The organism is Streptomyces sp. NPDC001157, assembly GCF_053598255.1.
On sequence record NZ_JBSFJW010000056.1, the window covers coordinates 1 to 43,719 of the forward strand.

Genomic DNA, 43,719 nt, shown 5'->3' on the forward strand with positions numbered 1-43,719 from the left:
GTTGATAGGCCGGATCTGGAAGCACCGTGAGGTGTGGAGGTGACCGGTACTAATAGGCCGAGGGCTTGTCCTCAGTTGCTCGCGTCCACTGTGTTAGTTCTGAGACAACGACCGTTGTCGGCTTTGAGCAGAACATACAACAGAAGAGTGTGCTTGTTCGCTCGAAACCATTAGGGTTTCGGTGGTTATAGCGTGAGGGAAACGCCCGGTTACATTTCGAACCCGGAAGCTAAGCCTTACAGCGCCGATGGTACTGCAGGGGGGACCCTGTGGGAGAGTAGGACGCCGCCGAACAATCTTTGGAAGGACCCCTGGTCCCAGCGTTCAGCTGGGACCAGGGGTCCTTTCGTTTTTACAATGCTTGCAGTACCGAAGACAGGAGTCACCGATGTCCACCAACTCTCCCGACGATCGACCGGAGCGCGACCAGCGGCGACGGGACAGTGGGGACCGCGGCGACCGTGGCGGTTACCGCGGTGGTTTCCGTCGGGACGACCGGCGTGACGACAACCGCGGTGGTTCGGACCGCGGTGGCTACGGCCGCCGCGACGACAACCGTGGTGGACAGGGCCGGCGTGACGATCGCCCGCGTGACGACCGTGGGGACCGCGGTGGCTTCCGTCGGGACGACAACCGGGGTGGCGGGTACGGCCGTCGGGACGACCGGCGCGAAGGTGACCGTGGCTCCCGTCCCGCCTTCCAGCGTGACGACCGCGACCGTGGGCCGCGTCGGGACGACCGTGGCGACCGTCCCTCCTTCCGGCGTGACGACCGCGGGGACCGTGGCGACCGTCCCTCCTTCCGCCGTGACGACCGCGGCGGCGAGCGGCGCGACAACGACCGCGGTGGCTTCCGTCGGGACGACAACCGCGGCGGTGGGTACGGCCGTCGGGACGACCGCCGCAGCGATGAGCGCGGCGACCGCGGCGACCGCGGTGGCTTCCGTCGGGACGACCGGCGTGACGACAACCGAGGTGGTTCCGACCGTGGTGGTTCCGACCGTGGTGGCTACGGCCGCCGCGACGACCGCAGGGACGACCGTGACCGTGGCTTCCGGCGCGACGACCGCGGGGACCGTGGCGACCGTCCGTCCTTCCGGCGTGACGACCGCGGGGACCGTGGGGATCGCCCCTCCTTCCGCCGTGACGACCGCGGAGAGCGCGGAGACCGTGGGGATCGCCCCTCCTTTCGCCGTGACGACCGCGGAGAGCGCGGGGACCGTGGGGATCGCCCGTCGTTCCGCCGTGACGACCGTGGTGAGCGCACAGAGCGTCCGCCCTTCCGGCGTGATGACCGTGGCGAGCGTCGGGAAGGCGACCGTGGGGGCTTCCGTCGGGACGACAGCCGGGGCGAGCGTGGTGGGTTCCGCGGCCGCGATGACCGTGGTGGGCGCGGGGGCCCCCGTCGGGACGACCGTGGTGGACGTCCCGGAGGCTTCCGCGGGCGTGACGACCGGCGCGGCGGTGGCGGCCGGTTCCGTGACGAGCGGGACCGTGACCGCGACCGCGAGCCGATCAAGCGGCTGCCGATCCCCGAGGACGTCACCGGCGACGAGATCGACAAGGACGTACGGCAGGAGCTGCTGAGTCTGCCGAAGACGCTCGCGGACGACGTCGCCAAGAACCTGGTGATGGTCGCCCGGCTCATCGACGAGGACCCCGAGCGCGCCTACGCCTACTCCAAGATCGCGCTGAGGCTGGCGTCGCGTGTCGCCGCCGTCCGTGAGGCGGGCGGGTTCGCCGCGTACGCGAACCAGAAGTACGCCGAGGCGCTTGCCGAGTTCCGGGCCGCGCGGCGGATGACCGGCAGCGTTGATCTGTGGCCCGTCATGGCCGACTGCGAGCGTGGGCTCGGGCGGCCGGAGAAGGCGCTGGACATGGCTGGGGCGCCCGAGGTGCAGAAGCTGGACAAGGCCGGGCAGGTCGAGATGCGGCTTGTCGCGGCCGGCGCCCGGCGTGACATGGGGCAGATCGACGCGGCCATCGTGACACTGCAGAGCCCCGAGCTGGCCTCCAGCTCAGTGCAGCCGTGGACCGCCCGGCTGCGGTACGCGTACGCCGACGCGCTGCTCGCCGCCGGTCGTGAGGGTGAGGCGCGGGAGTGGTTCGCGAAGGCCGTCGAGGCTGACAAGGACGGCAGCACGGACGCCTCGGACCGGCTGGCCGAGCTGGACGGTGTGGAGTTCGTCGACGCCTTCGACGAGAGCGACGAAGGCGAAGGTGACGAGGGAGACGGCACCGAGGCCGAGACCGAGGCCAAGGCCGAGGCCGAGGATGACAAGGACTGACTTGTGAGGAAGGGCGGGACCGTGAGGTCCCGCCCTTTTTGCATGTCAGAGGCCGTCTAAGGCTCTCAGACGTCCAGTGCCCGCAGCACCAGTCCCGACGCCGGCTTCGGGCCGAACGACGTCGACTTGCGGGGCATCGTCACGCCCTGGCGGGCCAGGTCGCGGACGACCTCCTCGCGGACCGGGTGCATCAGCACGGCCGTACCGCCGTCGCGTTCCGCCTTCTCGACCGTGGCCGCCGTGTCGTGGATGTAGGCGATACGCGTGGGGTCGTTCTCGGGGATGTGCCAGACATGGGCGAGAAGCGTGGCGTGCAGGACCGTGGCGTCCAGGGTGCGCCAGGCGGCCGGGTGGTCGGCGGGGATCGTACGGGCCAGGAGGTCCGGGTCCGGGCGGTCGATCAGATGGAAGGCGCCGTCGCCGCTGAGCAGGAAGGCGTTGCCGGCGCAGGCGGCGTCGGCCAGTGCGTCCAGGGCCTCCGGCAGGGGGACGGGCAGGTGCCGTATGCGGAAGAGGCCGTTCAGGGCGGCGAGTGCGTCGGCGACCGGCAGGCCGTGCAGGAGGCGGTGGATGGCGCGGACGCGCAGCGGGTAGCGGGCCGTGTCGACCAGGAGGACGAGGCCGTAGTCCCAGGGGCTGGGCGAGGTGTGCTCGGTGCGGAGCCGGCGATATGTCGCCCAGCGGTGGTGGCCGTCGGCGATCAGGGCCTGGTGCTGGGCCAGGTCGGACTGGACGCGGGCGAGGTCGGCAGGGTCGGTGATCGACCACAGGCGGTGGCTGAAGCCGTCCTCCGTGGTGGTGGCCAGGAGGGGTGGGTGGGCGGCGACGCGTTCCACGACCTCGATCGCGGAAGAGGTCGATCCGTCGCCGCGGTAGGTGAGGAGGAGGGGCTCGAGGTTCGCGGAGGTGGCGCGCATCAGGGCCGCGCGGTCGGCGACCACGTGCGGCATGACGTCCTCGTGCGGTAGGACCACGCCCTCCGACGGGTCGGAGACGCGCAGGGCGCCGATGATGCCGCGCTGCAGCATTCCGTCGCCGTCGCGCTGCTCGTAGACGTAGAGGCCGGGCTCGGGGTCGGTGGTCAGGACGCCCTCGGAGAGCCAGCGGCGCAGGGTGTCGGCGGCCTGTTCGTTGCGGGCCGTGGGGGTGGTGGCCTGCGGCAGGATCAGGCGGACGATGTTGTGCGGGTCGGCGGACTGGAGGTGGTGCAGGCCGTCGGGGCGTACGACGACGTCGTACGGCGGGGACGTCACGGCGGCGAGGCTGCCGACCCGGTCGGGGTCGTAGCGAAGGCCTCGGAACGGGGTGAGTTCCAGGCCTCGGCGCGCCGTTGCTTCCGAGTGACCTGCTGTGTTCATCCCGGCATCGTACGTGTGTCAGTGGCGTGAGGGATGATCGGGGGAAAGCCGTCGAGCGAGGAGCGATGTGTAATGAGCCAGAGCGTCAGGACGAGGCCCGAGGGCAGTGGCCGGGCCCTGAGCGAGGCGTATGACACGGCGCTGCTCGATCTGGACGGTGTGGTGTACGCGGGGGGCAATGCCATTGCCCACGCGGTCGAGTCGCTGGCAACGGCTCGGGCGGGCGGGATGCATCTCGCGTACGTCACCAACAACGCGCTGCGGACGCCGGACACGGTGGCGGACCATCTGACCGAGCTGGGGATACCGACCGGGGCCGATGACGTCATCACCTCCGCGCAGGCGGTCGCGCGGTTGATCAGCGAGCAGGTGCCGGCCGGGGCGCGGGTGCTGGTCATCGGCGGGGAGGGGCTGCGGGTCGCGCTGCGGGAGCGGGGGCTCGTGCCCGTCGAGTCGGCGGAGGACGATCCGGCGGCGGTCGTGCAGGGGTACGGCGGGCCCGAGTTGCAGTGGGCGCGGTTCGCCGAGGCCTGCTACTCCATCGCGCGCGGGGTGCCCTGGTACGCGTCCAACACCGACCTGACGATTCCCAGTGCGCGCGGGATCGCGCCGGGGAACGGGGCCGCGGTGGAGGTGGTGCGGATAGCGACCGGTGCCGAACCGCAGGTCGCTGGGAAGCCGTTGCCTCCCATGCACCGCGAGACCATTCTCCGCACCGGCGCCGAGCGGCCGTTGGTGGTCGGGGACCGGCTGGACACGGACATCGAGGGCGCGTTCAACGGGGAGGTCGACTCGCTGCTCGTGCTGACCGGTGTCACCGACGGCGCGCAGTTGCTCGCCGCGCCGCCGCAGCACCGGCCGACGTACGTCGACGCGGATCTGCGCGGGCTCTTGACGGGACAGCCGGAGGTCGTCGAGGCGGACGGCGGCTTCCGGTGCGGCGGGTGGACGGCGACGGCGGGTGTGGACCGGCTTGAACTGGACGGTGACGGGGAGGCCTTGGACGGGCTGCGGGCATTGTGCGCGGCGGCCTGGACGGCGGCCGGTGAGGGCGTGTGCGAGCTGGATGCGGGGAAGGCGCTGGCGCGGCTGGAGTTGTGAGGCGATCTACAGGGCAGGTGGCGGACGGAGGACCTGTGAATGGCCCGGGCGACGCGACCAGCGCTCGGAGGTCAGTGTGAGGGTAGGCTAACCTAACTACGTGTTGGTCGACAGTCTTCCAGAACAGCGCGCGGAGACCGCCCCCGCGCCCCCAACCCGCCGGGCTGTACGTGCCTTTGGGCTCGTTGTATCCGTCGCCGTCCTGGTTCTCGTCGTGCTGGCGAGCATCGCCATCGGTGCGAAAGAGCTGTCCCTGGAGCAGGTCTGGCACGGGCTGTTCCAGGACACGGGGACGTACGGCGACGTCGTGGTCGACGAGCGGCTGTCGCGGACCGTGCTCGGGCTCCTCGCCGGTGCGGCCCTCGGTCTGTCCGGCGCGGTGCTGCAGGCGCTCACCCGCAATCCGCTGGCCGACCCCGGGCTGCTCGGTATCAACGCGGGTGCGTCGGCCGCGGTCGTCACCGCCATGACGTACTTCGGTGTCACGAGTCTCAACGGCTATGTCTGGTTCGCCTTTTTCGGAGCGGCCGCCGTCGGGGCGCTGGTCTGGTTCCTCGGCGGGAGCCGGGGTGCGACGCCGGTGCGGCTCGCGCTCGCCGGGACCGCCATCAGCGCCGCGTTGTACGGCTATCTGCAGGCCGTGATGATCACGGACGACGCGGCGCTCAACAAGATGCGCTTCTGGACGGTCGGTTCGCTCTCCTCGGCGACCGACTCGACCATCGTGCAGGTGCTGCCGTTCCTCGCGGTCGGCACGCTCCTCGCCCTCCTGCTCGCCCGGCCGCTCAACGCCGTGGCCATGGGCGACGACACCGCCAAGGCCCTCGGCGCCAACCTGAACCGCACCCGGGCGCTGTCCATGCTCGCCGCCGTCGTGCTGTGCGGTGCGGCGACCGCCGCCTGCGGGCCGATCGCCTTCGTCGGGCTGATGGTCCCGCACGTCGTGCGGTCCTTCACCGGCCCCGACCTGCGCTGGATCCTGCCGTACGCCACGATCCTGTCGCCCGTGCTGCTGCTCGGCGCCGACGTCGTCGGCCGGGTCGTCGCCCGTCCCTCGGAGCTCCAGGTCGGCATCATCACCGCGATCATCGGCGGTCCGGTCTTCATCTTTCTGGTACGACGACGGAGGACGGCGCAGCTGTGAAGAGCAACCGTGTGCTGAGGACGCCGGGCGGGCTCTCCGTGCGCCTGGACGTCCGGGCGGCCACCGTCGTCGGCCTGCTGCTGCTCGCCGCGCTCGCCGCGAGTGTCCTGCTGATCGGCACCGGCGACTTTCCGATCTCGGCCGGCGATGTGCTGAGGACACTGGCCGGGGGCGGCAACGCCGGGCAGGAGTTCATCGTCAATGAGCTGCGCCTGCCGCGTGTCCTGGTCGGGCTGCTGGTCGGGGCCTCGCTGGGGCTCGGCGGGGCGCTGTTCCAGGCCGTCACCCGTAATCCGCTGGGCAGCCCGGACGTGCTCGGCCTCGGGCAGGGGGCGACGGCCGGGGCGCTCGTGGTGATCGTGCTGTTCTCCGGGAGCGCGGGCCAGGTCACCGTGGGGGCGCTCGTGGGCGGCCTTGCGACCGGGATTGCCATGTATCTGCTTGCCTGGAAGCGGGGCGTGCACGGTTACCGACTGGTCCTGGTCGGCATCGGCGTCTCCGCGATCGTCACGGCGGTCAACAGTTATCTGCTCACGGTCTCCGACATCGTTGACGCCGCCCGCGCGGTCGTCTGGATGACCGGCTCCCTCAGCGGACGCGACTGGGAGCAGGTCTGGCCGCTGCTCGGGCTGTGCGCCGTACTCGTACCGCTGGTCCTGGCCAACGCGCGCGGGCTGCGGATGATCGAGATGGGCGACGACGTCTCGAACGCCCTCGGAGTACGGGTGGAGCGCGTACGGGCGCTGCTGATGGTGGCCGCCGTGCTGCTCACCGCGACCGCCACCGCCGCCGCGGGGCCCGTCAGCTTCGTGGCGCTCACCGCGCCCCAGCTCGCCCGCCGTCTGACCCGTTCGCCAGGCCCCAACCTGCTGTCGTCCCTGTGCATGGGTGCCGCCCTGCTGGTCAGCGCCGACTGGATCTCGCAGCGGGTCTTCGGCGCCGACCAGCTGCCCGTGGGCGTGGTCACCGGCGTCCTCGGCGGTGTCTATCTGCTGTGGCTGCTGGTCACCGAGCGCAGGGCGGGCCGGATATGAGCGCTCCCGCAAAGCCGGACCCGGGCGGCTCGAAGAACACGTACACCCGAAGGAGCACCGTGAACCGGCTGTCCGCCGAGAACGTCACCCTCGCCTACGACCAGCGGGTCATCGCCGAGCAGCTCTCGGTGGAGATCCCCGACAGCTCGTTCACTGTGATCGTCGGGCCGAACGCGTGCGGCAAGTCCACCCTGCTGCGGGCCCTGTCGCGGATGCTGAAGCCGAGCCAGGGGCGGGTGCTGCTGGACGGGCAGGTCATCCAGTCGATGCCGGCGAAGAAGGTCGCGCGGACGCTGGGCCTGCTGCCGCAGTCGTCGATCGCGCCCGACGGCATCACCGTCGCGGACCTCGTCGGCCGCGGCCGGTACCCGCACCAGGGCATTCTGCGCCAGTGGTCGGCCGAGGACGAGCGGGTCGTGCGGGAATCGATGGCGCAGACCGGGGTCGCCGAACTCGCCGATCGGTATGTCGACGAATTGTCCGGCGGTCAGCGGCAGCGCGTGTGGATCGCCATGGCGCTCGCCCAGCAGACCCCCCTGCTGCTGCTCGACGAACCGACGACATACCTGGACATCCAGCATCAGATCGACGTTCTCGACCTGTGCGCCGAGCTGCACGAGGAACAGGGCTGCACGCTGGTCGCCGTGCTGCACGACCTCAACCACGCAGCCCGGTACGCCACCCATCTCATCGCGCTGCGCGACGGGCGGATCGTCGCCGAGGGTGCGCCGAACGACATCGTCACGGCCGAACTGGTCGAGGAGGTCTTCGGGCTGCGCTGCCAGGTCATCGACGACCCGGAGACGGGGACGCCGCTGGTGGTGCCTGCGGCGCGCAAGGCACGCGCGCGCGTGGCGGCTACAGAAGCTTCCTGAGCTGGAACAGGTCGCGCAGGCCTGCCTCCAGCTTGACCCGGCCCGAGCCCCAGGCCTTGGCGAAGTTCAGCTCGCCGTTGACCAGGGCCACCAGGTCGTCGCCCTTCATGGTCAGTCTGATCTGGGCCTTGTCCCGCGGAGGGCCCTGGATCGTGTCCTGCACCACGATCCGGCCGCCCGTCATCCTGCCGACGAACGTGATGTCGAGGTCGGTGATCCGGCAGCTCACCGAGCGATCCAGGGCCGCGGCCGTGCGGACGTCCCCTTCGGCGGTCTGCATGTTGTCCGAGAGCTTTTCGAGTGCGGCGCGGCACTCTTCGATCGTGGCCATCGCGATCGACGGTACCCCAGCCGTTCGGGGTAGCGTCTGGGCATGAGCGACACTGTGCCCGACGCCACGGCGGGGGACGAAACGGTCGAGGTCGAACCCGAGCAGGAACCCGAGTACGACCCCGCCGCCCCCGCCCCGCTGGACGTGCCCCGCACCCCGACCGGCAACGCCGACGTGGACGCCCAGCTGGAGCGCCTCGGCGATGCCGACCACCTCGCCACCGACGGCCATCTCGAGGTGTACGAGGATGTACACCGGGGGCTGCGCGACGCGCTCACCGCGCTCGACGCCCGCCCGGGACCCCCGGCACCCTCGCCGTCGTACGACCAGAGGGCGCCTTCACCCTCGTATGGCAATAGGAGCTGAACCGAACGTGGCAGGAGTCGCACGCCGCCGTCTGGACGCGGAGCTGGTCCGCCGGAAGCTCGCGCGCTCGCGCGAGCACGCCAGCCAGCTGATCGCGGCCGGGCGGGTCACCGTCGGCAAGACCGTCGCGACCAAGCCCGCCACGCAGGTGGAGACCGCGGCGGCGATCGTCGTCACGGCCGACGACAGCGATCCCGAGTACGTGTCCCGGGGCGGGCACAAGCTCGCCGGTGCGTTTCAGGCGTTCGTGCCGCAGGGGCTCGTGGTGGAAGGGCGGCGGGCGCTCGACGCCGGCGCGTCCACCGGGGGTTTCACGGACGTCCTGCTGCGCGCGGGTGCGGCGCACGTCGTCGCCGTGGACGTCGGATACGGACAACTTGCCTGGACTCTTCAGAGCGATGAACGCGTCACCGTCAAGGACCGTACGAACGTACGCGAGTTGACGCTTGAAGAGATCGATGGGGAGCCTGTGGATCTTGTCGTGGGGGATCTGTCCTTCATCCCGCTCGGGCTGGTCCTGCCCGCCCTGGTGCGGTGCGTGAAGCCGGACGCCGACCTGGTGATGATGGTCAAGCCGCAGTTCGAGGTGGGGAAGGAACGGTTGGGCAGCGGGGGAGTCGTACGGAGTTCGCAGCTGCGGGCGGAGGCCGTGCGGGGTGTGGCCCACAAGGCGTGGGAACTCGGGCTCGGGGTGCAGGGTGTCACCGCCAGCCCGCTGCCCGGACCATCCGGGAATGTCGAGTACTTTCTGTGGCTGCGGGCCGGGGCACCCGAACTGGACCCGGCCGACGTTGACCGTGCTGTGGCGGAGGGGCCGCGTTGACCCAGAACCGAGCTCGTACTGTTTTCCTGCTCGCCCACACCGGGCGGCCCGCGGCCATTCGCAGCGCCGAGCTGGTGGTGAAGGGGCTGCTGCGCGAGGGCATCGGCGTGCGCGTCCTGGAGTACGAGGCCGCCGATCTGCCGCTGCCCGAGGAGGTGGAGCTGGTCAAGGAGGCCACTCCGCAGTGCCTGGACGGGTGCGAGCTGCTGATCGTGCTCGGGGGCGACGGGACGCTGCTGCGCGGCGCCGAGTTCGCCCGGGCGTCCGGGGTGCCGATGCTCGGCGTCAACCTCGGGCGGGTCGGGTTCCTCGCCGAAGCCGAACGGGATGATCTCGACAAGGTCGTCGACCGGGTGGTGACGAAGGCGTACGAGGTCGAGGAGCGGATGACCGTCGATGTCGTCGTTCATCAGAACGGCAACATCGTGCACACGGACTGGGCGCTGAACGAGGCGGCCGTGCAGAAGGCCGGCGCCGAGAAGTTGCTCGAGGTCGTGCTGGAGATCGACGGGCGGCCGGTTACCGGGTTCGGGTGCGACGGGATTGTGCTGTCCACTCCGACGGGGTCGACCGCTTATGCGTTCTCCGCGGGTGGGCCTGTGGTGTGGCCCGAAGTGGAAGCGCTGCTGATGGTGCCGATCAGTGCGCATGCGTTGTTTGCGAAGCCCTTGGTCACGTCGCCGGATTCGGTGCTGGCGGTCGAGGTGCTGCCTCATATTCCGCCGGGTGTGTTGTGGTGTGACGGGCGGCGGACGGTTGAGTTGCCGCCGGGGGCGAGGGTCGAGGTGCGGCGGGGGGCTGTGCCGGTGCGGTTGGCTCGGCTGCACCATGCGTCGTTCACGGATCGGCTTGTGGCGAAGTTTGCGTTGCCGGTTTCCGGGTGGCGCGGGGCGCCGCACTAGCCGGCTGTGGGGGGTGTCTGAAGTGCGTCGGCGAGTGCGGGTATTTCGTGGCTTGTCGCGCAGTTCCTCGCGCCCCTCCAGGACGGTCCACCCGCCCGGGTGACAGGGCGCCTCGCGTATCGCTGCCCCTACCTCGTATGGTCGTGCCGTGCTGGAAGAGATGCGGATACGGTCGCTCGGAGTCATCGACGATGCGGTCGTCGAGCTGTCGCCCGGGTTCACTGCCGTCACCGGTGAGACGGGTGCGGGCAAGACCATGGTGGTCACCAGCCTCGGGCTGCTGCTGGGCGGGCGGGCTGACCCCGCGCTCGTGCGGATCGGGGCCGAGAAGGCGGTCGTGGAGGGGCGGATCGCCGTGCCCGCGGGCGCCTCGGCCGTCGTACGCGCCGAGGAGGCCGGGGCCGAGCTCGACGACGGGGCGCTGCTGATCAGCCGTACCGTTTCCGCGGAAGGGCGGTCGCGGGCGCACGTGGGCGGGCGCAGCGTGCCCGTGGGGCTGCTCGCCGACCTCGCCGACGACCTCGTGGCCGTGCACGGCCAGACCGATCAGCAGGGGCTGCTGAAGCTGTCCCGGCAGCGGCAGGCGCTGGACCGGTACGCCGGGGACGCCGTAGCGGGGCCCCTCGCCAAGTACGGCGAGGCGTACCGGCGGCTGCGGGCCGTCTCCGTGGAGCTGGAAGAGATCACCACGCGCGCGCGTGAGCGGGCCCAGGAAGCCGACATGCTGCGGTACGGGCTCGACGAGATCGCTGGTGTGGAGCCGCGGGCCGGGGAGGACGTGGAGCTGGCGGAGGAGGCCGAGCGGCTCGGGCACGCCGAGGCCCTGTCGTCCGCCGCTACGGCCGCTCATGCCGCCCTCGCCGGTAACCCGGAGGATCCCGAGGGCATCGACGCCGCCACGCTCGTCGCGGGGGCTCAGCGGGCGCTGGACGCCGTGCGGTCGCACGATCCGGCGCTGGCCGCGCTCGCCGACAGGATCGGGGAGATCGGGATCCTGCTGGGCGATGTCGCCGGGGAACTGGCCGGCTACGCCGACGACCTGGACGCGGATCCCCTGCGGCTGGCGGCTGTCGAGGAACGGCGGGCGGCGCTCACCGGTCTGACCCGGAAGTACGGGGAGGACATCAACTCCGTACTCGTCTGGGCCGAGCAGAGTGCCGCGCGGCTGACAGAGCTGGACGGCGACGACGAGCGGATCGACGAGCTGACCGCCGAGCGGGACGCGTTGCGGACCGAACTGGGCGGCCTTGCCCAGGCATTGACGGATGCGCGGGCGGAGGCGGCAGAGCGGTTCGCGGCCGCCGTGACCGCGGAGCTTGCCTCGCTGGCGATGCCGCACGCGCGCGTGTCGTTCGACATCCGGCAGACCGAGGACCCGGAGGGCGTCGAGGTCGGCGGGCGGGTGGTCGCCTACGGGCCGTCCGGCGTCGACGAGGTCGAGCTGCTGCTGGCCCCGCACCCGGGGGCGCCGCCGCGGCCCATCGCCAAGGGTGCGTCCGGTGGTGAGCTGTCGCGTGTGATGCTCGCCGTCGAGGTCGTCTTCGCGGGGACGGATCCCGTGCCGACGTATCTCTTCGACGAGGTCGACGCCGGTGTCGGTGGCAAGGCGGCGGTCGAGATCGGGCGGCGGCTGGCGAAGCTCGCGAAGACCGCGCAGGTCGTGGTCGTGACCCACCTTCCGCAGGTGGCCGCCTTCGCCGACCGGCAGTTGCTGGTCGAGAAGACCAACGACGGGTCCGTGACACGGTCCGGAGTGAAGGTGCTGGAGGGCGAGGAACGGGTGCGGGAGCTGTCCCGGATGCTCGCCGGCCAGGAGGACTCCGAGACCGCACGGGCGCACGCGGAGGAACTGCTGGCGACGGCTCGGGCGGACGTCTAGGAGTCCCTGGGGGCTGGGGCCGCTTGGGGCGGCCGGATGGTCAATACGCCGGTCCCGCGGCCACGGTCGCGGGCAGGACCGCGGCCGTTACTGCCGACGGTGACAAGGTGAGCGAGGAGGGCGCGGTCATGGGCCGGGGCCAGGTGCCCCTTTCTCACTCGTGCGAGTGACCGATCCCACCGCCCCACAGGCCCCGTGCCGCACCCGCGTCTCCTTCTCGTTGTTGGAACACCGGTACGTGCTGGCATCCTTGGCGTAGTACGTGGAGGAAACCGCGCGGTACACCCCCTCCGCTCGATCCTTCTGTACTTTCTTCGTGACCGCCCGACGCCGAACCAGGAGCCCCGGCCACGTGAGCCCCGTGAGCAGCCCCTCACCGCACGGCCAGTCGCCGCTGCGCACCGTGCAGGTGCTGGGCGGCGGCAACGCCGGCAGCAGTGCGCATGTGCGTTCGCTGGCGGCGGGGCTTGTCGCGCGGGGCGTGCGGGTCACCGTGTGCGCCCCCGTCGAGGCCGATCGCGCCTACGACTTCACCGGGGCCGGCGCCGAGCACGTGCACGTGCCGCGCAGCAGCGACCCGGGAGCCGTGACCGCGCTGCGCGAGGCGTGCAAGGACGCCGACCTGGTGCATGCGCACGGGCTGCACGCCTCCTTCCGGGCCGCGCTGGCCCTCAGCGGCCGGCGCACCCCTCTCGTGGTCACCTGGCACAACCGCGCGCATGCCGAAGGAGCCCGCGCCCATCTGCTGCGCCTGCTGGAGCGGCGGGTCGTGAAGGCCGCCACCGTGGTGCTCGGCACCTCCTCGGACCTCGTGGACCGGGCCCGCCGGACCGGGGCGCGGGACGCGCGGCTGGCCGCCGTGGCGCTGCCCGGGCCGCGTCCGGGCGCGGAGCCGGAGGACCCCGACCGCCCGAGCCCCAAGATCCGGGCCGAACTGGGCGCCACCGGCCGCCCGTTGCTGATGGCCGTCGGCTCCCTCGAACGGCACCGCGGTTACGACACCCTGCTGGACGCCACGCGCGCGTGGCGGCGCCTCGACCCCGTGCCGCTCGTCGTGATCGCGGGAGAGGGCCCGCTGCGGACCGTGCTGCAGCGCCGCATCGAGGACGAAGGGCTGCCCGTCCGGCTCATCGGGCGGCGCGACGATGTGCGGGAGCTGCTCGCCGCCGCCGATCTCGCACTGCTGCCCAGCAGCTGGGAATCGCGTTCCGTGCTCGCCCAGGAGGCGCTCCACGCGCGCGTGCCGCTCGTCGCGACCCGTGTCGGCGGCATCCCCGAACTCGTCGGCGACGCCGCCGAACTCGTCCCGTACGGGGACGCGGAGGCCCTCGCGGACGCCGTCACCGGGCTCCTCGGCGACCCGGAGCGCCGTGAGCTGCTCAGGGAGAAGGGCACCCGCCAGGCCGCCACCTGGCCGACGGAGGACGAGACCGTCGCCCAAGTGCTCAGCGTCTACGACGAGTTGACCCAGCACCGGCCGCTCGCCTGAGGGACCCGTCCTAGGGGGCGTGCCGGCGTGCTCGCAGTGCCAGGCTCAACGCCAGTACGGTCTGCGGGTCGTCGAGGTCCGTGCCGAGCAACTCGCCGATCCGGGCGAGGCGGTTGTAGAGGGTCTGCCGGTTGAGGTGCAGTTCGCGGGCCGTCTCCGCCTTGCGGCCCGCGTGCGCCAGATACGTCTCCAGGGTGGGCAGCAGGGGCGGCTTGGAGCGGTTGTCGTGGTCGCGGAGCGGGCCGATCGCGCGGTCCACGAAGGCCGCCAGGTCCGGGTGGTCGCGCAGCCGCCACAGGAGCAGGTCGATGTCGAGGCGCCGGGCGTCGTACCAGGGGCGGTCCGAAAGGCCCTGCGCCGCCGTCGCCGTCTCGGCCGCGTGCCTGAGGCCCGCCGACGCCGCCGCCCAGCCGCCGGCCACCCCGACGACCACCACCGGCGGCTGTGCCCCCGGCCGCTGCATCCCGGCGCGCTCCACGCCCGCCCGCAGCGCTGCCGCGACCCGGTCCGCGACCGCCGGCCGCTCCGCCTCCGCACGCAGGCCCACCAGCAGCGGCACCCGGCCCTCGACAGGCCGTACGCCCAACAGGAGCGGAACGCCCACCGAGGCCAGCTCCTCCGCGACCGCGCGTGCCAGCACCGCCCAGCCCCCGCCGGGCGACAGTGTGTCGCCCAGCCGCATCACCACCGGCAGCAGCGGGCTGCTGCCGGGCTTGAAGCCCAGCACCCGCGCCTGCGCCGGCGCGTCCTCCGCGGCGATACGGCCCTCGGCGAGGTCGGTGAGGAAGTCGCCGCGGCCGCGCGCCGCCAGCTCCTCCTCCTGCCGGGCCTGCATCAGGACGACGGCCAGGATGCCGGCCGCCCGCTCGGCCGCGATGCGATGCACCGGGGCCAGCGGGGCCCGTACCGGGAGGAGGACCAGGCGCGCCCGTACCGAACCCGCCCCCGGCCCGCCGCCGGGTACGTCCACGAGGACCGACCCCGAAGGTGGCGGTGCGTCCTTGTGCTGGCCGCGCAGCCCCTCCCACACCTGGAGCGGGTCCGCGCCCTCGGGACCGGCCCCCGCGGCGTACAGCAGCTGCCCGTCCGTCGTCTCCAGGAAGACGGGGTTGCCGCTGAAGTCGGCCAGGATGCCCAGTACCTGCGGCACCCCGCCGCCGCCCAGCAGCGCCTCGGTACAGCGGCGGTGCACCTCCTCGGCCCGCTGCAGCAGCGCGTAGTGGCCGTTGACGATCTCGGTGTGGACCTCCTCCGTGACCGCCACGAAGGGCACCTCGCGGTGCAGCTGGACCAGCGGCAGCCCGGCCGCGCGTGCCGTGTCGACGAGTGCGGCGGGCAGGCGGGTGAAGCGCGGGCCGAGCTCCACGACGAGGGCCGCGATACCGCGCTCGGCCAGGGTGCGCACGAACGCCCGCTGCTCGGCCGGCCGGGTGCCGAGGCCGTAGCCGGTGGTCAGCAGCAGCTCGCCGCCCTTCAGCAGCGAGGCGATGTGCGGTACCTCGCCCGCGTGCACCCAGCGCACGGTGCGCTGCAACCGGTCGGCGCCCGCGAGGACCTCCGGCAGCCCGCTGCGCAGACCGGGCAGCTCCAGCGCCCGCTGCACGGTGATCCCGGCCCCGTGCGTGTCGAATCTGCTGCTCGTACCGCTGTCCGTACTGCTGTCCATGAGCCGGACGCTACCCGCGCGCGTGCCTCCGGGACATCTCCGGGCGAGGTCAGGGTTCCCCTGTGCGCCGCGCTGACCGCCGGGCCCGTCCTGCTCCCGCGTCCGGCACGCGAGCGCGTGGGTGTGCCCCGCGGCCGTACTGGAGGAGACGGCGGCAGCTTCCCCCGCCCACCGTCGCCGCGACGCCGACCGAGAGGCAGGCCCTACGCCGGTTACGCCGACCTCCTGGCCGGTGTTCCCGCTGGAGGTGCTCAGGCCGGTCTGATGTTGTGGTTGAAGCGGAAGACGTTGTCCGGGTCGTAGCGCCGCTTCAGCGCCGCCAGCCGGGCCGTGTTCTCCGCGCCCAAACCGGCCACCACCCGCTCGGGGCCCTCGTCGCCGATGAAGTTCAGGTAGACCGCGCCGCTGCTCCACGGCCGGACGTCGGCGCGCACGTCCCGCACCCACCGCAGGCACCGCTCGTCGTCCGCCGTGTCCTGCCAGATGCCGAAGGGGTGCACCGCCCACGGCGCGTCGCGATAGGGCACGGGGTACTCGTGCGGACCGTCCGCGATCGCGCCGCCCTGCGGGAGCAACACGTACTGGACGCCCGTCGGTACGGGTATCGCCTCGCCGCGGGCGCAGTAGACGTCCACGAGGTCGTCGGGCAGGCCCGTCAGGTACTCCGCCGACCAGTAGTTCCGCAGCCCGGGCGGATCGTCGAGCAGGCACTGCACATCCGCGTACGGCATCGCGCTGACGACCTCGGCCTCGTGCGGCAGCGCCAGCAGCGGCTCGGCCAGCTTGCGCAGGTCCTCCTCGCCACCGGCGTACGTCAGCAGCGCACCGCACATCAGACGGCCGACCAGCTGGGGCGGCACGAAGTCGGCCGGCGGGCCGGTGACGTAGACGACCATCCCGGACGCCTCGACCGGGGCTGCCGTGATGATCTCGCGGTAGGTGCGCACCACCTCGCGGCCGAAGGCCGGCAGGTACATCACGAACGCGATGGAGAACGCGGGCAGTTCGTGCAGCTTCAGGGTCAGCGCGGTGACGACGCCGAAGTTGCCGCCGCCGCCGTGCAGGCCCCAGAACAGCTCCGGGTTCTCGTCGGCGTTGGCGTGCACCCGTTCGCCGGCGGCGGTGACCAGTTCGACGCCCAGCAGATTGTCGACGGCCAGTCCGCACCAGCGGTCCAGCCAGCCGGTGCCGCCGCCGAGGACGAAGCCGCCGACGCCGGTGGTGGAGGCCCGGCCGCCGGTGGTCGCCAGGCCGTAGGGCTCGGTCGCGCGGTCCAGGTCGCTCATGGTGGCGCCGCCCGCGATCCGTACCGCCTCGGCCGCGGGGTCGACGGTGACGGCGCGCATGTGCCGCAGGTCCACGACCAGCCCGCCGTCGTTCACCGCCATGCCCGCCACGCTGTGCCCGCCGCCGCGGACGGCGATCTTCAGATCCAGCTCCCGGCCGAAACGCACGGCCCGCACGACGTCGTCCGCGTCCACACACTGCGCGATCACCGCCGGACGCCGGTCGATCAGCGCGTTGAAGACCGCCCGGGCCTCGTCGTAGCCGACATCCCCCGGGGCGAACACATCGCCGACCAGATCCTCGCGCAGCGCGGCGAGGGCCGCGCCCGCCTTCGATGGGGAAGCCATGGGGCGCCCCCTTCCGTGCAGGGGCTGTTGGCTCCAGCGTAGGCGGGCCCGGTTCGGCGGTCCTGTTCAGCCGCCGTACGCCCCCGAGGCCGTCAGGCGCAGCGCCGTGTCGATGAGCGGGACGTGGCTGAAGGCCTGCGGGAAGTTGCCGACCTGGCGCTGGAGGCGCGGGTCCCACTCCTCGGCGAGCAGACCGAGGTCGTTGCGGAGCGCGAGCAGCTTCTCGAACAGCTTGCGGGCCTCGTCCACCCGGCCGATCATCGCGAGGTCGTCCGCCATCCAGAACGAGCAGGCCAGGAACGCCCCTTCGTCACCGGGCAGGCCGTCGACGCCCTCGCTGGAACCCTCCGTCGGGTAGCGCAGGATGAAGCCGTCCGGCGTGGACAGCTCGCGCTGGATGGCTTCGATGGTGCCGATGACGCGCTTGTCGTCGGGCGGCAGGAACCCCATCTGCGGGATCAGCAGCAGCGAGGCGTCCAGCTCCTTCGAGCCGTAGGACTGCGTGAAGGTGTTGCGCTCCTTGTCGTACCCCTTCTCGCACACGTCCCGGTGGATGTCGTCGCGCAGCTCGCGCCAGCGCTCCAGCGGGCCGTCCGCGTCGCCGGACTCGATGAGCTTGATGGTGCGGTCGACGGCGACCCAGGCCATCACCTTGGAGTGCACGAAGTGGCGGCGCGGGCCGCGCACCTCCCAGATGCCCTCGTCGGGCTCGTCCCAGTGCTGCTCCAGGTAGCGGATCAGCTTGAGCTGCAGCAGGGAGGCGTAGTCGCTGCGGGCGAGACCGGTCATGTGGCCGAGGTGCAGGGCCTCGGTGACCTCGCCGTAGACGTCCAGCTGGAGCTGGTGGGCGGCGCCGTTGCCGACCCGGACCGGCGCGGAGTTCTCGTAGCCGGGCAGCCAGTCCAGCTCCGCCTCGCCGAGCTCGCGCTCGCCCGCGATGCCGTACATGATCTGCAGGTTCTCGGGGTCGCCGGCGACGGCCCTGAGCAGCCACTCGCGCCAGGCGCGGGCCTCCTCGCGGTAGCCGGTGCGCAGCAGCGAGGACAGGGTGATCGCCGCGTCGCGCAGCCAGGTGTAGCGGTAGTCCCAGTTGCGGACGCCGCCGATGTCCTCGGGCAGGGAGGTCGTGGGCGCCGCGACGATGCCACCCGTGGGGGCGTACGTCAGGGCCTTGAGCGTGATCAGCGAGCGGATCACGGCCTCGCGGTACGGGCCGTGGTACGTGCAGTGCTCCACCCACTCCCGCCAGAACTCCTCGGTCGCCTCCAGGGAGGCCTCCGGCTCCGGCAGCGGCGGCGGCTCCTTGTGCGAGGGCTGCCAGGAGATGGTGAAGGCGATGCGGTCACCGGGAGCGACCGTGAAGTCCGAGTACGTGGTCAGCGACTTGCCGTAGGTCTCGCACTCGGTGTCGTACCAGACCGAGTCCGGGCCTGCCACGGCGACCGTGCGGCCGTCGTGCTTGTGCACCCACGGCACGACCCGGCCGTACGAGAAACGCATCCTGAGGGCCGAGCGCATCGGAACGCGGCCGGAGACGCCTTCGACGATGCGGATCAGCTGGGGGGCGCCGTCACGCGGGGGCATGAAATCGGTCACTCGGACCGTGCCGCGCGGGGTGTCCCACTCGGATTCGAGGATCAGGGAGTCGCCGCGGTAGCTGCGCCGGGCCGCCGTCGGGGGCTGCGCGTCGGAGGCGTGGGCCGGGCCGAGCCGCCAGAAGCCGTGTTCCTCGGTGCCCAGCAGGCCGGCGAAGATGGCGTGCGAGTCGAAGCGGGGCAGGCACAGCCAGTCCACTGTGCCGTCCCGGCAGACCAGGGCTGCGGTCTGCATGTCTCCGATGAGTGCGTAGTCTTCGATGCGCCCGGCCACGTGCAACTCCAGTCGAACGGCCACGTCACCCCCGTGCAAAGGGGGCTGTCGCTAGTGCGGTCAAGGGGTCGTTGTAATGCGTCGTTGAGCGGTGAAGCAAAGCAGTCGTCCTGGCCGTGTGGCAAAACGACAATTGATGCTCAACGAACTGACGAGCTCTCGTTGTTCCGGTCATCACGTGCGGGGGTGGTGACGTGTACCCGGCCGGGCTCGGCAGCGAGTGTCCGAGCAGGATACGACGCACGTAGATGATCTGCGTGCCGCTCCGGGCAACCCGAATAAGCCGAACGGGTGAGCAACGGGTGATAAACGCGGAGGACCGTGCGGGTCTGTGGTGACTCGTGTGCGGTGCGTGGCCGGAAGCCATCTCCTCCGGGCGCTGATACCCTGGTAGCCCGTGGACCGGTGGGCACGAAACCCCCGAACCGCAGCGACGGCACCCCCGGAAATCTCCGGTCGGCAGCCGCACAGCACCAGACCGCGACCACGGGAGCCCCCTCTTGGCCATGCCGCCGAAATCTACGACGACCAAGCACATCTTCGTCACCGGGGGTGTCGCCTCCTCGCTCGGCAAGGGCCTCACCGCCTCCAGCCTGGGCATGCTCCTCAAGGCGCGAGGCCTGCGGGTCGTGATGCAGAAGCTCGACCCGTACCTGAACGTCGATCCGGGCACGATGAACCCCTTCCAGCACGGTGAGGTCTTCGTCACCAACGACGGTGCCGAGACCGACCTGGACATCGGACACTACGAGCGCTTCCTCGACCGCGACTTGGACGGCTCGGCCAACGTCACTACAGGCCAGGTCTACTCGACGGTGATCGCCAAGGAGCGGCGCGGCGAGTACCTGGGCGACACCGTGCAGGTCATCCCGCACATCACCAACGAGATCAAGCACCGCATCCGCCGCATGGCGACCGACGAGGTCGACGTCGTCATCACGGAGGTCGGCGGCACGGTCGGCGACATCGAGTCGCTGCCGTTCCTGGAGACGGTCCGCCAGGTCCGCCACGAGGTCGGCCGTGACAACGTCTTCGTCGTCCACATTTCCCTCCTGCCGTACATCGGCCCGTCGGGAGAGCTGAAGACGAAGCCGACCCAGCACTCGGTTGCGGCCCTGCGCAACATCGGTATCCAGCCGGACGCCATCGTGCTGCGCTGCGACCGCGAGGTACCCACCGCGATCAAGCGCAAGATCTCCCTGATGTGCGACGTCGACGAGGCCGCCGTGGTCGCCTGCCCCGACGCCCGCTCGATCTACGACATCCCCAAGACCGTGCACGGCGAGGGCCTGGACGCCTATGTCGTCCGCAAGCTGGACCTCCCCTTCCGCGATGTGGACTGGCGGACCTGGGACGACCTGCTCGACCGCGTCCACAACCCCGACCACGAGATCACCCTCGCGCTGGTCGGCAAGTACATCGACCTGCCCGACGCCTACCTCTCGGTCACCGAGGCGCTGCGTGCCGGCGGCTTCGCCAACAAGGCCCGAGTGAAGATCAAGTGGGTCACGTCCGACGACTGCAAGACCCCGGCCGGTGCCGCCGCGCAGCTCGGCGACGTCGACGGCATCTGCATCCCGGGCGGCTTCGGCGACCGCGGTGTGCTCGGCAAGGTCGGCGCGATCAAGTACGCCCGCGAGAACAAGATCCCGCTGCTCGGCCTCTGCCTGGGCCTGCAGTGCATCGTGATCGAGGCCGCGCGCAACCTGGCCGGCATCACCGACGCCAACTCCACCGAGTTCGACTCCGCCACCGGCCACCCGGTGATCTCCACCATGGCCGAGCAGCTCGACATCGTCGCCGGCGAGGGCGACATGGGCGGCACCATGCGGCTGGGCATGTACCCGGCGAAGCTGGCCGAGGGCTCGATCGTGCGCGAGGTCTACGACGGCAAGGAGTACGTCGAGGAGCGCCACCGCCACCGCTACGAGGTGAACAACGCCTACCGTGCGGAGCTGGAGAAGAAGGCCGGCATCCTGTTCTCCGGCACTTCTCCCGACGGCAAGCTCGTCGAGTACGTGGAGTACCCGCGCGAGACGCACCCTTACCTGGTGGCGACCCAGGCGCACCCCGAGCTGCGCTCCCGCCCGACTCGGCCGCACCCGCTGTTCGCGGGTCTGGTGAAGGCCTCGGTCGAGCGGAAGAATTCCAAGTAACACACCAGTTGTACGGTGGCCGGGGCGCTCGCATTCAAAAGGTGAGCGCCCCGTTTCACTCGGCGTGTGTGGCCAAAGCGTGCGGAAGGACAGGGCATGACGATCAAGGACACCCCCGAGGAGTGGGAGATCCGGGCGACGGAGACCCCCTTCGTGGGCAACAAGACCTCTGTGCGCACGGACGACGTGGTCATGCCCGACGGACATGTGGCCCGCCGCGACTACCAGGTCCACCCCGGTTCGGTCGCCGTCCTCGCCCTCGACGACGAAGGCCGGGTCCTGGTCATCCGCCAGTACCGCCACCCCGTGCGCCACAAGCTGTGGGAGATCCCGGCCGGCCTGCTCGACGTGCCTGGTGAGAACCCCCTGCACGCCGCCCAGCGCGAGCTGTACGAGGAGGCACACGTCAAGGCCGAGGACTGGCGAGTGCTGACCGACGTCTACACCACCCCCGGCGGCTGCGACGAGGCCGTGCGCATCTTCCTCGCCCGGAACCTGTCCGAGGCCGAGGGCGACCGCTTCGAGGTCGAGCACGAGGAGATCGACCTGGAGTACGCGCGCCTGCCGGTCGACGAACTCGTCCGGGGCGTCCTCGCGGGCGAGCTGCACAACAACTGCCTTGTCGTGGGCGTCCTTTCGCTGATCGCCGCGCAGCAGGGGGACGGGCTCGACGCACTGCGCCCGGCCGAGGCGCCGTGGCCCGCCCGTCCCTTCGAGTCCTGAACACCGCACCCCCCTGCGTATTGGTGTGACGATCGGCTGATCCGATCGGGGGATGTGCCCGCCGTGCTCCGCCAGGATCGTTGCAGAGCGTGAACTAGGCTCTGTTGATGCCCGGTACCGGAGTCCCGGCGGGCTTGCGCGTGCGGTGGGACGGGAGTGTGGCCCGTGACGGATCAGGCGGTCAACACAGACGGTGTACGGCTGTCGGGGCACGCTGCTGACGAGAGCCGGTTCCTGGGCCGCACAAGGGAGTTGAAGGAACTGCGCGCCGACATCGAGCGCGCGGGCCTGGACACCCTCTCCGGCCGCAAGGCCCCACGCGCGCGCGTACTGCTCATCGCCGGCAGGCCCGGTTCCGGACGCACCGCCCTCGCCGAGGAGCTCGTACGGCAGGTTGCGGACCGTTACGACGACGGGGTGCTCCGGGCGCGGCTGAGCGAGCCCGACGGGACGCCGGTCCCCCTCGGGCAGACCGCCCGCGAACTGCTCGCCGCGCTGAAGCTGCCCACCCCCGCCGGAGCCGCCGCGGACGACCTGGCCGAGGCGCTGCGCACCGCCCTCGCCGACCGCCGCGCCCTGGTGCTGCTCGACGACGCGGCGGACGCCGAGCAGGTCGACGCCCTGCTGCCGGACACACCGGACTGCCTGGTCGTGGCCGTGTCGAGCGGCCCTCTCACCGGGATCTCCGACGTCCGTCCCTGCACCCTCGGCGGCCTCGACACCAAGTCCGCGCTGGAGCTGCTCACCCGGCACACCGGCTCGGTCCGCATCACCGTCGACCCCCGCGCCGCCGAGGGCCTCGTCGAGGAGTGCCAGGGCCACCCCGCCGCGCTGACGCTGGCGGGCGGCTGGCTCGCCGCCCGCCCCAAGGCGGCCGTCGCCGACGTGGCCAAGCATCTGCACACGGAGGGTGAGGGCACGCCCCTCAGCCGGGTCTTCGGGCTCGTCTACACCTCGCTGCCCGCGCCCTCCGCCCGGATGCTGCGACTGCTCGCCCTCGCCCCGGCCGGACTGGTCGACCCGCACACCGCGGCCGCGCTCGCCGGCTGCTCCGTGGGCGACGCCCACGCGGCGCTGGACGAGTTCGTCGCCCTGAGCCTGCTGCGGGCCGCGGACTCGCCGTTGCCGCAGTACGAGGTGCCGGGCTGTCTGCACCCCCTGCTGAAGAAACTCACCCAGAGCCAGGACCGCCCCGGCGAGGTGCAGCTGGCGCGCGCTCGCATGCTGGAGCGGACGGTACGGCTGCTGCAGTCGTGTCGGGTGATCACCGAGACGGACAGCCCCGAGGCGCGCGAGAAGCTCCAGGGCATGCCGCGCGCCCTGCGCTTCCCGAGCCCCCGGGCCGCCGAGGACTGGCTGCGCCTGCGCAGGCCCGCACTGCTGGCCGCGGCCCGGCTGGCCGTCGCGGACGGGGAGCTGGACACCCTCGCCCGCCGGCTGATGTCCCAGCTGGTCAAGGCCATGGTCGCGCACTTCGGCACCCGGGCCGCCGCCCCCGACCTGTACGGCATCCACCGGCTCGTCCTGGATGTGGCCGAGCGGCGGGACCTGCCCCGCGAGAAGGCCGCCGCCCTGCTGAACCTCGGCGATCTGGACGCCCAGACCGGCCGCACGGCGGAGGCGCTGGCGCGCTACCGGGCCGCGCTGGACGCCGGACGGGAGGCAAATGACCCGTACGCGAGCGGCCGCGCAATGGAATCCGTAGGTGGTGCGCATCTGGAGCTCGGGGACTACGACCGGGCCGCCGACTGGTTCGGCCGCGCCCTCGCCGAGCGCCTGGCCCGGGACGAGCGTGCGGACGCCGCCCGGCTCTACGGCCGTATCGCCGCGGCCCACACCTATGCGGGCCGCTACGGCGAGGCCCAGCGCGGCTGGCGCACGGCGATCGCCCGGCACCGCAAGAACGGCGACATCGCCTCCCACGCACGGGCGTTGAGCGAACTCGCGCGCGTCCAGGAGTACGCGGGACGCCCCGAGGAATCGCTGCGCACCTGTCACGAGGCGGTGGAGTGGGCGCGCCGCGCCGAGGACGTACGGCTGCAGGCGGCGCTGCAGCTGCGGCTCGCCGACACGCTGGAACGCCTGGGCGATCCCGCCTCCGCCCAGCTGCACCGGGGCACGGCCGAGCGGCTGCTGGGGGAGGGGCGCGAGGGCGATGAGCAGGAGCCGAAACCCCTTGATCCCTTGAAACAGGACGATGACACCTGCGAAATCCGCAGTACATGCGACGAAGATTGATGCAATGAAAGGCTAGACAGAGAGAACGCCTTCATTAGACTGGCTCTGCCGCACCTTCTCCTGCGGTGCCTCCCGGTGTGCTCATGCATGCCTGGGTATGTGTTGTATTGCCCCACATCCACTGAGCCAAGGACCGTGATCGACGTGAAGGTCGGCATCCCCCGCGAGGTCAAGAACAACGAGTTCCGGGTGGCCATCACCCCCGCCGGTGTGCACGAGCTCGTGCGCCACGGCCATCAGGTCGTCATCGAGCACGACGCCGGCGTCGGATCGTCGATCCCGGACAGCGAGTACGTCGCCGCCGGTGCGCAGATCCTGCCGACCGCCGACGAGGTGTGGGCCACCGCCGATCTGCTGCTGAAGGTCAAGGAGCCCATCGCCGAGGAGTACCACCGCCTCCGCAAGGACCAGACGCTCTTCACCTACCTGCACCTGGCCGCCTCCAAGGAGTGCACCGACGCGCTCATCGAGTCCGGCACCACGGCGATCGCCTACGAGACCGTCGAGCTCCCCAATCGCGCGCTCCCGCTGCTCGCTCCCATGTCCGAGGTCGCGGGCCGCCTCGCCCCGCAGGTCGGCGCCTACCACCTGATGCGCTCGGCGGGCGGCCGTGGCGTGCTCCCCGGCGGCGTCCCCGGCACCCAGCCCGCGAAGGCCGTCGTCATCGGCGGTGGCGTCTCCGGCTGGAACGCGACGCAGATCGCGGTCGGCCTGGGCTTCCATGTCACGCTGCTCGACCGCGACATCAACAAGCTGCGCGAGGCGGACAAGGTCTTCGGCACCAAGGTCCGGGCGATCATGTCCAACTCCTTCGAGCTGGAGAAGGCCGTCCTGGACGCCGACCTCGTCGTCGGTGCGGTCCTCATCCCCGGCGCCAAGGCCCCCAAGCTGGTCACCAACGAGCTCGTGTCGCGCATGAAGCCCGGCAGTGTCCTTGTCGACATCGCGATCGACCAGGGCGGCTGCTTCGAGGACTCCCGCCCCACCACGCACGCCGAGCCGACCTTCCAGGTGCACAACTCGGTCTTCTACTGCGTCGCCAACATGCCGGGCGCGGTGCCCAACACCTCCACCTACGCGCTCACCAACGCGACGCTGCCCTACATCGTCGAACTCGCCAATCACGGCTGGGTGGAGGCGCTGCGCCGCGACCCCGCGCTCGCCAAGGGGCTCAACGCCCATGACGGCAAGGTCGTTTACCGCGAGGTCGCAGAGGCGCACGGGCTGGAGCACGTGGAGCTCGAGAGTCTGCTCGGCTGACCCGCTCGGCTGAGCGGCGAGTCGTCGAGCCGGTAAGTCACCATTCGGCGGACTGCTAAGTCACCATTGGGTAAAAGGCGATACGTCAACACGGTTCGTCAACAGCGCACACCCGGCCGGACCTTGCCCGACAAGGTCCGGCCGGATGTGTGTATGGTCACTTTGCGGCTCTGGGTCAACTCGCCTCGAACGTAACCCTTCGACCGATTCGCACACCGGTGAAACCTGCAGTGCGACGGCCGTACGCCCTTGACAGAGGGATGTTTCATTGTCGACACATCGAGCCGGGTCCGGCGGATTGTGTTGCTGCGGACGCCCGACACGCCATAGAGTCGCCAACCGTCGGCATGGTGCCACGCTGACCTGTCTAGAAGTTTCCTGGTCACCAAGGAGGTAAGACGACTTGTGAATGAGTCGACATTTTCTCCCGGGGGTGGTCAACCAGGAGCGCCTGTACGGGACCAGGGTCCCGCGGGGTTCGAGGCTGTCGGCTCCGTAGCTGTGCGCACCTTCGCAGCCCACCAGAGCCCGGGTCCGCAGGTGATCCGGACTGCACACCAGAGCATGGATGGCCATCACGTGAACGCCATGGCCGGCGACGGAAGTGGCGCGCCCCACAACCACTTCGCCGACTACGACGAACTGCCCGAAGGGCACTTCTACGACCCCGACGCGGAGTACGAGCCCGACCCCGAGTACGCGGCCACCCTCGCGCCCGACGCTGCCCGGCAGCGCCGTGAGCGCATCGGGCCGACCGGGCGTCCGCTGCCGTACTTCCCCATCCCGGGCCCGCTGACCGACCACGGGCCCGCGAAGATCATCGCGATGTGCAACCAGAAGGGCGGCGTCGGCAAGACGACGTCGACCATCAACCTGGGTGCCGCGCTCGCGGAGTACGGACGCCGCGTGCTGCTCGTTGACTTCGACCCGCAGGGCGCGCTGTCGGTGGGCCTCGGCGTCAATCCGATGGAGCTCGACCTCACTGTCTACAACCTGCTCATGGAGCGGGGGATGGCGGCCGACGAGGTGCTCCTGAAGACGGCGGTCCCGAACATGGACCTGCTGCCCAGCAACATCGACCTGTCCGCCGCCGAGGTGCAGCTGGTCTCGGAGGTCGCGCGCGAGTCCACGCTCCAGCGGGCCCTGAAGCCGCTGATGGCCGACTACGACTACATCGTGATCGACTGTCAGCCCTCGCTGGGTCTGCTGACCGTGAACGCGCTGACGGCCGCCCACAAGGTGATCGTGCCCCTGGAATGCGAGTTCTTCGCGCTGCGCGGTGTCGCGCTGCTGACGGAGACCATCGAGAAGGTCCAGGAGCGGCTCAACCCGGAGCTGGAGCTCGACGGGATCCTGGCCACGATGTACGACTCGCGCACGGTCCACAGCCGCGAGGTCCTGGCCCGTGTGGTCGAGGCGTTCGACGATCACGTCTACCACACGGTCATCGGACGCACGGTCCGCTTCCCGGAGACCACGGTCGCCGGTGAGCCGATCACCACGTACGCCTCCAACTCCGTCGGCGCCGCCGCCTACCGTCAGCTCGCCAGGGAGGTGCTCGCCCGGTGTCACGCCGAGTGAGTCTGCCGGGGGCCGACGAACTCTTCCGTACGACAGGGGGAATGGCGCTCCAGCCGTCCACTCCGCGGCGGGGGGCCAACGGCGAAGCCCGGGTGCCCGCGCCCGCGGGGGAGAGCGATCCGGCCGCGGCCGCCTCGCCCGAGGACGCGCCGCAGTCGGTGCCCGCGCAGGGCGGCGACGGCGAGGGCCCGGAGCATGTGGCCGCGGAGCCGGAGCCGGCCGACGCCGGTGAGTCCCGCAGCCGTGCCGCGGGTCAGGAGCGCTCCGGGCGACGTCAGGGGGCGCAGGAAGGTTCTGCCGCCGCCGGCGCCCAGTCCCGTAAGCGCGGCCGGTCGTCGGCCTCGCGCCGGCCCAGTGGCCGCGAGCGGCACGACGAGAAGATCACCGTGTACGTGTCCGCCGAGGAGCTCATGGACCTGGAGCACGCACGCCTGGTGCTCCGCGGTGAGCACGGGCTGGCCGTCGACCGCGGGCGGATCGTCCGCGAGGCGGTCGCCGTGGTCCTGGCCGACCTGGAGTCCCGCGGGGACGCGAGCATCCTCGTACGCCGGCTGCGCGGACGGTAGCGGTAGCCTGCGGGGGCCATGACCTCGAACGACGTACCCGCCCCCGACGCCCCCGCCGGCCGCCGACGCGCGCTGGGGAGGGGCCCGGGCGCGGGCGCTCCGCGGGTCGAACGGCCAACACCACCTGCTGCGGAGCCGCCGGCGGCGGCCGCCGCCCCGGAACCGGCCCGTGAGCCGGAGGCCGCGGCCCCGGACTCGTCCAGCGCGTACGCGCCGGGGGTCGTGGCACCGGAGATGCTCACAGGTCGGGACCGGAAGCCGGTTCGTGAGCCTGAACCCGTACGGGAGGCGCTGGCACCGGAGGCCGTGAGCCGAGGGCCGGTCTCCCACCCTGTGCCGGAGACCCCCGACCGCGACGCTTCGGTGCCGGACTCGGACCGTGGGCCTGAGCCGGCCACCGTGACACCGGAACCGGCTCACGAGCCGGAGGCCGTGGGCGGCGAGTCAGCTTCTGAGCGGGGGGCTGTGGCCCCGCGGCCCGTTCCTGAGCCGGAGGGTCTGGCGTCGGGCGGGGTTTCCGAGCGGGAGGCTGTGGGCGGGGCGTCGGTTCGTGAGCCGGAGACCGTGGCCGCCGAGTGGGCTTCGGGGCGGGAGGCTGTGGGCCGGGCTTCGGGTCCAGCGGCGGAGGACGTGGCGCCGACCTTGGTTCCTGAGCCGGAGGCCGTGGGTGGAGCGTCGGTTCCCGAGGCGCAAGCCCGAGCGCCGCGGGTGGGTCCCGAGTCGGGCGCCGTAGTCCCGGAGGTGGCTTCCGGGGCGGGCGCCATAGGGCCGGACGTGGTTTCCGGGACGGGCGGCGTAGGGGCGGAGTCGGCTCTCAAGGACCCGGCCGCGGTTTCGGAGTCCTCCAGCGGGTCGGATGTCGGGGATGGGGACGCCGATGGCGGGGTGTTCAAGGTTCGGCTTGCCAACTTCGAGGGGCCGTTCGATCTGCTGCTTCAGCTGATCTCCAAGCACAAGCTGGACGTCACCGAGGTCGCGCTGTCCAAGGTGACCGACGAGTTCATGGCGCACATCCGGGCGATGGGGCCGGACTGGGACTTGGATCAGACGACCGAGTTCCTTGTGGTCGCGGCCACCTTGCTCGACCTCAAGGCCGCCCGGCTGCTGCCCTCCGCCGAGGTCGAGGACGAGGCCGACCTCGCGCTTCTGGAAGCGCGGGACCTGCTGTTCGCGCGACTGCTGCAGTATCGCGCCTACAAACAGATCGCCGACATCTTCAACCAGCGGCTGGAGGAGGAGGCCCGGCGTTATCCCCGTACCGTCGGACTTGAGCCCCATCACGCCGAGCTGCTGCCCGAGGTCGTCATCAGCATCGGGGCGGAGGGGTTCGCGAAGCTCGCCGTCAAAGCGATGCAGCCGAAGCCGAAGCCGCAGGTGTACGTCGACCACATCCACGCACCGCTGGTCAGCGTGCAGGAGCAGGCCGGGATCGTGGTCGCGCGGCTCAAGGAGCTCGGTGAGGCCAGCTTCCGGGCGCTGGTCGAGGACACCGACGACACCCTCACCGTCGTGGCACGGTTTCTCGCCCTGCTGGAGCTGTACCGCGAGAAGGCCGTCGCGCTCGACCAGGAGACGGCACTCGGGGAGCTGATGGTGCGCTGGACGGGCGGGGAGGGCGAGGCCCAGCCGATGGTGACCGACGAATTCGACCGACCGCCCGAGCCACCCAAGGAGGACAAGGCGTGAGCGAGGACACCACCGGCCTCCCGGCAGGGCTCCGCACCGTCGCCGACCTCGACCTCAAGCCCGCCCTGGAGGCCGTCCTCATGGTCGTGGACGAGCCCGCGACCGAGGAACATCTCGCGAAGATCCTCCAGCGGCCGAAGCGGCAGATCGGGGACGCACTGCGGGAGCTGGCCGACGAGTACGCCGTCCAGGGCCGCGGATTCGAGCTGCGGCTGATCGCCGGCGGCTGGCGTTTCTACAGTCGGCCCGAGTACGCGGCGGCCGTCGAGGGCTTCGTCCTGGACGGCCAGCAGGCCCGGCTCACCCAGGCCGCACTGGAGACCCTCGCGGTCGTCGCCTACCGTCAGCCGGTGAGCAGGAGCCGCGTCTCGGCCGTGCGCGGAGTCAACTGCGACGGGGTCATGCGCACCCTGCTGCAACGGGGTCTGGTCCAGGAGGCGGGCACGGAACCCGAAACAGGTGCGATCCTGTACACGACGACGAACTACTTCCTGGAGCGGATGGGCCTGCGCGGTCTGGACGAGCTCCCGGAGCTCGCGCCCTTCCTCCCGGAGGCGGAGGCGATCGAGGCCGAGACACTGGAAGGGGTTCCGTCGTTCGATCCGGACGCTCCGGATTCCGAGGACGCAGACGACAAGACGGAACTTTGATGCGAAGCAGCAGCGGCAGGAACAGCAGCGGAAACAACGGCGGGAGCCGTGGTGGCAACAGCGGCGGCCGCGGCGGGAGCAGCGGTGGCCGCGGTAACTACCGCGGCGCCGGCAACTCCCGTGACGACAAGCAGGGCGGCCGGCCGAAGAAGCCGCGCCCGGAGGAGCGGCGCTACGACGTGGGCCCCGGCGCCACTCAGGACGGCCCGAAGTCGGGTCGCGGCGCCTCGGCGCGCGGCGGCGCCAAGGGCGGCCCCAGGCAGGGCCAGGGCACGGGTCGGGGCCGTACGGCTCCGGCGAGCTCCCGTGAGTACGACGCCCGGGCCGAGGAGCGCAACCGCGAGCGGTACGCGGGCAAGAAGGACGTCAAGCTGCCCAAGACCTTCCCGGGCGCCGAGCAGGAGGGCGAGCGCCTGCAGAAGGTGCTCGCGCGCGCGGGCTACGGCTCCCGGCGTGCCTGCGAGGAGCTGATCGAGCAGGCCCGTGTCGAGGTCAACGGCGAGATCGTCCTGGAGCAGGGCAAGCGGGTCGACCCGGAGAAGGACGAGGTCAAGGTCGACGGGCTGACGGTGGCCACGCAGTCGTACCAGTTCTTCTCGCTCAACAAGCCCGCCGGTGTCGTGTCGACCATGGAGGACCCGGAGGGACGGCAGTGCCTCGGTGACTACGTCACCAACCGCGAGACCCGGCTCTTCCACGTGGGGCGGCTCGACACCGAGACCGAGGGCGTGATCCTGCTCACCAACCACGGCGAGCTGGCGCACCGCCTGACCCACCCCAAGTACGGCGTGAAGAAGACCTACCTCGCCGCGATCGTCGGCCCCATTCCGCGCGACCTGGGCAAGAAGCTCAAGGACGGCATCCAGCTGGAGGACGGCTACGCGCGCGCGGACCACTTCCGAGTGGTCGAGCAGACCGGCAAGAACTACCTGGTCGAGGTGACCCTCCACGAGGGCCGCAAGCACATCGTCCGCCGCATGCTGGCGGAGGCCGGCTTCCCGGTGGAGAAGCTGGTGCGCACCTCCTTCGGGCCGATCACCCTGGGCGACCAGAAGTCGGGCTGGCTGCGGCGGCTGTCGAACACCGAGGTCGGAATGCTGATGCAGGAAGTCGACCTGTAACAGGCCTCCAGCAGCCATGTGCGACGGCCGGTTCCGGATTCTCTCCGGGACCGGCCGATTCGTTTTCGGCCCGCCGCCGGTCTGTACTCGTGACCGGCGAGAGGAATGCCATGCCTGCTATGACGACGGACCGCGACGAGTTCGTCCGGCTGACGGACCCGTACCGGCGGGAGCTGCTCGCGCACTGCTACCGGATGCTGGGCTCGGTCGACGAGGCCGAGGACCTGGTGCAGGAGACGTATCTGCGGGCCTGGCGGTCCTACGACGGCTACGAGGGCCGGGCCAGCCTCCGGACCTGGCTGCACCGCATCGCCACCAACACGTGTCTGACGGCCCTGGAGAGCCGCGCGAGGCGTCCCCTGCCCGCGGGGCTCGGCGGGCCGTCCCAGGCGCCTGAGGAGCCGCTGAGGGCCCCTGCGACGGATGTTCCGTGGCTGCAGCCGCTGCCCGACTCGCTGGTCGACCCGGCGACCGTCGTGGCCGCCCGGGGCAGCCTGCGGCTCGCGCTGGTCGCCGCGCTGCAGCATCTGCCCGCCCGGCAGCGGGCCGTGCTCATCCTGCGGGACGTGCTCGCCTGGCGGGCGCCCGAGGTCGCCTCGCTGCTCGGGACCTCGACGGCCGCCGTCAAGAGCAGCCTCCAACGCGCGCGTGCCCGGCTGGACGAGGTCGCCCCGGAGGAGGACCTCGTCCAGGAACCCGGCGGTGCGGCGGACCGCGAGGTGCTCGACCGGTACATGGCCGCCTTCGAGCGCACCGACATGGACGCGCTGCTCGACCTCCTCCAGGACGGCGTCGAGCTGGAGATGCCGCCCAACCTGGAGTGGTTCTCCGGCAAGAAGGACGTGCTGCTGTTCCTGCGGGCCAGGGGCCATGGAGAGGGCCGCTACCGGATGCTGCCCACGCGCGCGAACGGCCAGCCGGCCGTCGTCATGTACGTGCGCGGGGTGGACGGCGTGCTGCGGGCGCACTCGGTGCAGGTGCTCACCGTGGAGCGCGGCACACTGGGCCGCATCACGGCCTTCATCGACCTGGCACAGGTCGACCGCTTCGGGTTCCCCAGGGTGCTGTCGTGAACTCCGGTGAGCTGCTGGAGCGTTCGCTCGCCTACGCGCTCGGAAGCGTCGCCGGGGTCGGGCCCCGGAGTCTGGAGCAGGGCACTCCGTGCGCGGAGTGGGACCTGGGGGAGCTGCTCGGGCATCTCGACGACTCGCTGGACGCCCTGCACGAGGGGCTGACGGGCGGGCGGATCGGGCTGACGCCGATGCGCCCGGGGGGAGACCTCGCCTGCGCCTTCCGCACGCGCGCGTGCGCCGTGCTCGGCGCCTGGGCGGCCGGGCCCGGGGAGCGGGTGCTGGTGGGCGAACTGCCACTGGACGTGCGGGTGATGGCCGCCGTGGGGGCGGTGGAGATCACCGTGCACGGATGGGACGTGGCGCAGGCCTGCGGGCGTCCCCGGCCCATACCGGGCCCGCTGGCGGCCGAGCTGCTGCCGGTGGCGCGATGCGTGGTCGCGGCCGGGGACCGGGGCGTGCGGTTCGGCGCGCCCGTGGCCGTACCGCTGCACGCGGGGCCCGAAGCGCGCCTGCTGGCCTTTCTGGGGCGGCGCGATTCCTTTCCGGGGTGAGGGTGGTCTGCCTTCCGTGAGCGACCTCAAGAGCCCATGGAAGGAACCCCCGTCATGACCGACACACTGAGTGTCTCCGTACGCAAACCACCCGCCGAACAGGCCCCGCACCGACGTGTGTGGACCGTCCTCCTCGCCGGGCTCGGCGCGCTGCTGTGCTCCCTGGACGTCGTGGTCGTCGCCACCGCTCTGCCCGCCCTGCGGGCCGACTTCGGGGCGAGCCTGTCCGACCTGGAATGGACGATCAACGCCTACAACCTCGTCTTCGCCTGTCTGACCCTGACCGGCGCAGCGCTCGGCGACCGGTTCGGGCGGCGGCGGATGTACCTCGCCGGACTCGCCGTCTTCACCCTGGGCTCTGCCGCCTCCGCGCTGGCGGGCGGCCCGGGCCAGCTCATCGGCGCGCGCGTGGTGCAGGGCGCCGGCGCGGCCGTACTCCTGCCGCTCACCCTGACCCTGATCAGCGAGGCGTTCCCGGCCGAGAAGCGGGGCGTCGCCATCGGCGTGTGGGGCGGGGTGACCGGGCTCGGCGTGGCGGCCGGACCGGTGCTCGGCGGCGCTGTCACCGAGGGCCTGTCCTGGCAGTGGATCTTCTGGCTGAACGTGCCGATCGGGCTCGCGATGCTGCCGTTCGCCGCCACCAAGCTACGTGAGAGCTACGGCACCCGGCCCCAACTCGACCTCGTGGGACTGGTGTTGGCGGCCGTCGGGCTGACGGGGCTGGCCTGGGCGCCGGTGCGGGCGCCGCAGGCGGGCTGGGGGAGCGCCGAGGTGCTGACCGCTCTCGCCGCAGGGATCGCGTTCGTGGCGGCCTTCCTCCTCTGGGAGCGCAGGGGAGCCCGGTACCCGATGCTGCCGCTCGCGCACTTCCGCAACCGCGGCTTCTCCGTCGCCAACGCGGCCGCCTTCCTGGTCTTCGGGTCTTTGCTGGGCGCCCTTTTCATGATCACGCAACTCTTCCAGACCGGGCTCGGCTACTCCCCGCTTCAGGCGGGTGTGCGCATCCTCGTCTGGAACGCGATGCCGCTGCTGGTCGCCCCGGTCGCGGGCGCCCTCGCGGACCGTTTCGGCACCCGGCCCTTCATGTTCGGCGGCCTCGCGCTGCAGGCGCTGGGCCTCGCCCTGCTGGCCTGGCAGGTCCAACCAGGCGTCAGCTACGGGCAGTTGGTCCTCCCGCTGATCATCGCGGGCATCGGCATCTCCATGGTCTTCCCGAGCGTCGCAAACGCCGTCACCTCCGCCGTCCCCCTCGGCGACGCGGGCGTCGCGGCCGGCGTCAACAACGCTCTGCGTGAACTGGGCGGCGTCTTCGGCATCGCCGTCGCCGCCCTGGTCTTCACCCAGTACGGCGGCTACGGCTCGCCCGCGTCCTTCCTGGACGGCTGCGCGCCGGCGCTGTGGGTGTCGGCGGGGGCGGCGGGAGTGGGGGCGGTGGTGGCGGCGTTCGCGCCGTCGCGGGCCCAGGAGACAGCGCTCGCCCGGGAGCTGTGACGCAGGGGTTGCACGGGATCCCCACCCTCTTTATAGTCGTACTGACTATTAAGGGGGTGGGTTGCGTATGGCCTTCGACAAGGCGGGCTACGACAAGTACGCCTACGAGCCCTTCGCGGTCACCGTCGACCTGGCCGTCCTCACCATCCGCGCCGGCGCCCTGCACGTCCTGCTCGTCGAGCGCGGACAGGAGCCGTACGCCGGTCACTGGGCGCTGCCCGGCGGCTTCGTGGAGCCACGGGAGTCGGCGGAGACGGCCGCCCGGCGCGAACTCGCCGAGGAGACCGGTCTCGCGGACGCGACCGGGCTGCATCTGGAGCAGCTGAGGACGTACAGCGAACCCGACCGCGACCCCCGGATGCGGGTCGTGTCCGTCGCCTTCACCGCGCTGCTGCCCGACGCGCCCGAACCGCAGGCCGGTAGCGACGCGGCACGGGCGAGCTGGCTGCCGTACGACTCGGCCGGGCCGCTCGCCTTCGACCACGACCGGATCCTGGCCGACGCCCACGAACGCGTCGGCGCCAAGCTCGAGTACACCTGTCTCGCCACCGCCTTCTGCCCGCCCGAGTTCACGCTCGGCGAGCTGCAGCACGTCTACGAGACGGTCTGGGGCACGGCTCTCGACCGGCCCAACTTCCGCCGCAAGGTGCTTGCCACGCCCGGCTTCGTCGAGGCCGTACCGGGCGCCGCCCGGCTGACCGGCGGCCGGGGCAAACCCGCTGCGCTCTACCGCGCGGGCCCGGCCACCGCGCTGCACCCACCCCTCCTCCGACCGTCCCGGGAAGGACGCCCCGCATGACTGCCACCCTCGTCGACAAGCAAGCAGCAACCGGGGCGTTGACCGGCCTCGCACTCGGGGACGCGCTCGGCTTCCCGACCGAGTTCAACGACGTGCCGTCGATCCTCGCCAAGTACGGGCCGTGGCGGCAGATGCGGCTGCCCACGCCCGCGATCGTCACCGACGACACACAGATGACGCTGGCGCTGGGCCGGGGTCTGCGCACGGCCATGGACCGCGGGGTGCTCGCGCCGAAGCGGCTGGAGCGGCCGCTGCGCGAGGAGTTCGTGGACTGGTACCAGTCGCCGGAGAACAACCGGGCGCCCGGGAACACCTGCCTACTGGCCTGCTACCTGCTGAAGGACGAGAGCCGCGCCTGGCAGGACGCCAGCCAGATCGGCTCCAAGGGCTGCGGCGCCAACATGCGGGTCGCGCCCGTCGGACTCGTCCCCGGCCTGAGCGACGAACAGCGCGCGGGCGCGGCCCAGTTGCAGTCCGCTCTCACCCACGGGCACCCGACGGCGCTCGCCGCCTCCGACCTCACCGCCCGTGCGGTACGGCTGCTCGCGCAGGGCGCCGAGCCGTCCGGACTCGTCGGCCTGCTGCGGTCGTACGCCCTCGAGAACCGCAGCCGCTACCACCACGCCTGGCTCGGCGACCTGTGGACCCGTGCCGACGACGCCACCCCCGAGGAGTTCATCGCGCGCGGCTGGGACGAGTGCCTGGAGGTCCTCGGCCGCCTCCAGGACGCCGTACGCACGGTCTCGACGGAGACCGACCCCTGCCTGGCCACCGGCGCGGGCTGGATAGCCGAAGAGGCCCTGGCGACCGGCCTGTTGTGCTTCCTGCTCTTCGTCGACGAACCGCTGACGGCCATCCGGCGAGCCGCCTGCACCTCCGGCGACTCGGACTCCATCGCCTGCCTGACGGGCGCCTTCGCGGGCGCGTACCTGGGCGCGGACGCCTGGCCGACCGAGTGGGCCGACCGGATCGAATACCGGAGCGACCTGTTGACCCTCGGGGCCCTCTGGGACGCTTGAGCCATGATCGACGCCCTCGCTCTCGACCTGACGCCGGTGGTCGCCGAACAGCCCGACCCGGTGCTGTTCGCGACCGTCTCCGGCGCACACCTCTACGGCTTCCCGTCCCGCGACTCGGACGTGGACCTGCGGGGCGTGCACCTGCTGCCCGCGGCGGATCTGCTGGGTCTGCGGGAGCCGGACGAGACCCGGTCCCGGATGTGGGACCGGGACGGCGTCGAGCTGGACCTGGTCACGCACGACCTGCGCAAGTTCGTACGGCTGATGCTGCGCCGCAACGGCTATGTGCTGGAGCAACTGCTCTCGCCCCTGGTCGTGCACACCACGGACGCGCACGACGAGCTGGCCGCGCTCGCGCCCGGCGTGCTCACCAGCCATCACGCCCACCACTACCGCGGGTTCGCCAACACCCAGTGGCGGCTGTTCGAGAAGTCCGGTGAGCTCAAGCCGCTGCTCTACACCTTCCGGGTCCTGCTCACCGGGATCCACCTGATGCGCAGCGGCGAGGTGCAGGCCCATCTGCCCACGCTGTTGGGGGAGTTGGACGCGCCCGCCTATCTGCCGGAGCTGATCGCGGCGAAGGCGCAGCAGGAGCACGGAGACGCCGATGTCGACCACGCGCGCGTGCAGGCCGACGTCGAGCAGCTGCACGGCGTGCTGGACGCGGCGCAGGAGACATCGGCGCTACCCGACGCCCCGACCGTGTACGACGCCCTGCACGACTTCGTCGTACGTATCCGGCTGGAGCGCTGAGGCGCGGCGGACGCGGACGAGGAAGGCCTCGACGCGGGCTCGCTCCGGCTCCTCGGGGAGGGGGCTGTGGCGGGCTGCCTCGTCGGCCTCCGCAGCCAAGCGGTTCATCCACGAGTCGACCTCGGGCCACGGGACTTCGCCGCGTTTCACGGCAAGAAGCGGCTCGCGCTGGTCGCCCACGTCGATGGTGAGGGCGCCCGTGCGCAGCAGGTCGCGGGAGCTCGTCAGCAGGCGCAGCAGATGCATGGCGTGTTTCCAGCGCGGGGCGCCGTGCAGACGGACGTGGGCCTCCAGCTTCTTGCGCTGGCCCAGGGCGTAGCGCGTGAACGTCTCGTGGGCCCGGCGGGAGAGGAACGCCCCGCGCAGCGCGAGGAGTTCGCGGCCGGTGTCGTCGACGTACTCCACGAGCGGGGAGTGCAGGCACTCCAGGATGTTCGGGTTGGCGCGCAGGGCCAGCTCGCAGAAGCGTTCCAGTTCCCAGCCGAACTGCTCGTCCGCCGGGCCCTCGACATGCGTCGGCGGCTTCTCGAAGCGCCAGAACAGGGGGGTGGGGGCCACGAACACGCCCCGGCGGTCGGTGTCGCTGTCGTCCGTCGCCAGACCGAAGGCGCGCGAACCCATCACGCAGCTGTAGATCGTGTGGTCGTGCACCAGGGTCTCGGGAAGCATGTCCCGGAGCGTACGCGGCGCCTCACGCCAGGCGGATCGAATTTCCCTCCACCTTGATCTGCTCCGCGGGCAGCGGCTTCGGCGCGGGTCCGCCGGCCACCGAGCCGTCGCTGATGCGGAACTCGCTCTTGTGGCACGGGCAGTGGATGATGCCGTTCGCGATGCTGCCCACCGTGCAGCCCTGGTGCGTGCAGATCGCCGAGAAGGCCTTGAACTCGTCCTTCTGCGGCTGGGTGACCACGACCTTCTCGTCCTTGAAGATCTTGCCGCCGCCGACCGGGATCTCGGAGGTCTTCGCCAGCTCCTGACCGCCCGACGCGTTCGTGGAGGACCCGGAGCCGCTGTTGTCGCCGTACTTGCTGCAGCCCGCGGCGAGCGTCGCCGCGCCCGTCGCGAGGAGAACCGTGCGCCGCGTCGAGCGGTGGGTCATGTCGTCACTCCGAACGTGCGGAAGAACCAGAGGGCGGACGTCAGCCAGATGAGGGTGAGGACGGTGAAGACCAGCCCGCCGACGAGCGGCAGCAGCCAGCCGGGGAGCCGCTGTGAGCGAAGCAGCAGCATCTTGGCACTGAAGGCACCGAAGAAGAAGCAACCCAGGGCGGAGTGCCACATGACGCGAGTCGAGTAGGTCTGGTAGCCCAGTGCGTACAGGCAGTGCACCGCCACCGGGACGGCCACGAGGAACGCGACACGGCCCGACCAGCGGTGCAGCGTCGCCGACCAGCGCGGGCCCGGCAGCTTGCCGTACACCATGAACGCGCTGACCAGCTGGACGAGCGCGAAGAGGAACGCGGTCGACGCCAGCCACGACTTCACCGCGCCCGTGCTGCTGAACCCGGCCAGGTTGAAGGCCGTGCCGGCGGGGTCGTGGACCTTGCCGTACGCCCCGAGCCCGACGGCCACCGCGGCGGCCACCAGGGCCGGGATCAGATAGCGGGCGGGGCCCGGCGCGCGGTGGGCCGGTGGCTGGGGAGGGAAGCTCTGGGTGGCGGCGTTCGGGTCGACGGTCATGTCGGCTCCCTGGGGCAGGAGGAGAAGGTCAGGGCGTTACGGGGTGTGCCGTGAGCTGCTGGCCGTCGACCGTCGTCGCGCCCGTCTCCGGGTCGATGGTGGGCGCCGCCGAGGGCTCTCCGTCGCGGGTGACGATGCCGACCTGCTTGCCGCCGGGCAGGACGATCCAGCCGCCGACGATCCTGGCGCCGGCCACCTGGCTGTTCGCCCGGTAGATCCCGGACGGCTTCTTCGCCTTGTCGATGGTGAAGGTGTAGTGGCCGCCTCCGACGTCCGCGGTGCCGCGGAGCTGCCTGCTCCCCTTCAGCGTGCCGTTCAGCCTCGCGCCGTGGTCGCCGGTCAGGCTCAGGCTGCCGTCCGCCTTCACCGCGCCCTTCAGCCACGACTCGATGTTGTGGCCGTCGCAGAAGTACGCGATCGCCTTGCCGCCGCGCAGCGAGACGGCGACCGCGGACGAGTCGTCGTCCGTACGGCCGGTGTAGACGCCGCCGGGCGCCACCGTCCGTGACGGGGAGGGGACGGCCGACGGGCTCGTCGTGGAAGGCGTCGGCGGCGCCGAAACGGCCGGCGAGTTCTCCTTGTACGGGTTCGACGTGGTCTTCGTCCCCGAAGTCGCGTTGAGCGTGAGCATGAACACGCCGAGCAGCAGTCCCGCGAGCAGAGTCAGCAGCGGTCCAGGACGCTTCATTACGGGCCTCCCCCGAGGCGGGTTTCCTGCCATCAGAGCGGACCGGCCCGCCCGGCGTAAAGAGGCGCACGGGGCGCACCCCGACCAAGTAGCGGAATAGAGACATTCAGGTGACATTGTCGTAGATCGCCGGTCGTCTCAGCGGGCGGGCACCGAGGGTCCGCGCGACGGGTGCTGACTAGGCTGGGTTGTACAAAGAGCCGAGGTGTACAGCAGCGAGGAGCAGAGCCGTGGCGGTACGAGCGGTCCGGGGAGCCGTCCAACTGGAACGGGACGAGGCCGGGCACATGGACGAGCAGGTCGGGGCCCTGCTCACCGCCATCCTCGAACGGAACGCCCTGAGCGCCGACGACCTGATCAGTATCTGGTTCACGGCCACTCCCGATCTGCACAGCGACTTCCCGGCGGCCGCCGCACGCAAGCTCGGCATCGTCGACGTACCGCTGATCTGCGCCCAGGAGCTGGACATCGAGGGCGCCATGCCGCGCGTCGTGCGCGTCCTGGCCCACATCGAGTCCGAGCGGCCTCGCGCCGACATCGCCCATGTCTACCTCGGCGCCGCGGCCGCCCTGCGCAAGGACATCGCCCAGTGAGAACCGCGCTCGTCATCGGCACCGGACTCATCGGTACGTCCGCCGCCATCGCCCTGTCCCAGCGGGGCGTCGTCGTCCACCTCACCGACCACGACCCCGAGCAGGCCCGTACGGCCGCCGCGCTCGGCGCCGGCACCGACGAGGCCCCCGACGGGCCGGTCGACCTCGCGATCATCGCCGCACCCCCCGCCCATGTGGCCGGGGTGCTGGCCGACGCCATGCGTCGGGGCGCGGCCCGCGGCTACCTCGACGTGGCCAGCGTCAAGGGCGGCCCGCGCCGCGAGCTGGAGGCGCTGGGCCTGGACCCGTCCGTGATGTCGCAGTACATCGGCACACACCCCATGTCGGGCCGAGAGAAGTCCGGGCCGCTGGCGGCCACCGGCGATCTCTTCGAGGGCCGCCCCTGGGTACTGACGCCGACCCGGGACACCGACACCGAGGTGCTCAACCTCGCCCTGGAGCTGGTCTCGCACTGCCGGGCCGTCCCGGTCGTCATGGACGCCGACGCCCACGACCGTGCGGTGGCGCTGGTCTCGCACATGCCGCACCTCGTCTCCAGCATGGTCGCCGCGCGTCTGGAGAACGCCGAGGAGGCGGCCGTGCGCCTGTGCGGCCAGGGCATCCGTGATGTGACCCGGATCGCCGCCTCCGACCCCCGGATGTGGATCGACATCCTGTCCGCGAACCCCGGGCCGGTGGCCGACCTGCTCTCCGACGTCGCCGCCGACCTGGAGGAGACGGTGCAGGCGCTGCGGTCACTCCAGTCCTCCGACGAGGCCAAGCGGCTCGACGGTACGGCCGGCATCGAGGACGTCCTGCGGCGCGGGAACGCCGGACAGGTCCGGGTGCCGGGCAAGCACGGGTCCGCTCCGCGGGCGTACGAGGTCGTGGCCGTTCTCATCGACGACCAGCCGGGGCAGCTGGCGCGGATCTTCGCCGACGCGGGTCGGGCCGGGGTCAACGTCGAGGACGTGCGGATCGAGCACGCGACCGGGCAGCAGGCGGGGCTGGTGCAGCTGATGGTGGAGCCGCAGGCGGCGCCGGTCCTCACTGCGGCCTTGCGGGAGCGGGGCTGGGCGATCCGGCAGTAATGCTCTCGCCCCCGCCGCCCCTTCCCGTCCCGTCCCTGGGGGCTGCCGCCCCCAGGCCCCCGCTTCGGTCTGAACGGCCTCGTCCTCAAACGCCGGACGGGCTGGAGTGATCTGGCCGGTGCCTCAGTGCCCGGGACGGGCTGGAGTGCAGTGACCGGCGGGGACCAGTAACCACTCGTCCGGATGAGTGGCCCGCACCCAGTAACCTTGTGCAGGGCACGATCGCGGCCCCGTACACCCACCACACCGCACCAGGAAGGTGTCCCCCCGTGGAAAACGGCGTCGCCAAGCCCGTGATTGTCGCCATCGACGGTCCGGCCGGCACCGGCAAGTCGAGCACGTCGAAGGCCGTCGCGGCGCAGCTCGGCCTGAGCTACCTGGACACCGGTGCCCAGTACCGGGCGATCACCTGGTGGATGGTGAACAACGGGATCGACATCGACGACCCGTCCGCGATCGCCGCCGTGGCGGGCAAGGCCGAGATCGTCTCCGGCACGGACCCGGCCAACCCGACGATCACGGTCGACGGCACCGACGTGGCCGGGCCTATCCGTACCCAGGAGGTGTCCTCCCAGGTCAGCGCGGTCAGCGCGGTGCCCGAGGTGCGCGCCCGGATCACCGAGCTGCAGCGCTCGCTGGCCACCTCCGCGGAGCACGGCATCGTCGTCGAGGGTCGTGACATCGGTACGACCGTGCTGCCCGACGCCGATCTGAAGATCTTCCTCACCGCTTCGCCGGAGGCGCGTGCCGCCCGTCGCAGCGGCGAGCTGAAGGGCGCCGACGTGCACGCCACCCGCGAGGCGCTGATCAAGCGCGACGCGGCCGACTCCTCCCGCAAGGCCTCGCCGCTCGCCAAGGCGGACGACGCGGTCGAGGTGGACACCACCGACCTCACCCTCGCGCAGGTCATCGAGTGCGTCGTCACCCTCGTCGAGGAGAAGCGGGCCGGGAAGTGACTCAGCCTTCGGAGCGGGGCGCCGAGGTCGGTCGGCGGATCGGCGTCGGCCTGATGTACGGGCTGTGGAAGCCGCGGGTGCTGGGTTCCTGGAAGGTGCCCGCCACCGGCCCGGTGATCTTCGCCGTGAACCACTCCCACAACATCGACGGTCCGATGGTCATGGGCGTGGCGCCCCGGCCGACGCACTTCCTGATCAAGAAAGAGGCGTTCATCGGCCCGCTGGATCCGTTCCTGCTGGGTATCGGCCAGCTGAAGGTGGACCGTTCGGTCGCCGACCGCGGGGCGATCACCCAGGCCCTGGACGTCCTGTCGTCCGGCGGAGTCCTCGGCATCTTCCCGGAGGGCACCCGCGGCGAGGGCGACTTCGCCTCGCTGCGTGCCGGCCTCGCCTACTTCGCCGTACGCAGCGGTGCACCGGTCGTCCCGGTCGCCGTACTGGGAAGTTCCGAGCGGCGGGGACGGTTGATAAAGGGGCTGCCTCCGCTGCGCAGCCGTATCGACGTCGTCTTCGGCGACCCCTTCGAGGCGGGCGACGGCAGCGGACGGCGCACCCGCAAGGCGCTCGACGAGGCGACCGAACGCATCCAGAAGCAGCTCACCGCGCACCTGGAAAACGCCAGGCGACAGACCGGTCGCTAGGCGACACTTGAGTAGTGGATCAGCCCGGAGAAACCGGATGTTCCACCGATCACCACGATGAACGACGAGGTACGGACTTCATGAACGACCACATCCACTCCGACGGCTCGGGCGAGGAGCACGACCACGGAGCGCTTGGCGACGCCGAGTACGCGGACTTCATGGAGCTCGCCGCGGAAGAGGGCTTCGACCTCGAGGACGTCGAGGGTGCCATCGAGGAGGCCGGTCACGGCCCGCTGCCCGTCCTCGCCGTCGTCGGCCGGCCGAATGTCGGCAAGTCGACTCTCGTGAACCGCATCATCGGGCGGCGCGAGGCGGTCGTCGAGGACAAGCCCGGCGTCACCCGCGACCGCGTCACCTACGAGGCCGAATGGTCGGGCCGCCGCTTCAAGGTCGTCGACACCGGCGGCTGGGAGCAGGACGTCCTCGGTATCGACGCCTCCGTGGCCGCGCAGGCCGAGTACGCGATCGAGGCCGCCGACGCCGTCGTGTTCGTCGTCGACGCCAAGGTCGGCGCGACCGACACCGACGAGGCGGTCGTACGGCTGCTGCGCAAGGCCGGCAAGCCGGTGGTGCTGGCGGCCAACAAGGTCGACGGGCAGAGCGGTGAGGCGGACGCGGCGTACCTGTGGTCGCTGGGTCTCGGTGAACCGCACCCCGTCTCCGCCCTGCACGGCCGCGGTACCGGCGACATGCTGGACGCCGTCCTGGAGGTCCTGCCGGACGCCCCCGAGCAGACCTTCGGCACCGCGATCGGCGGCCCGCGCCGCATCGCGCTGATCGGCCGCCCGAACGTCGGCAAGTCCTCCCTCCTCAACAAGGTGGCGAACGAGGAGCGCGTCGTCGTCAACGAGTTGGCGGGCACCACTCGCGACCCGGTCGACGAGCTCATCGAACTCGGCGGCGTCACCTGGAAGTTCGTCGACACCGCCGGTATCCGCAAGCGCGTCCACCTCCAGCAGGGCGCCGACTACTACGCCTCCCTGCGCACCGCGGCCGCGGTCGAGAAGGCCGAGGTGGCGGTCATCCTGATCGACGCCTCCGAGTCCATCTCGGTGCAGGACCAGCGGATCGTGACGATGGCCGTCGAGGCCGGACGCGCGATGGTCATCGCCTACAACAAGTGGGACACCCTCGACGAGGAGCGCCGCTACTACCTGGAGCGGGAGATCGAGACCGAGTTCGGCCAGGTGGCGTGGGCGCCGCGGGTCAACGTCTCCGCGCGCACCGGGCGCCACATGGAGAAGCTGGTTCCGGCGATCGAGGCCGCGCTGGCCGGCTGGGAGACCCGCGTCCCGACGGGCCGTCTGAACGCCTTCCTCGGTGAGCTGGTCGCCGCCCACCCGCACCCGATCCGCGGCGGCAAGCAGCCCCGCATCCTCTTCGGCACCCAGGCCGGCACCAAGCCCCCGCGGTTCGTGCTGTTCGCCTCCGGGTTCATCGAGGCGGGCTACCGGCGCTTCATCGAGCGCCGGCTGCGCGAGGAGTTCGGCTTCGAGGGGACGCCGATCCATATCTCGGTGCGGGTGCGCGAGAAGCGCGGCAACAAGAAGAAGTAGGCAACACATGGGGGAGGGCGGTCCCGATCGGGACCGCCCTCCCCCATGTACCGGCGAACGTCTCAGCGGACGCCGCGCGGGCCGGG

At 71.4% G+C, this 43,719-nt stretch carries 40 protein-coding genes and 1 rRNA gene; 32 read left to right on the plus strand and 9 right to left on the minus strand.

The window, feature by feature from the left end; translation table 11 throughout:
• The first annotated feature begins 177 nt into the window (after positions 1–177).
• The 3 genes from rrf to ACWDAG_RS44800 all read left to right on the plus strand — a co-directional run bounded on the left by rrf (position 178) and on the right by ACWDAG_RS44800 (position 2,287).
• Positions 178–294, plus strand: a 5S ribosomal RNA gene (rrf, locus tag ACWDAG_RS44790).
• A 206-nt stretch (positions 295–500) separates the two neighbouring features.
• The gene (locus ACWDAG_RS44795) at positions 501–1,586 is read left to right on the plus strand and encodes a hypothetical protein (RefSeq protein WP_450701370.1); all 1,086 of its coding nucleotides are present in this window, start codon (positions 501–503) and stop codon (positions 1,584–1,586) included.
• Positions 1,523–2,287 (plus strand): hypothetical protein, encoded by a 765-nt coding sequence (locus ACWDAG_RS44800; RefSeq protein ID WP_450701364.1) that lies wholly within the window; start codon positions 1,523–1,525, stop codon positions 2,285–2,287. The genes ACWDAG_RS44795 and ACWDAG_RS44800 overlap by 64 nt, the downstream gene beginning before the upstream one ends.
• Before the next feature lie 65 nt (positions 2,288–2,352).
• On the opposite strand, the gene ACWDAG_RS44805 is transcribed toward ACWDAG_RS44800, so the two are convergent.
• Positions 2,353–3,645, minus strand: a complete 1,293-nt coding sequence (locus ACWDAG_RS44805; RefSeq protein WP_450701334.1) for a DUF1015 domain-containing protein — start codon at positions 3,643–3,645, stop codon at positions 2,353–2,355.
• Between the two features lie 72 nt (positions 3,646–3,717).
• On the opposite strand from ACWDAG_RS44805, the gene ACWDAG_RS44810 reads away from it, so the two are divergent.
• The 4 genes from ACWDAG_RS44810 (at position 3,718) to ACWDAG_RS44825 (ending at position 7,799) form a co-directional block, all read left to right on the plus strand.
• Positions 3,718–4,746 carry an HAD hydrolase-like protein gene (locus ACWDAG_RS44810; protein ID WP_450701335.1) on the plus strand — a complete coding sequence of 343 codons (1,029 nt, stop codon included), beginning with the start codon at positions 3,718–3,720 and terminating at the stop codon, positions 4,744–4,746.
• Positions 4,747–4,846: 100 nt separating this feature from the next.
• Positions 4,847–5,890 carry a FecCD family ABC transporter permease gene (locus tag ACWDAG_RS44815; RefSeq protein ID WP_450701336.1) on the plus strand — a complete coding sequence of 348 codons (1,044 nt, stop codon included), beginning with the start codon at positions 4,847–4,849 and terminating at the stop codon, positions 5,888–5,890.
• Positions 5,887–6,924, plus strand: coding sequence for a FecCD family ABC transporter permease (locus tag ACWDAG_RS44820; RefSeq protein WP_450701337.1), 1,038 nt, complete (start codon positions 5,887–5,889; stop codon positions 6,922–6,924). The genes ACWDAG_RS44815 and ACWDAG_RS44820 overlap by 4 nt, the downstream gene beginning before the upstream one ends.
• Positions 6,921–7,799, plus strand: a complete 879-nt coding sequence (locus tag ACWDAG_RS44825) for an ABC transporter ATP-binding protein (protein WP_450701338.1) — start codon at positions 6,921–6,923, stop codon at positions 7,797–7,799. The genes ACWDAG_RS44820 and ACWDAG_RS44825 overlap by 4 nt, the downstream gene beginning before the upstream one ends.
• On the opposite strand, the gene ACWDAG_RS44830 is transcribed toward ACWDAG_RS44825, so the two are convergent.
• Positions 7,783–8,130, minus strand: coding sequence for an SCP2 sterol-binding domain-containing protein (locus ACWDAG_RS44830; protein ID WP_450701339.1), 348 nt, complete (start codon positions 8,128–8,130; stop codon positions 7,783–7,785). The genes ACWDAG_RS44825 and ACWDAG_RS44830 overlap by 17 nt on opposite strands.
• Positions 8,131–8,172: 42 nt before the next feature.
• Here ACWDAG_RS44830 and ACWDAG_RS44835 point away from each other — a divergent pair, with 42 nt between their 5' ends.
• The 5 genes from ACWDAG_RS44835 to ACWDAG_RS44855 all read left to right on the plus strand — a co-directional run bounded on the left by ACWDAG_RS44835 (position 8,173) and on the right by ACWDAG_RS44855 (position 13,589).
• Positions 8,173–8,496 (plus strand): hypothetical protein, encoded by a 324-nt coding sequence (locus tag ACWDAG_RS44835; RefSeq protein WP_450701340.1) that lies wholly within the window; start codon positions 8,173–8,175, stop codon positions 8,494–8,496.
• Between the two features lie 7 nt (positions 8,497–8,503).
• The gene (locus ACWDAG_RS44840) at positions 8,504–9,319 is read left to right on the plus strand and encodes a TlyA family RNA methyltransferase (protein WP_450701341.1); all 816 of its coding nucleotides are present in this window, start codon (positions 8,504–8,506) and stop codon (positions 9,317–9,319) included.
• Positions 9,316–10,221, plus strand: a complete 906-nt coding sequence (locus ACWDAG_RS44845; RefSeq protein WP_275780372.1) for an NAD kinase — start codon at positions 9,316–9,318, stop codon at positions 10,219–10,221. Before ACWDAG_RS44840 ends, ACWDAG_RS44845 begins: the two co-directional genes overlap by 4 nt.
• Positions 10,222–10,381: 160 nt before the next feature.
• Positions 10,382–12,100 carry a DNA repair protein RecN gene (recN, locus tag ACWDAG_RS44850; RefSeq protein ID WP_450701365.1) on the plus strand — a complete coding sequence of 573 codons (1,719 nt, stop codon included), beginning with the start codon at positions 10,382–10,384 and terminating at the stop codon, positions 12,098–12,100.
• Between the two features lie 352 nt (positions 12,101–12,452).
• Complete coding sequence (locus ACWDAG_RS44855) at positions 12,453–13,589, plus strand: glycosyltransferase family 4 protein (RefSeq protein WP_450701342.1); 1,137 nt, start codon at positions 12,453–12,455, stop codon at positions 13,587–13,589.
• 10 nt (positions 13,590–13,599) lie between these two features.
• Here ACWDAG_RS44855 and ACWDAG_RS44860 read toward each other — a convergent pair whose 3' ends face one another.
• The 3 genes from ACWDAG_RS44860 to ACWDAG_RS44870 form a co-directional block, all read right to left on the minus strand.
• Complete coding sequence (locus ACWDAG_RS44860; protein ID WP_450701343.1) at positions 13,600–15,255, minus strand: PucR family transcriptional regulator; 1,656 nt, start codon at positions 15,253–15,255, stop codon at positions 13,600–13,602.
• A gap of 251 nt (positions 15,256–15,506) precedes the next feature.
• The gene (locus tag ACWDAG_RS44865; protein WP_450701344.1) at positions 15,507–16,889 is read right to left on the minus strand and encodes an FAD-binding oxidoreductase; all 1,383 of its coding nucleotides are present in this window, start codon (positions 16,887–16,889) and stop codon (positions 15,507–15,509) included.
• A gap of 66 nt (positions 16,890–16,955) precedes the next feature.
• The gene (locus ACWDAG_RS44870; protein ID WP_450701366.1) at positions 16,956–18,758 is read right to left on the minus strand and encodes a glycoside hydrolase family 15 protein; all 1,803 of its coding nucleotides are present in this window, start codon (positions 18,756–18,758) and stop codon (positions 16,956–16,958) included.
• A gap of 506 nt (positions 18,759–19,264) precedes the next feature.
• On the opposite strand from ACWDAG_RS44870, the gene ACWDAG_RS44875 reads away from it, so the two are divergent.
• From ACWDAG_RS44875 to ACWDAG_RS44945, 15 genes are all read left to right on the plus strand, one after another.
• Positions 19,265–20,914, plus strand: coding sequence for a CTP synthase (locus ACWDAG_RS44875; RefSeq protein ID WP_450701345.1), 1,650 nt, complete (start codon positions 19,265–19,267; stop codon positions 20,912–20,914).
• Positions 20,915–21,010: 96 nt separating this feature from the next.
• Entirely contained in the window at positions 21,011–21,637 is a 627-nt protein-coding gene (locus ACWDAG_RS44880; RefSeq protein WP_450701346.1) for an NUDIX domain-containing protein, read from the plus strand.
• Between the two features lie 165 nt (positions 21,638–21,802).
• Positions 21,803–23,875, plus strand: a complete 2,073-nt coding sequence (locus ACWDAG_RS44885) for a tetratricopeptide repeat protein (protein WP_450701347.1) — start codon at positions 21,803–21,805, stop codon at positions 23,873–23,875.
• 144 nt (positions 23,876–24,019) lie between these two features.
• Positions 24,020–25,135 carry an alanine dehydrogenase gene (gene ald / locus ACWDAG_RS44890; protein ID WP_450701367.1) on the plus strand — a complete coding sequence of 372 codons (1,116 nt, stop codon included), beginning with the start codon at positions 24,020–24,022 and terminating at the stop codon, positions 25,133–25,135.
• A 405-nt stretch (positions 25,136–25,540) separates the two neighbouring features.
• Entirely contained in the window at positions 25,541–26,716 is a 1,176-nt protein-coding gene (locus ACWDAG_RS44895; RefSeq protein ID WP_099927832.1) for an AAA family ATPase, read from the plus strand.
• A complete protein-coding gene (locus ACWDAG_RS44900; protein ID WP_344404104.1) occupies positions 26,701–27,282 on the plus strand; it encodes a hypothetical protein in 582 nt (193 codons plus the stop codon). The genes ACWDAG_RS44895 and ACWDAG_RS44900 overlap by 16 nt, the downstream gene beginning before the upstream one ends.
• A 597-nt stretch (positions 27,283–27,879) precedes the next feature.
• A complete protein-coding gene (locus ACWDAG_RS44905) occupies positions 27,880–28,968 on the plus strand; it encodes a segregation and condensation protein A (protein WP_450701368.1) in 1,089 nt (362 codons plus the stop codon).
• Complete coding sequence (gene scpB / locus ACWDAG_RS44910) at positions 28,965–29,618, plus strand: SMC-Scp complex subunit ScpB (RefSeq protein ID WP_450701348.1); 654 nt, start codon at positions 28,965–28,967, stop codon at positions 29,616–29,618. Before ACWDAG_RS44905 ends, scpB begins: the two co-directional genes overlap by 4 nt.
• Positions 29,618–30,739 carry a pseudouridine synthase gene (locus ACWDAG_RS44915; RefSeq protein ID WP_450701349.1) on the plus strand — a complete coding sequence of 374 codons (1,122 nt, stop codon included), beginning with the start codon at positions 29,618–29,620 and terminating at the stop codon, positions 30,737–30,739. The genes scpB and ACWDAG_RS44915 overlap by 1 nt, the downstream gene beginning before the upstream one ends.
• Positions 30,740–30,858: 119 nt before the next feature.
• The gene (locus ACWDAG_RS44920) at positions 30,859–31,812 is read left to right on the plus strand and encodes a sigma-70 family RNA polymerase sigma factor (RefSeq protein ID WP_450701350.1); all 954 of its coding nucleotides are present in this window, start codon (positions 30,859–30,861) and stop codon (positions 31,810–31,812) included.
• The gene (locus ACWDAG_RS44925; RefSeq protein ID WP_450701351.1) at positions 31,809–32,363 is read left to right on the plus strand and encodes a TIGR03086 family metal-binding protein; all 555 of its coding nucleotides are present in this window, start codon (positions 31,809–31,811) and stop codon (positions 32,361–32,363) included. The genes ACWDAG_RS44920 and ACWDAG_RS44925 overlap by 4 nt, the downstream gene beginning before the upstream one ends.
• Positions 32,364–32,417: 54 nt before the next feature.
• Positions 32,418–33,854 (plus strand): DHA2 family efflux MFS transporter permease subunit, encoded by a 1,437-nt coding sequence (locus tag ACWDAG_RS44930; RefSeq protein WP_450701352.1) that lies wholly within the window; start codon positions 32,418–32,420, stop codon positions 33,852–33,854.
• A gap of 67 nt (positions 33,855–33,921) precedes the next feature.
• Complete coding sequence (locus tag ACWDAG_RS44935; protein ID WP_450701353.1) at positions 33,922–34,653, plus strand: NUDIX domain-containing protein; 732 nt, start codon at positions 33,922–33,924, stop codon at positions 34,651–34,653.
• Positions 34,650–35,672: an ADP-ribosylglycohydrolase family protein gene (locus ACWDAG_RS44940; RefSeq protein WP_450701354.1), complete on the plus strand. Its 1,023-nt coding sequence runs from the start codon at positions 34,650–34,652 to the stop codon at positions 35,670–35,672. The genes ACWDAG_RS44935 and ACWDAG_RS44940 overlap by 4 nt, the downstream gene beginning before the upstream one ends.
• Positions 35,673–35,675: 3 nt before the next feature.
• Positions 35,676–36,425 carry a nucleotidyltransferase domain-containing protein gene (locus tag ACWDAG_RS44945; RefSeq protein WP_450701355.1) on the plus strand — a complete coding sequence of 250 codons (750 nt, stop codon included), beginning with the start codon at positions 35,676–35,678 and terminating at the stop codon, positions 36,423–36,425.
• Here the strand turns inward: ACWDAG_RS44945 and ACWDAG_RS44950 are convergent.
• From ACWDAG_RS44950 to ACWDAG_RS44965, 4 genes are read right to left on the minus strand one after another with little or no spacing between them, the layout of a single operon-like run.
• On the minus strand, positions 36,357–37,094 hold the full coding sequence (locus tag ACWDAG_RS44950; RefSeq protein ID WP_450701356.1) for a nucleotidyltransferase domain-containing protein: 738 nt from the start codon (positions 37,092–37,094) through the stop codon (positions 36,357–36,359). The two genes, ACWDAG_RS44945 and ACWDAG_RS44950, sit on opposite strands and share 69 nt — an antisense overlap.
• Positions 37,095–37,116: 22 nt before the next feature.
• Positions 37,117–37,524, minus strand: coding sequence for a Rieske (2Fe-2S) protein (locus tag ACWDAG_RS44955; RefSeq protein WP_450701357.1), 408 nt, complete (start codon positions 37,522–37,524; stop codon positions 37,117–37,119).
• Positions 37,521–38,105 carry a DUF6529 family protein gene (locus tag ACWDAG_RS44960; protein WP_450701358.1) on the minus strand — a complete coding sequence of 195 codons (585 nt, stop codon included), beginning with the start codon at positions 38,103–38,105 and terminating at the stop codon, positions 37,521–37,523. Before ACWDAG_RS44960 ends, ACWDAG_RS44955 begins: the two co-directional genes overlap by 4 nt.
• Positions 38,106–38,133: 28 nt before the next feature.
• Entirely contained in the window at positions 38,134–38,793 is a 660-nt protein-coding gene (locus ACWDAG_RS44965; RefSeq protein ID WP_450701359.1) for a hypothetical protein, read from the minus strand.
• A 230-nt stretch (positions 38,794–39,023) separates the two neighbouring features.
• Here ACWDAG_RS44965 and aroH point away from each other — a divergent pair, with 230 nt between their 5' ends.
• The 5 genes from aroH (at position 39,024) to der (ending at position 43,633) form a co-directional block, all read left to right on the plus strand.
• The gene (gene aroH, locus ACWDAG_RS44970; protein WP_450701360.1) at positions 39,024–39,386 is read left to right on the plus strand and encodes a chorismate mutase; all 363 of its coding nucleotides are present in this window, start codon (positions 39,024–39,026) and stop codon (positions 39,384–39,386) included.
• The gene (locus ACWDAG_RS44975) at positions 39,383–40,477 is read left to right on the plus strand and encodes a prephenate dehydrogenase (RefSeq protein WP_450701361.1); all 1,095 of its coding nucleotides are present in this window, start codon (positions 39,383–39,385) and stop codon (positions 40,475–40,477) included. Before aroH ends, ACWDAG_RS44975 begins: the two co-directional genes overlap by 4 nt.
• Positions 40,478–40,746: 269 nt before the next feature.
• Positions 40,747–41,433, plus strand: coding sequence for a (d)CMP kinase (gene cmk / locus ACWDAG_RS44980; protein WP_450701362.1), 687 nt, complete (start codon positions 40,747–40,749; stop codon positions 41,431–41,433).
• Between the two features lie 53 nt (positions 41,434–41,486).
• Positions 41,487–42,074 carry a lysophospholipid acyltransferase family protein gene (locus ACWDAG_RS44985; protein ID WP_450701369.1) on the plus strand — a complete coding sequence of 196 codons (588 nt, stop codon included), beginning with the start codon at positions 41,487–41,489 and terminating at the stop codon, positions 42,072–42,074.
• Between the two features lie 80 nt (positions 42,075–42,154).
• Complete coding sequence (gene der, locus ACWDAG_RS44990) at positions 42,155–43,633, plus strand: ribosome biogenesis GTPase Der (RefSeq protein ID WP_450701363.1); 1,479 nt, start codon at positions 42,155–42,157, stop codon at positions 43,631–43,633.
• Positions 43,634–43,719: the final 86 nt, after the last annotated feature.

Coding starts and splice junctions, on each gene's coding strand:
- ACWDAG_RS44805 (WP_450701334.1), bottom strand. CDS start 3,645: ATGAACACAGCAGGTCACTCGGAAGCAACGGCGCGCCGAGGCCTGGAA.
- ACWDAG_RS44810 (WP_450701335.1), top strand. CDS start 3,718: ATGAGCCAGAGCGTCAGGACGAGGCCCGAGGGCAGTGGCCGGGCCCTG.
- ACWDAG_RS44825 (WP_450701338.1), top strand. CDS start 6,921: ATGAGCGCTCCCGCAAAGCCGGACCCGGGCGGCTCGAAGAACACGTAC.
- ACWDAG_RS44830 (WP_450701339.1), bottom strand. CDS start 8,130: ATGGCCACGATCGAAGAGTGCCGCGCCGCACTCGAAAAGCTCTCGGAC.
- ACWDAG_RS44835 (WP_450701340.1), top strand. CDS start 8,173: ATGAGCGACACTGTGCCCGACGCCACGGCGGGGGACGAAACGGTCGAG.
- recN (WP_450701365.1), top strand. CDS start 10,382: ATGCGGATACGGTCGCTCGGAGTCATCGACGATGCGGTCGTCGAGCTG.
- ACWDAG_RS44860 (WP_450701343.1), bottom strand. CDS start 15,255: ATGGACAGCAGTACGGACAGCGGTACGAGCAGCAGATTCGACACGCAC.
- ACWDAG_RS44865 (WP_450701344.1), bottom strand. CDS start 16,889: ATGGCTTCCCCATCGAAGGCGGGCGCGGCCCTCGCCGCGCTGCGCGAG.
- ACWDAG_RS44875 (WP_450701345.1), top strand. CDS start 19,265: ATGCCGCCGAAATCTACGACGACCAAGCACATCTTCGTCACCGGGGGT.
- ACWDAG_RS44880 (WP_450701346.1), top strand. CDS start 21,011: ATGACGATCAAGGACACCCCCGAGGAGTGGGAGATCCGGGCGACGGAG.
- ACWDAG_RS44915 (WP_450701349.1), top strand. CDS start 29,618: ATGCGAAGCAGCAGCGGCAGGAACAGCAGCGGAAACAACGGCGGGAGC.
- ACWDAG_RS44920 (WP_450701350.1), top strand. CDS start 30,859: ATGACGACGGACCGCGACGAGTTCGTCCGGCTGACGGACCCGTACCGG.
- ACWDAG_RS44930 (WP_450701352.1), top strand. CDS start 32,418: ATGACCGACACACTGAGTGTCTCCGTACGCAAACCACCCGCCGAACAG.
- ACWDAG_RS44935 (WP_450701353.1), top strand. CDS start 33,922: ATGGCCTTCGACAAGGCGGGCTACGACAAGTACGCCTACGAGCCCTTC.
- ACWDAG_RS44940 (WP_450701354.1), top strand. CDS start 34,650: ATGACTGCCACCCTCGTCGACAAGCAAGCAGCAACCGGGGCGTTGACC.
- ACWDAG_RS44945 (WP_450701355.1), top strand. CDS start 35,676: ATGATCGACGCCCTCGCTCTCGACCTGACGCCGGTGGTCGCCGAACAG.
- ACWDAG_RS44950 (WP_450701356.1), bottom strand. CDS start 37,094: ATGCTTCCCGAGACCCTGGTGCACGACCACACGATCTACAGCTGCGTG.
- ACWDAG_RS44955 (WP_450701357.1), bottom strand. CDS start 37,524: ATGACCCACCGCTCGACGCGGCGCACGGTTCTCCTCGCGACGGGCGCG.
- ACWDAG_RS44960 (WP_450701358.1), bottom strand. CDS start 38,105: ATGACCGTCGACCCGAACGCCGCCACCCAGAGCTTCCCTCCCCAGCCA.
- ACWDAG_RS44965 (WP_450701359.1), bottom strand. CDS start 38,793: ATGAAGCGTCCTGGACCGCTGCTGACTCTGCTCGCGGGACTGCTGCTC.
- ACWDAG_RS44985 (WP_450701369.1), top strand. CDS start 41,487: ATGTACGGGCTGTGGAAGCCGCGGGTGCTGGGTTCCTGGAAGGTGCCC.
- der (WP_450701363.1), top strand. CDS start 42,155: ATGAACGACCACATCCACTCCGACGGCTCGGGCGAGGAGCACGACCAC.